Raw genomic sequence first — 43,592 nt, forward strand, 5'->3', positions numbered from 1 at the left:
GCCGAACCCGTCCAGCGCTGGCTCGTCACGCCGGCGGCGCTCCTCGAGGAGCTCGACGCCGGCTGCCGGAAGGGCAGTGCGGCGCCGCGGGCCGTCCTCCGCGCCGTCGCCGCCGGGGTCCGCTCGGCGGCGGAGTTCGACGCGCGCTCGTGGTGGCTCGCACAGTCCGAGCTGCCGCCCGCGCGGTTCAACGTCCGCGTCCGCGACCTGTCCGGCCGCACGGTGGGCGTCGTCGACGCCCTCGTCGAGGACGTCGGCCTCGCGTGGGAGATCGACTCCGTCGAGCACCACTTCGCCACGCCCGACCAGGTCGAGGCGACGGCTCGGCGGCAGCGGGCCCTGCGCGGCGTCGGGCTCCACGTCGTCAGCACCCGGCCGTCACAGCGACGCGACGACGAGGACGGCGTCCTCCGCGACGTCCTCGACGGGCTGGCGGTCGCCGCCGCCCTCCCGGCGCCGCGGGCGACCTACGCGGACGACATCGCGCGCGCGAGCTGATGGTTCGGGCCCGAGCAGGCGGATTTCCTGACGTTGGACGCCAGCGTGGACGCCACGCTGAGACACCCCGTGCCTCAGCCGCCCCAGGGGAGGAGCGCTCGGGGAGGCCGGGCGGGCCGGGGGTGGGGGGGTCAGCGGAGGGTCGGGGTGGAGCCGTCGCCCGTCTCGATGCCGCCGGAGGGGTAGTACGTCGTCCCCGTGTACGAGGTGGTGGTGCCCGCGAGGTTCTCGACCACGCTGGACAGGAAGACCGTGATCGACGTCCCGGCGTCCGCCAGGGTCGAGGCGCCCTCGCGGGTGTTCGAGGCGGCGTCCTGAGGGTTTGAGATGATCGCGAACAGCACCAGGATGATGACGATCGTGCCGATGACCCGGGCGAGCATGGTCACAGCATCACCCCATCGTGACGCCGAGTAAACCTCGGTGTGGCGCTCAGTCGCTGAACAGCCGGTCGAGCGGCACGTCCGTGAACCCGATCGGCGGAGGCACGGCCTGCGCCCGGTCCACGTCCGGCGGTCCGACCGGTCGTCGCGGCTCGGGGACCCTCGACGGGATCGGTCGGGGCCGGCGCACGGTCCGGGCGAGGAGCCGGTCGCCGACGACCGTGCCGAGGTACGCGTCGGACGGGTCGAGGACGTCGTCGCGCGGCTCCGGCGTCGGCTCGTCCGCCCAGGGGAACCAGCCGATCCACCGGTCGCCGGTGCTCCACAGGTACGGCAGCCCGGGCCGGTACCAGGCGATCCAGCGCCCGTCGGACGCGAAGAGGCGCACGACGAGCCCGACCGGCGCCCGGCCGCGCGCGGTCACGCCGCCGCCCGGTAGCGGCGCACGACCACGGCGACGACGTCGGGGTGCTCGCCCAGCGGTTCGGCGACGACCGCCGCGCCCGCGTCGCCCAGCCAGCGGTGGAACACCCCGGGCGCGAGCAGCCAGCTCGCCACGGCGACCCGCGGTCCCCGCGACCCCGCCGACGCCACCACCGACGCCACGCGGGGCTCGCCGCCGGCGATGTAGCCGACCGGCACCTCGTGGCCCACCCGTGCGGTGAGCAGCGCCGCCGCGGTGTCCAGGTCGTCCCGGGCGCGCGGGTCGGTCGACCCCGCCGCGGCGAGCACCACCGTGTCGCCGGGCCGGGCGCCGGCCTCCGCGAGCCGGTCGAGCAGCACGCCCACCAGCTCCGGGTCGGGGCCGAAGGCCTCGGCGACGACGACGTCGGTGCGGCCCGTGGCGGCGAGCTGCTCGGGCACGTCGACGCGCACGTGGAACCCGGCGGCCAGGAACGCCGGCACGATGACCACGGGCCCGCCGAGCTCGGCGAGCGCCTCGGCCAGCGTCGGGCTCACCACGTCGGCGTAGGCCAGCCGCACCTCGACCTCGGGCACGGCCCGCGCCACCGCGGCGGTCAGCCGCTCCCACGTGGCGCGGCCGGCGGCGTCCTTCGTACCGTGGGCGAGAAGGAGCAGGGCGGGAGTGCTCACACGCCCGCCACGGCGCGCGCGTGCTCCTCGAGCCGCTTGACCATCGCGCCCAGCCGGAAGCGCTCCGGCGCGATGCCGACGACGCCCAGGCGCTCGAGGGGCGCGCTGGTCACCGGCCCCACGCAGCAGGCGAGCACCCCGCCCCCGTCGAGGCCGGCGCGCAGGGCGGCGACCACCTCGGCGCGCAGGCCCCGCGCCTCCGCCCGGTGCACGAGCCCCTCGACCGCCGGCGCGCTCGTGAACGTCACGGTGTCGACCGCGCGCGCCACGATCGCGTCGATGAGCGCGTCCACCGCGGGCAGGTCCGGCGGCGGCTCCCACCGGTAGACGTCGACCGTCGTCACGTCGGCGCCGGCCGCCCGCAGCGCCGCGAGGAAGTCCGTCATCGGGTCGCCGTGGCGCTGCACCACGATCCGCGTGCCGTCGACCCCGGTCGCGAGCAGGTGCTCGAGCACCTCGGGCGACGACTCGGTCGCGTCCGCCGACCACGCCTCGCGCAGCCCGGCGCCGCGGATCGCCCCGCGCGCCTTCGGCCCGCGCGCGAGCAGGGTCGCCGACGCCAGCACCCGCGCCAGCTCCTCGCCCAGCCCCCAGCTCTCCGCCACCGACAGCCACCCGCGGAACCCCTGCCCCGTGGTGGCGACGACGATCGCCGGCGGGTCGGCGAGCAGCGCGCGCGTCGTGGCGGCGAGCTGCGCGTCGTCCTCCAGCGGCACGATCCGCATCGTCGGCCCGTGCACGACCTCCGCGCCCTTGCGGCGCAGCAGGTCGAGCTGGTCGTCGGCGCGGCGGTCGGCCGTCACGCCGACCCGCCACCCGGTCAGCGGCCCGCTCACGATCACGCCCCCAGGATAGGTCGCCGCGCCACGGGACGACGGCGGACGAGCACACGGACAGGGCTCAGACCTCCGCGTACGAGACCCGCGTGCCCGTCTTCGGGTCGGTGGCGGACGTCGCGCTGCGCATGTAGACGACGAACGTCACCGCCATGCAGGCCGCGTAGAAGACCAGGAACGCCCAGAACGCCGGCGCGCCCGACTGCGTGGCCCGGAACGACGACCGGAAGGCCAGGTTGATGAGCAGACCGCCGAACGCGCCGACGGCGGCGGTGATGCCGATCGCGGCCCCGGAGATGCGCCGCGCCCACAGCAGCGCGGTCTCCTGGTCCCACCCGCGCTCCTCGGTGGCGGCGAGCGCCTTGGTGCGGAAGATCGACGGGATCATCTTGTACGTCGAGCCGTTGCCGATGCCCGACGTGATGAACAGCAGCACGAACCCGACGGTGAACAGGGCCAGCGAGTCGACGGCCGACGCGGCGATGCAGATCACGGTGGACACCGCCATCGCCGCGAAGTTCCAGAAGGTGACCTTCACGCCGCCGACCCGGTCGGAGAGCCAGCCGCCGACAGGGCGGATCAGCGACCCGAGCAGCGGGCCGATGAACGTCACCGCGGCGGCCTGCAGCGGGGTGCGGCCGAACTGGTTCTGCAGGACCAGGCCGAAGGCGAAGCTGTAGCCGATGAAGGACCCGAAGGTCCCGATGTAGAGGAACGCCATCACCCACGTCTGGGCGTCGCGGGCGGCCTCCTTGAGGGCACCGGCGTCGTTGCGCACCGACGAGATGTTGTCCATGAACAGCGCGGCGCCCACCAGCGACAGCACGATCAGCGGGATGTAGACCGCGAGCAGGAGGCGCGGCGCGTCGGGGCCCGCGGTCGCGATGATCAGCAGGCCGACGAGCTGGATGACCGCCACGCCCAGGTTCCCGCCGCCGGCGTTGATGCCGAGCGCCGCGCCCTTGGCCCGGTCCGGGAAGAACGCGTTGATGTTGGTCATCGACGACGCGAAATTGCCGCCGCCGAGACCGACGAGCGCCGAGATCACGACGAACGTGGTGTACGAGGTGCCGGGCTCCATGAACACGGCGAGCAGGACGGTCGGCACGAGCAGGAGCGCGGCGCTGATCACCGTCCAGTTCCGCCCGCCGACCACCGCGACGGCGAGGCTGTAGGGCAGGCGCAGCGCCGCCCCCACGAACGTCGCCACCGAGACCAGCAGGAACTTGCCGGCCGCGTCGATGCCGTAGTCGGGCCCCATGAAGAGCACGAGGACGGAGAACAGGGTCCAGATCGAGAACCCGATGTGCTCGGAGAAGACCGAGAACCACAGGTTGCGGTTCGCGATCCGCTTGCCCGTGCGCTGCCAGAACGTCTCGTCCTCGGGACGCCAGTCGTCGATCCAGCGTCCGCGCACCAGGCCTGCGGCCATCGTCTCGCCTCCTCACCCGGCCGCGGGGCGGCCGGTCGGTGGTGGAGAGGCGGACGTTAGGAAGCCGGTGTTACGAAGGCGTGACGGGGGGTTGCCGTGGCGGGAACGCGCTGTGCGGGACGCGTCACGCCCGCAGGTCCGGGACGGCGGGTTCAGGACGGCGGCAGCAGGCTGCCGACAAGGCGCGCGGCGTGCTCGAGGCCCTGCAGCGACTCGCGGGTGCACGACGGGTGCTGCGCGTGCACCGCGAGGCGGAACAGCAGCGCGTGCAGCAGCATCTGCGGCCACTGCACGAGGTGGGCCCAGCGCGTGAGGATGCCGGGGTCGGCACCGCCCCAGGCCAGCGCGTCGATGACGACGACCGCCGCCGCCCACTCCACCGGGCGCCAGAACGGCACGAGGTCGAGCACGGCAGGGGGCGCACCGGGGTCGGACGGGTCGAAGAGCACGGTGCCGAACAGGTCGCCGTGCACGAGCTGTGACGGGCGCTCGAGCGCGCGCCGGCGACGCGCGAGCTCGCCGAACAGCGTCCCGCCCGTCTCGGGGTCGAGCGGGACCGTCCGCTCGCCGAACGCTGCCCGGTCGGCGCGGGCGAGCAGGTCGTCGCGGTCGTCGACCAGGCGCGGGCGCTCCAGGCGCGCCGTCGCCCGGTGCAGGCGCAGGGAGGCGGCGACGACGTCGTCGTGGCGCGGCTCGACGCGGCCCGCGACGTCGTGGCTGGCGGCCCACCCGGCCACGACGCGGCGGCCGTCGCTGGCGCGCACCGGCCGCGCGAGGCGCAGCCCGTCGACGCCGACGGCGGCGAGCTCCTCGATCGCACCCGCCGACCACGCCGCGAGCACGGTGTCCGCGACCGGGCGCAGCACCAGCGAGTCGCAGCGCCAAGCGGGACCCGGGAGGTCCGGGCGCGGCCGCGGCACCGCCTCGCGCACGCCGAAGGCGGTGCGGACGTGCTCGGGCGGGCCGTGCTCCAGGCGCGGGTCCGAACCGGAGGTGCCCGCGCCCACGTCGGCGTCCTCGGCCTCGGGCGAAAGGGCCTCGGGCGAGGGCGCCGTCTTGTGCGTGGGCGCGGCGGTCACGCTGCGCACGCTACTCGCGCGCGGGGAGCGACCCCCTCAGCCCGACACGGCGTGTCTCGGTGCTTCTACCAGACCTTGTACGGCAGGAACTTGCCGTTGAACGTCAGCTTCACCCGGTCGCCCTGGGGATCCTCGACGCGTTCGAAGTCGAGGGTGAAGTCGATGGCGCTCATGATGCCGTCGCCGAACTCCTCGCGGATGAGCTCGTGGATGCTCGTCCCGTAGACCTGCAGGGCCTCCTGGAGCCGGTAGGTCACCGGCTCGGTCGGGTCGAGGGCGACGTCGCCACGCACCGGCGGCAGGGTCAGGGCGTCGACGGTGTCCTCGTCGAGGTCGAGCAGGTCGCCGATCGTCCTGGCCTGTCCGGCGTCGAGCGGCTGCTGCCCGAGCAGCGCCGACGTCGTCCACACCAGCGACCGGTCCAGCGCCTTCGCGAGGTCGGCCCAGCTGACGCCGCGGGCCTCCTTCGCGCGCACGATGTCGCGGCCGGCCTCGAGTCGGGTCGTGTCCGTCATCTCCGCGTGCTCCTCACTCCTGCGGTGGTCGCCGGACGACGCTGTCCTCAGCTCTCGTGTGCCTGTACCCGGGCCAGCCGCGCGGTCCACCAGTCGCGGGTCGCGGGTTCCGCGGCGTACCGGGCGAGCAGGCCGGGGTCGGGCCGTGGCGGGCGTCGCGGGACGTCGAGGACCCCGGCGACGGGGTGCAGCGGGGTGGCGACGACGTCGCCGGCGAGCAGGTCCGCGGTGCCCAGCCCGCAGGCGTACGGCAGCTCCGGCAGCGCCCCGGCGAGCGCGAGACCCGCCGCCAGGCCCACCGAGCTCTCCACCGCCGAGGACACGACGCACGGCAGCCCGATCTCCTCGGCCACCCGCAGCGCCGCGCGCACCCCGCCGAGCGGCGCGACCTTGAGCACCGCGACGTCGGCCGCCCCGGCGCGCGCGACGCGCAGCGGGTCCTCCGCGCGGCGGATCGACTCGTCGGCGGCCACCGGCACGTCGACGCGGCGCCGCACCGCGGCCAGCTCGTCGACCGACGCGCACGGCTGCTCGACGTACTCCAGCCCGCCCGCGGCCCGCGCCAGCGCCGTGATCGCCGCGACGGCGCCGTCGACGTCCCACCCGCCGTTCGCGTCCACCCGCACCCGGCCGTCCGGGCCCAGCGCGTCGCGGACGGCCTCGACGCGGGCGAGGTCCTCGGCCGAGGTCCGAGCAGGGTCCTGCCCCTTCTCGGCCACCTTGACCTTGGCCGTCCGCGCGCCGGACTCGCGCACGATCCGGTGCGCCTGCTCGGGCCCGACGGCCGGCACGGTGGTGTTGACCTCGACCCGCTCGCGCACCGGCGCCGGCCAGCCCTCGTGCGCGGCCTCGCGCGCGCAGCGCCACCACGCGAGCGCCTCCGCGTCGTCGTACTCGACGAACGGGCAGAACTCGCCCCAGCCTGCCGGGCCCTCGACCAGTGCGGTCTCGCGCGTCGTGATCCCCCGGAACCGGGTGCGCATCGGCAGCGCGACCACGGAGACGCCGCTCACCGCACCTACCCTAGATCGGTGCGCGCCGTGGAGCCGGTCCCGACCGACGGGAGCCCGCGGGCCGCCACCCGCCTCGGCGAGCTCGCGGCCGCCGCGCTCGACGGCGAGGGTCCCGCGGTGCTGCCGACCGGTCCGGGCGAGCCCGCCCCGGCCGCGGCGCTGACCGCCCCCGTCGACGACGACGTGGCGGCCATCGTCACGACCACGGGCTCCACCGGCGACGCCAAGGCCGTGCTGCTCCCGGCCACCGCGCTGCGTGCCTCGGCGGACGCGACCCACCGGCGGATCGGCCCGCCCGGACGCTGGCTGCTCGCTCTCCCCGCCCACCACGTCGCGGGCCTGCAGGTGCTGCTGCGCTCGGCGCACGCCGGGCAGCCCGCGGCGGCCATGGACCTGCGGGACGGGTTCCGCCCCGACGCCTTCGTGGCGCTCGCGGGTGGGGCCGGCGCCGCCTACACCTCGCTCGTCCCCACCCAGCTCGGGCGCCTGCTCGACGCGGGCGGCGCCGCGCTCGCCGCGCTGCGGTCGTTCACCGCGGTGCTGCTCGGCGGGGCCGCCGCCGACACCGCGCTGCTGGAGCGGGCCCGGGCGGCGGGGGTCCCGGTCGTCACCACGTACGGCATGAGCGAGACCTGCGGCGGCTGCGTCTACGACGGCCGCCCGCTCGACGGCGTCACCGTCGACCTGGAGCCCGACGGGCGCATCGTGCTCGGCGGGGCGACGGTCGCGGCGGGCTACCGGGGCGCGGTGTCCGACGTCGACCGGGCGGCGTTCACCGGTGACCGCCGCTTCCGCACCAACGAACTCGGGGCCTGGTCCCCCGACGGGCGCCTCGCGGTCCTGGGGCGCGCCGACGACGTCATCGTCACCGGCGGCGAGAACGTCGCCCCCGCGTCCGTCGAGCGCGCCCTGCTCGCCCAGGCCGGGGTGCGCGAGGCGTGCGTCGTCGGGGTGCCCGACCCGGAGTGGGGCGCGCGCGTCGTCGCGGCCGTCGTCGGGGACGGGCTCGACGGCGAGGCGCTGCGCGCGGCGGTCGCCCCGGGTCTCGGGCGGGCGGCGCCGCGGGCGGTGGCGGTGCTCGACGCCCTGCCGCTGCGCGGGATCGGCAAGCCCGACCGCGCGGCGCTGCGGGCCTACCTGGCCCGCGCCTTCGGCGGCCCCTTCGGCGGCTCCTTCGGCGGCTCCTTCGGCGGCCCCTTCGGCGGCAAGGACCGCACGTAGGCGACGCCCTCGTCGACCCAGCCCCGCAGCGCGGCGTCGTCGAGCTCGCCCTCGACGTCGAGCCAGCCCGTCAACCGGCGCCCGTTCATCTCCATGGGGCTGGCGCCGGGACGCTCGAGCAGCGCCGCGGCGCGCGCCGGGTCGATGCGGACCATGAGCACGCCCCGGCTGCTCGCGCACACGGCCATGTGCCCGCCGAGCAGGAACGCCTGGCCGCCGAACATCCGCTTCTCGGTGAGATCGTCGTGCGCGGCGAGCAGGGCGCGCAGCCGCTCGGCGAGCTCGGTGTCGTGGGCCACGGGCGGAGTATGGCGAGCTTCGTGCCCGACGTCACCGCTCGACGTCAGCGCTCGACGTCACCGTTCGGGCCGCGCAGCGCGCTCGTCATGGCCGACTCGAGGTGGCTGATGTCCTCGCGCAGCAGCGCCAGCGCCGCCCACGGGCCGGCCTCGACCTGTCGGCCCTCGTGCCGGCGGACACCGGAGAGCGCGACGTCCACCAGCACGTCGGCCACCGCCTCGGCGTCGCCGTCGTGGTCCGGGCGGTACCACCAGGCCACCCAGTTCGCGGTGCCGAGCATCGCGAGGGCGACCGTCCGCGCCGGCAGGGGCCGGAAGTGCCCCGCCGCCACGGCCGCCTCGATCATGCCCGTGAGCAGCTGCAGCACGCGGCGCCGGGCCGCGCGGTGCACCTCGGCGATCTCCTCGGGCAGGTCGGGCTCGCTGCGGTCGAGCAGCCGGAAGCGCGACGTGTGGTGGGCGTTGTTGACGATGATGCGCCGCAGCGCGAGCTCGACGCGCTCGCCGGCGTCGTGGTCCTCCCGCGCCGCGGACTCCTCGAGGATCTCCACCACGCGCTCGAGCACGTCGCGGACCAGCGCGGCGAGGATCTCCTCCTTGTTGCTGACGTAGTGGTACAGCGCGGGCCGGCTGACGCCCATGGCGTCGGCGATGTCCTGGAACGACGTGTTCGCGTAGCCCTTCGTCGCGAACAGCCGGCCCGCGTGCTCCAGCAGCTCGTCGGCCACCAGCCGTCGGCGGCTCTGTTGCCGTGCCATCCCCACCCCCGGCGCCGCTCGACCCTGGTCCCGCCCCATCGTGCCCGTCGGCGCCCTACCCCGCGCAGACGAGGTCGGTGCGCCCGGCCACGAGGCCGGCGGCGAGGTCGCCGAGCGTGTCCGGCGGCCCCTCGACGACGACCAGCGCGCCGGTCTCCTCGCGGAGCCGCTCGCCGACGTCGAGGCGGGTGAGGACGGCGCCGCGCGCCGCGGGGCCGGTCAGCCAGAACCCGCGCCACCCGCGCTGGGCGAGGTCGTGCAGCCGCTTGACCAGGGCGTCGCCGTCGGCGCTCCACGGGTCGTCGAGCTCGACCGCCACGCGGGCCAGGTCGCCGACGGTGTCCCCCGGCGGCGTGGACAGCCGCTCCCGCTCGGCGGGGTCGAGCAGGCGGCCGGGCCACCGCCGACCACCGTGGTCGAGCGGCCGGTCGAGCACCCAGGCGGGGAGGTCGTCGGGCAGGGTCTCGACGGCGGTCCCGGCGTAGGCCGCCAGCCCCCGGCGCACGACGTCCGGGCTGGTGCCCGCGAAGCGCGTGAGGTCGACGTTCCCGGTGCGGGTCATGTAGGCGACCATCAGCTGGTCGACGGGCAGGTGCGTGCGCTGCGGGAACGAGTCCCACCACAGCCGGCTGCGGCGCGAGAGCTCCTGGAGGCGTGCCACCTGGGGCCGGCGCTCCGCCTCGTAGCTCCGCAGCGCGGACGGCAGGTCGTCGGCGGCGTCGACCGCGCGGACCAGCGCGATCGCGTCCTCCATCGCCAGCTTGGTGCCCGATCCGACCGAGTAGTGCGCGGTGTGCGCGGCGTCGCCGAGCAGCACGACGTTGCCGTGGGTCCACCGCTCGCAGTGCACGGTGCGGAAGCGCAGCCAGCGGGTGCGGTTGCCGATGAGGCGGTGCCCACCGAGCCGGTCGGCGAACGCGTCCGACAGGTAGTCCAGCGACGCGGTGTCCGACGCGTCGAGCGGCGTCTCGTCGGTCGACGCGTCGAACCCGGCGGCCCGCCAGGTCGCCTCGTCGGTCTCGACGAGGAAGGTGCTGCGCCCCTCGGCGTACGGGTACGCGTGCGTGACGAACGTGCCGTGCGCGGTGGTGGCGGGCGCGAAGATCGCCGTGTCGAGGGCGACGTCGACGCCGGCCCAGAGGTACAGCCCGCCGGCGACGTCCACGTGCGCGCCGAGCTCGTCGGCCAGCGTGGTGCGGGTGCGGCTGTTGACGCCGTCGGCCGCGATCACCAGGTCGGCGTCCTGATCCTCGACCCCGACCCGGCTCCCGTGCTCGATCTCGACGCCCGCGGCCCGCGCGTGGCGGGTGAGGATCGCCAGAAGCTCCGGGCGCGCGATGCCGATGAGCGCGCCGTTGTGGACGCGCGCCTCCCGGTCGCCGACGAGCATCCGCATGTCGTGCGGGCGCCCGGAGGCCAGCACGTCCGCGAGCGTCGCCGGGTCGGCGGCCTCGAGGTTGCGCTGGGTCCGCGCGGCGATCGCGACACCGAACCCGAAGGTCGTCGCCGGCGTCGACTGCTCGTGCACGACGACCCGTGCCGCGGGGTGGGCGAGCTTGAGCAGGCGCGCGGCGTACAGGCCGGCGGGACCGCCGCCGAGCACCGCGACGCTGTCCACGTTCACGACGGGCTCCCCTCGTGCTCGAGCTTGGCGGCGATGTCGGCGCGCAGGTCCTTCTTCGAGACCTTGCCGACCGAGGTCAGCGGGAACGCCGCGACGGCCTCGACCCGCTCCGGCAGCTTGAACCGGGCGAGGCCCTGGTCCAGCAGGAAGGCGGTGAGCTCGTCGAGCGTCGGCGCCGCCGTGCCCGCCGGCACCACGTAGGCGCAGAGGCGCTCGCCGAGCACGGCGTCGGGCATGGCGACGAGCGCGGCGCCGTGGACGGCCGGGTGGCGCACGAGCAGCTCCTCGACCTCCTCCGCGTGGATCTTCTCGGCCCCGCGGTTGATGACGTCCTTGATGCGCCCGTCGATCGCGTAGTACGGGACGCCGTCGACGACGTGGCGCGTGACCAGGTCGCCGGTGCGGTAGAAGCCGTCGGCGGTGAAGGCGTTCCTGTTGTGCGCTTCGGCCCGGTGGTAGCCCGGGATCGTGTACGGGCCGCGGCAGGCCATCTCGCCCAGCTCGCCGTCGGCCACCTCGTCGTCGGTGCCGACGTCGAGCACGCGCACCTCGTCGGCGGGCGAGATCGGCGTGCCGACGGTGTGCCGGCGGACCCAGAGCGGGCTCTCCGGCGGCGTGTACAGGAACATCCCCTCGGCCATGCCGAACATCTGCTGGGTCGGGATGCCCAGCTCGGCCTCGAGGCGGTCGAGCAGCTCCACCGACGGGCGCTGCCCGCCGAGGGCGAACCGCCGGAGGCTGCCGAGGTCGGTGTCGCGGGCGCGCGGGTGGTCGAGCAGGCGGATCGCGACGGCGGGCGGCACGACGGGCACGACGGTGACGCGCTCGCGCTCGACCAGCGCCAGCACCGTCTCGGCGTCCGCGCCGGGTGCGAGCACGAAGGTGCCGCCCGTGAGGTGCGCCGGCTGCAGGGCCGCGGCGATCCCGGCGTTGTGCATGATCGGCAGCGGGTGCATCACCACCGAGTCCTCGTCGAGCTCGAGCGCGTGTGCCCAGGCCAGGGAGTTGTAGGCGTACTCGTGGTGGCGCCGCGGGGCGACCTTCGGCAGGCCCGTCGTCCCCCCGGAGAGCTGGAAGGCGACGACGTCGTCGGGGTCGAGGTCCGGGAGCGCCGCGGCCTCCGCCGCCAGGAGGTCGTCGAACGCGACCGCCCCCGCCGGCGCCGGTCCGCGGACGACGATCAGCGTGTCCAGCCCGTCGACGGTCTCCTGCAGGCGCTGCCCCTCGGCGACCAGGTCACGGCGTGGGACGTCGGCCTGCACGAGGTGGCCCCGCGCGCCGGTGTGCTCGACGAGCAGGCCGATCTCGCGCACGCCGTGCTGGGGCAGCGTGCAGACCGGCACGATGCCCGCCTTGACCGCGCCGTAGTAGGCGACGACGGTCTCGGCGACGTTGCCGAGCTGCACCATCACCCGGTCGCCCGGGCGCAGGGTGGTGCGCGTCAGCAGCCCCGCCGCGACGGCGTCGCTCGCGGCGTCGAGGTCGCGGTAGGTCCAGCGGGACTCCGGGGTGACGAGCGCGGGGGGCTCGGGCCGGCGGCGCGCGACGGCGCGCAGGACCTCACCGAGGGGCTTCGTGCCCCAGTGGCCCTCGCGGCGGTAGCGGTCCGCGAGCTCGGGGCGGAAGGCCGGGGACAGCGGGGCCGTCCTCGGTGCTGACGCTGCTGCTGACGCTGCTGCTGGCGGTGGCGCTGACGGGGCTTGCGGTGCCGTCGGGGCGGTCTCGACCGTCATGGTGGCTCCTCCTCTCGCGTCGACGCGCGTGTCAGGCCTGGACCCGGGTGGGGGCGGCGTCCGGGGCCGCTGGCGTGCCCCCGGCGGTGCCGTCGGCGGTGTCGTCGGTGCGCGTGGCGCGGGGCACGAGGGCGCAGGCGAGGGCGCCGAGGACCGCCACCGCCGCGAAGATCGCGACGTTGCCGCCGAGCCCGACGCCGGCCGAGAGCAGCGCCCCGCCGAGGACCGGCCCGGTCACGGCGCCGAGGCGACCGACCCCGCTGCTCACCCCGAGCGCGGTGGCGCGGTGGGAGAGCGCGTGGTGGGCGGCGACGTAGCCGTAGACGACGATCTGGTTGCCCGTGGTCGCGGCGCCAGCGACGAAGACCAGCGCGTAGAGCACCACCGTCGGCAGCGGCACGGCGATGAGCAGCAGCGACGCCGTCGCGAGCACGAACAGCGTCGTCGCGATCCAGCGGCTGCCGAACCGGTCGGCGAGCGACGAGCCGACGAGCCCGCCGACGATCGCGCCGAGGTTGAGGACCAGCAGGAACGCCAGCGCCGAGCCCAGCGCGTAGCCGGCGCCGCGCATCAGCTGCGGGAGCCAGGTGTTGAGGCCGAAGACCAGCAGGAAGCCGCAGAAGTTGGCGACCACGAACAGCAGCGTCGCGACGGCGGCGCGTCCGCGGAAGAGGGTGCGGGTCTGTCCGCGGGCGGCCCGTCGCGCGCCGGCGACGAACCCGGGCGACTCCGGCAGCAACCACAGGGCCAGCGGGACGAGCGTGACGAGCGGCAGCGCACCCACCGCGAAGAGCACCCGGAACCCGGCCGGCTCGAGCAGGAACAGGGCGAGCAGCGCCGCGAGCACGCCGCCCAGCGGGAAGCCGCAGAGCATCAGCCCGTTGATCATGTGTCGGCGGGCGGCCGGGGCGACCTCCATGACCAGGGCGATCGCCGTCGGCGGGATGCCGCCGAAGCCGAGGCCGCCGAGGAAGCGGAAGACGCCCAGCGCGAACGGCGTCGGGGCGAGCGCGGCGAGCAGCATCATCAGCGAGAACCACGTCAGGGCGAGGATGAAGAGCCGGCGGCGGCCGAACCGGTCGGTGAGCGTGCCGGCGGTGATCGCGCCCAGGAACATGCCGAGCAGCGCGTAGCTCCCGATGGCGCCGACCTGCGCCGGGGTCATGTCCCACTCGGGGTGCGCGAGCAGCGCCGGCACCGCCGAGCCGTAGACGATCAGGTCGTAGCCGTCGAACACGATCGCGCCGAAACAGATCGCGACCGCGGCCGCCGCGCTGCGCGGCGAGAGGCGGGCGGCCGAGCCCGCGGCCGGGGGTGCGTCCGGGGCTGTCGATGCCGGGGCGGGGGATTCCGAGGACGACACCGTCGTCTCCCTTCGTGGTGACGCCCGCGGACCGTGGCGGGCACCACGACGGTAGGACCATCTCGACACCAGTGTCAATGTTTCGACACTTGTGAAGCGCGAGGTGCGTGCGCCGCTGCCCGCGTGCCCCGGAGGGGGCCGTGGGTCAGGCGGCGACGCGTGCTCGTCCTCCGAGCCGGGGTTGTCGGTCCGGGTCGATCCAGCTCGGGGGTGTGAACCACGGCAGGCCGTCGACGATCGCGACGGTCCAGTGCCCGTGGTGGACGAGCTGGTGGTGGAACCGGCAGAGCAGGGTGAGGTTCTCCAGCGCCGTCGGGCCGCCGTCCTGCCAGTGCTCGACGTGGTGGGCGTGGCAGCGACAGGGGCGGCGGGTGCAGCCGGGGAACGCGCAGCCGCCGTCGCGGAGGACGAGCGCGCGGCGGATGGCCTCGGGGACGGTGTACGACAGCCGCCCGACGTCGAGGGGTTCGGAGCGGCTGCCGAGGACCACGGGGACGATGCCCGCGTCGCACGCCCACCGGCGCACGGTGTCGACGTCGACCGCGACACCGGAGTCCAGCGTCCCGTGCCCGATCGCCGCGCGGAGCCAGCGGTGGTCGATGGTGATCGTCAGGAGCGCCCGGCCGGGCCCGACGACCGGTTCCCGGGACGCGCGCCCGCCGGGCGGCGCGGGGGCCGGTGACGACGGCGCCGGACCGGGCGCGCCGGCGCCATCGGCAGTCCCGTCGGCGACGGCGCCGTCGGCAGTCCCGTCGTCGTCGGCCCCGTCGGCAGTCCCGCCGGCGCCGGCCCCGTCGGCGCCGCGCCCCGGGTCGGCGTCGCCGTCCGCGGCGCCCTCCCCACGGGCGTCGGTGGCCACTCCGGTCGCCCCGAGGGCGTGCTGGGCGAGGTCCTTGAGGGCGTCGGCGTGGCGTCGCGGCAGGTCCCGGTCGTCCTGGGGGCCGGCCGGGGTGGACAGCAGGTCGAACACCTCGACGATCGTCTCGGCGTCGAGCGGGTCCTGGACGCGGCCCTTGATCGCCAGCGACCCGTCGCGGCGGCGCACGAGGCGCAGCTCGTCGTCCCGGTCGGCGTCGTCGGGAGGAGCGACCCCGTCCGGATCGAACTCGGCGATCAGCCGTTCGGCGACCTTGCGCAGCATGCGCGGCGGCATCCCCGTCGCCGCCTCGGCCAGGATGCGCTCGCAGCCGGCGAGATCGGCCGCCGAGATGGCCTCGAGCCGCCCCAGCCGCGCCATCGTCCGGCGGATCACCGCCACCTGCTCCGGACCGGTCCGGCCCTCGGCCAGCGCGAGCGCCGTACAGGGGTAGCGCGGAGGCAGCAGCTCGCCCTGCAGCGACCGGCGCGGCACGAGGTCCTCCGCCTCGTCGACCCACCGCTTGGCCTCGGCCCGGTCGACCAGCCCCAGGTCGCCCACCAGCCGGTCGACCACGCGGTCCCCGGTCTGCAGAGCGACGCCGAGCCGGTCCAGCTCGGCGACGTCCTCGAGCCGGCGGTAGTACTCGCGCCGGGACGCGACGAGACGCCGCCGGGCACGGTCGAGCGCCTCGCGCTCCGCCGGCCCGACCACGTCTTCGCTCATGTGTTCGAACCTAGACCGCACCCCCGACAGTCCGGCGCCGAACGCTGAGACCGTCTCAGCGACCGCCGGGCCCGCGCCGGGCCCACCTCCTAGGCTCCCGGCCCATGGTCGACACCGACGCCCCGCTCTTCGACCCGACCGCGTGGCGGGAGGTGCCGGGGCACGACTTCACCGACATCACCTACCACCGCCACGTCGAGCTGGGCTGCGTACGGATCGCGTTCGACCGTCCCGAGGTCCGCAACGCCTTCCGTCCGCACACCGTCGACGAGCTGGCCGCCGCCCTCGAGCACGCCCGGACCAGCGCCGACGTCGGCGTCGTGCTGCTCACGGGCAACGGACCGTCGACGAAGGACGGCGGGCACGCCTTCTGCTCCGGCGGCGACCAGCGCATCCGGGGACGCACGGGCTACCAGTACGCGGAGTCCGAGACCGCGGTGTCGGCGGACGAGAAGGGACGTGCCGGGCGGCTGCACATCCTCGAGTGCCAGCGGCTGATCCGGTTCATGCCCAAGGTCGTCATCGCCGTCGTCAACGGGTGGGCGGCGGGCGGCGGGCACTCGCTGCACGCGGTGGCCGACCTGACGCTCGCGAGCGCGGAGCACGCCCGCTTCAAGCAGACCGACGCCGACGTCGGGAGCTTCGACGCGGCGTTCGGGTCGGCGTACCTGGCCCGGGCGGTCGGCCAGAAGTTCGCCCGTGAGATCTTCTTCCTGGGCCGGACGTACACCGCCGAGCAGATGCACGCCATGGGCGCGGTGAACGAGGCCGTCCCGCACGCCGAGCTCGAGACGACGGCGATCCAGTGGGCGCGGGAGATCCTCGGCAAGTCGCCGCAGGCCCAGCGGATGCTCAAGTACGCGTTCAACCTCCCCGACGACGGCCTCGTCGGCCAGCAGCTCTTCGCCGGCGAGACGACCCGCCTCGCCTACATGACCGACGAGGCCACCGAGGGCAAGGACGCGTTCCTGCAGAAGCGCGCGCCCGACTGGAGCCCGTTCCCCTGGTACTACTGATCAGTCGTCACGGCCGAGATCGAGCTGGCGTTCCGGGAGGTCGACCAGATCGACCACGACCTCGTGCGCAGCCTGCTCACGGAGACGGCGAGCGCGGCGGGCCCGGTGCGCCGAGCCCGCCGCCCGGCCGTACGGGGTCAGGCCGACGAGGCAGCGCCCGCCCTCACCGGCTCCGCCACCATCGGATCCTCGTCGGGGCCGTCGTCGGGGCGTCCCACCATCATCGAGCCGACCACGCAGATCAGGACGTTGACGGCGAGGCCGACGAGCCCGCCGGGCACGCCGCCGAAGTCGTCGACACCGGCGACGGTCAGCCCGCCGGAGAGCAGCGCGCCGGCGAGCATGCCCCAGAACGCCGGGCCGGCGGCCATGCGCCGCCAGTACAGCCCGAGCATGAACACCGGGGCGAGCTGCACGATGAGCTCGAACTTCAGCACGAAGATCTCGTACAGGGTGCCGGGCGGGTTCCACGCGAGGACGAGGAGGATCGCCACGGCGATCACGCCGACGATCTTCCCGACGAGCACCTGCCGCTTCTCCGGCGCGTTCGGTGCGATGTGGCGTCCGTAGATGTCGCGGGAGACGACCGACGAGAACGCCAGCAGCGCCGAGTCGGCGGTCGAGACGATCGCCGCGACGACGCCGCCGAAGAGCAGGATCATCATCAGGTAGAAGACGACGTTGATGCCGGCGACCTGGTTGGCGATCATGCCGACCAGCTGCTCGGAGTCGTCCTCGGAGAGACCCGGGAAGAGCTGGGTCCCGACGATCCCGACCACGAACACCACCGCGGTGGTCAGCAGCGGCATCCACGCCATCACGGCCAGCGACCGCTTGAGCGTGCGCTCGCTGCGGGCGGCGTAGATGCGCTGGATGGCGTGCGGGTAGACCGCGGCGCCGAGACCGATCATCAGGATCATCGACAGCCACTCCACCGACGTCGCCGTCTCCGGCACCGCGACCTTCTCCGGGTCGGTCTGCGCGAGGGCGGTGGTGACGCCGCCGAGGTCGCCGCCGACGAGGTAGAGCGCGCCGAAGAGCAGCACGCCGATGCCGACGAGCAGCGCGATGCCCTGCATGACGTCGGTGAGCGCGACCGCCCGCATCCCGCCCGACCACGAGTAGACGAGCATGACCAGCACGAACGCGATGACGCCGATCTCGTAGGGGATCGTCGCCCCGGTCAGCCCGGCGATGCCCTGGCCCATGGCCACGAGCTGCTCGAGCAGGTAGTTCGCGAGCCCCCAGAGCATGAGGACGGCGACGAGGATCGTCAGCTTCCCGGACCCGAAACGGTGCCGGACCCAGTCGGTCGGCGTGATGAACCCTTCGCGCTTGGCCACGACGTACAGGCGCGGCGCGAACAGCAGGTAGGCGGCGATGACGGCCACCATGAACGGCACCGACTGCCACCAGCTGAAGCCCGAGCGGTACGCCTCGGGGGCGTAGCCGACGATCGAGTTGCCGCTGTACTGCGTCGCGTACAGCGTGAAGAACAGGGCGACGAAACCGAGGCCGCCGCCCGAGAGGTAGTAGCTGCGGGCGGACGTCGACGACGTGCCGCGTCCGGCCCACCACCCGATCGCCAGCATGATCACGGCGTAGGCGCCGAGGACCAGTACCCCGCTGATGCCGGAGAAGCTCAGTCCGTTCACGAGCGCACCTCCGCGTCACGCTCGGCGGCCGCCGCGGCCTCCTCGGCCGGCTCCGCCAGGTTCCAGCCGCGCAGACACGCCCAGCACGTCAGCGCGCTGAAGGCGACGGTCGCGGCGATGCTGATGAGCAGCCAGAACGGGATCCCGCCCACGAGGGGCCGGATGACCCCGGGCGCCAGGTAGAGGGGCACGCCCGCGAGGACGACGAGGCCCATCGCGACCCAGAGCCAGGGGATCCGGATGGGTTCGCGCAGGGGTGGGCCCTCCGCGGGCGGCGTGGCGGGCAGGTCGGATCGTCGTCGGTCCATGGTGCTCCCGTCGTCGTGGGCGGTAGCGCGCTGGAACGCGCGGTGGGATCAGCGACCGCCGGGGTCGCGCGTCGAGCGCAGGGTGGCGCCCGCGGCCCGGATGTGGGCCTGCATGACCGCGGCCGCCCAGTCGCCGTCGCCGGCGGCGAGGGCCTCGACGAGCTCGCGGTGCTGACCGAAGCTGCGGCGCAGCTCGGCCTCCGTGTAGGTGTGGAACGTCCGGCGCACCACCGGTACGTCGATGAGGCGGACGAGCAGGTCGGGCAGGAGCCGGCCGGCGGCGCGGTGCACCGCGCGGTGCAGCTCCATGTTCAGCCGGGTGATCTCGTCGGCGGCGCGCCCGTCGACGTCCGCGGCGTGGGCCTCCATGCGCGTGCACAGGTCGCCCAGCGCGACGAGGTCGAGGTCGCCGCCGATCGCCGCGCGCCGCGCCGCGTGCCCCTCGAGGAGGGCCCGCAGCTCCACGAGCTCGGCGATGTCGTCGTCACGCCAGCGCACGACCTCGGCGCCGCGCCGCGGGGTGACGACGACGAGCCCGTCGGCCTCGAGCCGGCGCAGCGCCTCGCGCACCGGCGTCCGGCTGACCCCGAAGCGCTCGGCGACCTCCTCCTCGCGCAGCCGGGCACCCGGCGCGCAGCGCCCGCCGAGGATCTCTCCGCGCAGCTCTGCGTGCACGCGGGTGGCCGACTGTGACACCGATCATCTCCCCTGCTCTGTGTACAAGCTAAGGAAGACATCCCGCACGGACAAGTCCCGACGTCGAAGAAGCACCCGTGATGACCGGTTCTTGTGTACAAGGACCGGTCATCAGCGGCTCTCGTCGTCGCCCGACCAGTGGTGCCGGCCCGTCGGGCGGGGCCGGCCGGACGCCGGGCGTGACGGGCGGGACGGCGCCTCGGCGAAGGACAGCACCTGCTCGTTCCCCGCCGAGGGCACCAGCGCGGTCAGCCCGCCCGGGGGCGAGGCCGGTCCTCCGGGCGGCCGCCCCGGGGACGGCGCGGCCCGGCTCGGCGCGGGACCGCCCGCCGGGGCCCGGCCCGGCGTGGGCGAGGGCAGCGGGGGCGGCGGTGCCGGGATCGGTGACCCGGCCGGCACCGGACCGGGACGACGTGCGGCCCCGCTCCGCGACGGCGGCGGGGAGCCCGCCGGGGGACCGCCGACCGGACCGGCCGCGACCCGACCGGCCCCGACCGGGACCGGCGTGTAGCGGCCGGTGCCCGGCCCTCCCCCGGCGCCCGGGTTGCCTGACGGCGGCGACGCGAGGGACCCCCGGGCCGTCGGCACCGGCCGGGGGCCGGGACGGGCTCCGGGGCGGGCTCCGGGGCGAGCCACGACGCGGTCGGCCGGCCCCGACGGAGGCGCGGCGCCCACGACGCGGCCGAGGAACGCCCGCAGCGAGCCCTGGGAGAGCGCGGAGGTCTCGCCGCTCTCGACGTCGGTGGGGATCACCGGCGGGCGGGGGCCGACGACCGCGCGCCGGGCGGGACGGGCGTTGCCGCGCCCGTCGGGCAGGACCGAGAGCTTGCGCCCCGCGGCCAGGTCCTCGACCCACCCGAAGGCGAGCACCGCGACCACGATCAGCCACACGGCGACGGCGAAGTGCTGGCCCTCGGAGTTCCACCCGAAGAGGTCGCCGATCTCCGGGGCGAAGGCGATGGCCACGTTGTGCCAGAGGTAGATCGTGATCGCGCGGGCGTTGATCACGGTGACCAGCCGCCCGAGCACCGGCACCCGCTCGAGCCACGCCACCTGCAGGTTCATCCGCAGCACGAGCAGCACCGCGCCGAACGACACGAGCGCCTGGGCGAACGGGATGTCGTTGAGGTCGACGCCGTCGTCGCCCGCGGGGTGGGTGAACGCCCAGAACAGGCCGCCCGCGACGAGCGCCACCGCCGCGATCGAGGAGATCCACGGCGAGAGGCGCCGCAGCATGCCCTCGCGATGGGCGAAGCCGAGCATCCAGCACGCGGCGAAGGTGGCGCCGTCGACGACCACCGGGCCGGCCGCACCCCAGTCCCCCAGCGGCGAGCCGGCGAGGGCGTCGAGACCCACGACGACCAGGGGCACGGCGAGCGCCACGAGCGGGCGGCGGCGGAACGCCCAGAGCATCACCGGCGTGAGCAGCACGAACCACAGGTAGGCGCGGATGTACCAGAGGCCGATGACGGCGTCGGCGCCCCAGTCGCTGCCCGGCGGGTCGACGAGCGGGAAGATCCAGTACAGGAGGTCCGACCACACCAGCGGCGACGTCACCGTGCCGTCGGCGTCCTGCGCGGGCCACCCGTGCCACAGCATCACCGGCACCGCGAGCAGCCCGAAGAACCACAGCGGGGGCAGCAGGCGGCGCAGGCGGTGCCCGATGACGTCGAGCGCCTCGCCGCGGCGCAACGACTGGACCATGAGCGACCCGCCGAGCGCGAACATCACGCCCATCGACGGGAAGACCATGCTCATCCAGCCGCCGCCGAACGCGTGGTAGGTGACGACGCGCAGCAGCGCGATGGCGCGCAGGAGGTCGAGCCAGCGCTCGCGGCCGCCGCTCCGGGGAGTCGGCGCGTCGGGCTTCGCGACCGGGACCTCGGACGACGGGGCGTCGTCCGGCGCGGGCCCGCGGGTCACCGGCGGCGCCGGGAGCCGGTCGGCGGCCGGGCGCGAGCGGCCGTCCTGACCCGTCGGTACCGCGAGGTGCTCGGCGACGGCCCCGACCCGCTGCAGCTTCTGCCAGCGCACGCCGGCGCCGGTGACCGCGCTGATCACGGCCTGCACCAGCACCACGTACATGAGCTGGCGGTACATCAGCTGCTGCACGGGCAGCGCCCACAGCGGGCCCAGCGGCTCGCCGTCCATCCGGAACGCCAGCACCCCGGCGATCACCTGGAGCAGCAGCATCGAGCCCCACAGCATCAGCGCCACCGCGGGGTCGCCGAAGAGCAGGCCGTAGACGAACAGCAGGTCGACCAGGGGCGCGGCCAGTGGCAGCGCGACGTGGAAGATCCCGATGTGGGCGAGCCCCAGGCGGCCCATGCGCCCGGAGGCGCCGCGCTCGCGCAGGGCGCGGCGGTGCTTCCAGAGCGCCTGCATGGTGCCGTAGCTCCAGCGGAACCGCTGGCGCCACAGCTGCCCGGCGCTGACCGGCGCCTCGGTCCACGCCAGCGCCGTCTCGACGTAGACCACGCGCCAGCCCGCGCGCCCGAGGGCGATGGTGAGGTCGGTGTCCTCGGCGAGCGTGTCCGACGACAGCCCGCCGACCTCCTGCACGGCCTCGCGCCGGAACGCGCCGGCGGCGCCGGGGATCGTCGAGATCGAGCCCCACGAGTCCTGCACGCGGCGGTCGACGTTGAAGCCGACGACGTACTCGAGGTGCTGCATCCGCGGGACGAGCCGGTCGCGGTTGGCGATCTTGACGTTGCCGGCGACGGCGCCGATGTCCGGGTCGGCGAACGGCGCGACGAGCTCCGCGACCGTGTCCGGCTGGAAGATCGTGTCGCCGTCGATCATGACGATGAGGTCGTGCTGCGCGGCGGCGACGCCGCGGTTGAGCGCCGCCGACTTGCCGGCGTTGGCCTGGCGCACCACCCGCACGCGGGGCAGCGCGAGGTCCTCGAGCAGGTCCGCGGTGCCGTCGGTCGAGCCGTCGTCGACCACCACGACCTCGAGCGGGTGGCCATTGGCGAGGATCGAGCGCACGGTCGCCTCGATGTTCTCGGCCTCGTTGTAGGCCGGCACCACCACCGACACCGGGTCGGTCACCGGTGCGCCCCACGAGAACGCGGGATCGCGACGGCGGCGGGCGTGCCGCCGGGCCACGACGAGCATGACGACGAGCCGGGCGATCACCAGCCCGCCGACCCCGATGAGCGCGATCTCCATGAGGGTCACGACGCCGCGGGCGACACCGACCGTGGCGAGCAGCGCCTGGCCGACCACGCGGTCGCGCGACGGGGCGGGCTGCCCGTGCGGGCCGAGGCCGGCGGCGTCGCTGACCGTCGTGAAGCGGTAGCCCTGGGCCTGGAGCTGCGGGATCAGCTTGTCCAGCGCGGCGACGGTCTGGGAACGGTCGCCGCCCGCGTCGTGCAGCAGGACGGTGGCGCCGGCGCCGTTCTGCGGGGTCGCGTTGCGCACGATCGCGTCGACGCCGGGGCGCTGCCAGTCCTCGCCGTCGACGTCGGTGAGCACCGTGACGTAGCCGGCGCGGCCCGCGGCGACGACGGTGCCGTAGCCCGGGTCGTCGAGGGCGTCGGAGGTCGACGAGAACGGCGGGCGCACGAGGTGGGTCGAGATGCCGGTCGCGCCGGCGATCGCCAGCTCGGTGTCGGCGATCTCGCGGTCCCGGCGCCACTCGGTGACGCCGGCGAGGTCGGGGTGGGTGAAGGTGTGGACGCCGAGCTCGGAGCCGGCCGCGACGATCCGCTGGGCCATGTCCGGGTGCTGCGCGACCATCGAGCCGACGACGAAGAAGGTGCCGGGCACGCGGTGACGCGCGAGCACCGCGAGGATCTGCGGGGTCCACGTCGGGTCGGGGCCGTCGTCGAACGTCAGCGCGACGGTGCGGTCGGGCAGGTGTGCGGAGCGGACGGGATCGGCGCGGGCGTCGATGATCGGGCCGCCGCTGGCGATGCTCGCGGGCACGGCGTCGTGGCCCTCGGGCGCGCGGGCGTGGGCGTCGTTGCCGATGCTCGCGTTCACGAGCCCCGACACCGTGAGCACGGTGAGCACCATGACCGTCAGGACGATCGTCATCGTCCAGACGCCCCAGCGTCGTGGCGGACGGGTGGACCGCCTGCTGCGCACTGTCGTCACCGAGCGTCACCCCCTCCCCGACTCACGGGCGCCGGCCGTGTCCTGACCGTCACCTCGCCGTGTGTCAGACGATATCCGCGGGCTCCGTGTCGTCACGCGGCGTGGGTGCCGTGCACGGCCTCCGTGAGGACGGGACGGGCGACCGGCGCGCCGGGTCCGTGTCCTCTCGTCCCACGGCGTCCGGTTCGTCCCGCGCGCGGCGGCGCCCCTCGGCCCGACACGGCCCCGACCAGCGCGGCGATGAAAGCCCGGCCGCCCCTCGCGGGCGCCCGGGCGACGGCGCGGCGACACGCCCCGAGCGGTCGGGACCGGGCGCCCGCAGCGGGCCGCACCACCCCTCCCGGGGCGCCCGGAGCCCACGACCGACGGTGGCGGAGCGTGATCGTCGCGGACGCCCGGCCGTCGTCGCTCTCCGCGACCGGGCTCCCGGCGCGGCCGGGCCTCCCTTGCGCGCCCGGGGTGCAGGCGCGACGGTCGGCGTCGTGAGCAGCCCCTCGCCGACGCGCCCCACCCGCCGGGGCTCGTCGCTCGTGCGCCGGCTGCTCGTGCTGGAGATCGCGACGGTGGTGCTCGCCGCGGTGATCGCGGGCGGGGTCAGCGCCTGGAACACGCGCGAGACGATCGAGCGCAACGCCGCGGACAAGATGGTCGCGGTCGCGGTGGCGCTCGCGTCGTCGCCGGGGCTCGCCGACGCCGTGGGCGCGCGCGACGTCCCCCGCGTGCAGGCGGCGGCCGAGGACACGCGCACGGGCACGGGCGTCTCGTTCGTGACCGTCATGGACCCGGCCGGCACGCGCCTGAGCCACCCCGACCCCGAGCGGATCGGCGAGACCTACCAGGGCACCTTCCTGCCCGCCGCCGCCGGCGCGACGCTGGTGGAGACGTTCCCGGGGACGCTGGGGCTCTCGGTGCGGGCGATCGTCCCGGTGCGGGCGGCGGACGGCGCCGTGGTCGGGATGGTCGCGGTCGGGCAGCTGCGGGTGCAGGTGGCCGACCGGATCGCCCGGGAGCTCGCGATCCTCGCGCTCGCGGCGGCCGTGGCGATCGCGCTCGGGGTGGGGCTCGCCGTGGTCGCGGCGCGCCGGGTCAAGCGCGACACCCTCGGTCTGGAGCCCCGCGAGATCACCGCGCTGCACCGCCACCACGAGGCCGTCATGGCCGCGATGCGCGAGGGCCTGCTGGTGCTCGACGCCGCGTCGGGCCGGGTGGTCGTGCTCAACGCCGAGGCCGCGCGCCTGCTCGGGCTGCCCGCCACCGTCGCGCCCTCCCGCGCCGCCGGGCCGACGCTCGCGGAGCTGGGCGTGGACCCGGCCCTGCAGGAGCGCCTCGCCGACCGGTCCCCCGTCACCGACGAGACGGTGCTCGTGGGCGAGCGGCTGCTGCTGGTCAACCGGACCGAGCTCTCCGGCCCCTCCCCCGACGTCGTCGTGACCCTGCGGGACCGCACCGAGCTCGAGGCCATGACCCGCGAGCTCGACGACGCCCGCTCGGTCACCCGGGCGCTGCGCTTCGCCGCGCACGAGCACGCGAACCACCTGCAGGCGGTGTCGACGCTCATCGAGCTCGGCGCGGAGGACGACGCCCGCGAGCTCGCCCAGCGCTGGACCCGCGACCTGCTCGCCGGCTCCGACGGCGAGCTGCGCGACCGCATCGCCGACCCCGCGCTCGCCGCCCTCGTGCTCGACAAGGCCGCCGACGCCCGCGACCGGGGCCTGGAGCTGCGCGTCGGCGACGACACCGCGCTCTCGGACACCGAGGCCGGCGACGAGCAGGCGTCCACCGACCGCGTCACCGTCGTCGGCAACCTCGTCGACAACGCCCTCGACGCCGCCCTGCAGAGCGCGCACGCCGGCGCGGGCGGGGTGGTGGAGCTCGACGTGCACGCCGCGGGCGGGTCGGTGGTGATCCGGGTGGCCGACGACGGCCCGGGCCTCGCCGACCCCGACGCCGCGTTCACGCCGGGCTGGTCGACGAAGGACGGCGACGGCCCGCCCGGGCGCCGGGGTCTCGGGCTCGCGCTCGTGCGCCGCGTGGTCGACCGGCGCCGCGGGAGCATCGAGGTCGCGGCCGGTCCCGACGGCCGCGGGACCGTGTTCACGGTGACGCTGCCGGTGGGCTCGGTCCCCGGTCCCTCGGCTCAGTCCCCGGTCGCGAGCCGGTAGCCGACGCCCCGCACGGTCACCACGGCGCCGGGGGCGTCGAGCTTGCTGCGCAGGGCCGCGACGTGCACCTCGAGCGAGTGCAGCCCGGCCTCGAGCCCCGGGTCGTCGGGCGCGAGGCCCCACACGTCGTCGAGGAGGTCCGCGCGCGACACCACGGCGCCGTCGCGGCGGGCGAGGGCGGCGAGCACGTCGAACTCCTTGCGGCGCAGGGCCACCTCGCGCCCGGCCACCTCGACCACGCGGCGGGACAGGTCGATCCGCAGCGGGCCCGCCTCCACCACGGGCGCGACGACGTGGCCCGCGCTGCGGCGCAGCACCGCCTCGATCCGCGCGGTCAGCTCGTCGATCGCGAAGGGCTTGACGACGTAGTCGTCCGCGCCGCTGCGCAGGCCCAGGACACGCGCCTGCTGGTGGCCGCGCGCGGTGACGGCGATGACCGGTACCGACGACCGCGCGCGCAGCCGCCGGCACACCTCGACGCCGTCGAGGTCGGGCAGGCCGAGGTCGAGCAGCACGATGTCGGGCGGGTCGGCGGCGGCGTCCGGCCCGGTGACGGCGTCCAGCGCCGCCGCGCCGGTCCCGACGGGCGTGACGCGGTACCCGGCCGCCCGCAGCGCGGCGCGCCAGCGCGTCACGGACCGCCTCGCTGTCCTCGACGAGGACGACCTTCACGCCGGCTCCCTCCCCGGGCCTTTCCTCAACTCATCCCCAACTCCGCGTCCGCGGAGTCGCACGCAGGGTGATGCCGCCCTAGCCTCACCGCTCAGGTGAGACCCACGCCACCCCACACCGGGGAACCGCGGGCCGGAAGGAGACGACGATGTCGACCCAGGAAGCTGACGCACCCCCACCGGAGCCGGAGCAGACGACACGCCGCCGCAGCCGCGTCTACACCCAGCTCTGGTTCTGGGTGGTCGTCGGCATCACCCTCGGCATCGTGGTCGGGCTCGCGGCCCCGGGCTTCGCCGAGGACCTCAAGTTCCTGCCCGACATCTTCATCCAGCTCATCAAGATGATCACCGCGCCGGTCATCTTCTGCACGGTCATCGTCGGGATCGCCTCGATCGGCAGCCTCGCCGCCGCGGGCGGCATCGCGGCGCGGGCGCTGGCGTACTTCCTCCTGATGACCCTGCTGGCCCTCGGGCTCGGCCTGATCGTGGTCAACATCGTGCAGCCCGGCGCCGGCTTCCCGCCGATCCCGCCCGACCCGGCGACCATCGCCGAGGCGCAGGCCGACGTCGCGACCGGCTCCGAGGGCGGCGGCGCGATCGAGTTCATCGAGAACACCCTGCTGCCGGACAGCTTCGTCGGGCCGTTCGTCGAGAACGAGATCCTGCGCGTGCTCGTGCTGGCGATCCTCGTCGCCGCCGCGACCTCGATGCTCGCCCCGCCCCTGCGCAAGCGCGTCGTCGGCGGGATCGACCTGTTCGCCAAGGTCATCTTCGGCATGATCCGCCTGATCATGTTCCTGGCGCCGATCGCGGCGTTCGGCGGCATCGCCTACACCGTCGGTGCGCTCGGCGGCGAGAGCCTCGGCAACCTGCTGGCGCTGATGCTGACGTTCTGGGGCACGTGCGCGCTGTTCGTGGTCGTCATCCTCGGCGGCGTGTCCGCGCTCTCCGGGTTCAACGTGTTCAAGCTGATCCGGATGATCAAGGACGAGATCCTCATCATCGTCGGCACGTCCTCGTCGGAGACGGTGCTGCCGCGGCTCTTGGCCAAGCTCGAGTCGGCGGGGGCGTCGCGGTCGACGGTCAGCATGGTGCTGCCGACCGGGTACTCGTTCAACCTCGACGGCACCTGCATCTACCTGACGATGGCGGCGCTGTTCATCGCCCAGGCCGGCGGGCAGGACCTGCCGTGGGGCGTGCAGCTCGGGCTCGTCGCCCTGATGCTGCTCACCTCGAAGGGCGCCGCCGGCGTCTCCGGGGCGGGCCTGGTGACCCTCGCCGCGTCGCTGCAGGCCTTCGGCGGCGAGTTCTACACGACCGAGTCGATCGCCATCGGCATCGCGATCATCGCCGGCATCGACCGCATCATGAGCGAGGGGCGGGCGCTGACCAACGTCATCGGCAACACCGTCGCGGTCATGGTCGTCTCCGGCTGGAACGGCGACCGGGACGACGAGCGCTTCAAGGCGGCGCTCGACGACCCCGAGCTGGTCCGCGACGCCATCGAGCAGGAGACCCACGGCGACCTCGACCACGACGAGGACGACACCTCGACCGACCGCACCCCGGCCACCGCCGGCACGCGCTAGCGACCCACCCCGGAGGACACGAACGCGCCGTTCGCTGCGGTAGAAGCAGCGAACGGCGCGTTCGTTCGTTCTCGAGAGCGGGACCGGGACCGGGTCCGGGCCGGCCTCAGTAGGTCGGCAGGGAGGTGTCGACCTGCTGGGCCCAGCCCGTGACGCCGCCGCCGACGTGCACCGCGTTGGAGAACCCGGCGTTGTGCAGGGCCGACAGCGCCTCGGCGGAGCGGACGCCGGACTTGCAGTACAGGATCGTCTGGCGGTCCTGCGGGATCTCGGCGAACGCCTCGCCCGACAGGATCTTGTCCTTCGGGATGAGCTTGGCACCGGGGATCCGCACGATCTCCCACTCGTGGGGCTCGCGGACGTCGATGAGCTCGAACTTGTCGCCCGCGTCCATCTTCTCCTTGAGCTCGGGCGCCGTGATGGTGTGCCCGGCCGCGGCGGTCTGCGCCTCGTCGGAGACGGTGCCGCAGAAGGCCTCGTAGTCGATGAGCTCGGTGACCTCGGTGGCGTTCGGGTCCCGGCGGATCCTGACCTCGCGGTACTCCATGTCGAGGGCGTCGTAGACCTTGAGCCGGCCCAGGAGCGGGTCGCCGATGCCGCAGATCAGCTTGATGGCCTCGGTGACCATGATCGAGCCGATCGACGCGCACAGCACGCCCAGCACGCCGCCCTCGGCGCACGACGGGACCATGCCCGGCGGCGGGGGCTCGGGGTAGAGGTGCCGGTAGTTCAGGCCCTGGCCGTTCGGCGCGTCCTCCCAGAACACCGAGACCTGGCCCTCGAACCGGAAGATCGAGCCCCAGACGTACGGCTTGCCCAGCAGCACGGCCGCGTCGTTGACGAGGTAGCGCGTGGCGAAGTTGTCGGTGCCGTCGAGGATCAGGTCGTAGTCGCGGAAGATGTCCAGCGCGTTCGACGAGTCCAGCGGCGTCTCGTGCAGGTTCACCGTGACGAACGGGTTGATCTCGGCGACCGACTCCTTGGCCGACTGCGCCTTCGACTTCCCGATGTCGGACTGGCCGTGGATGACCTGGCGCTGCAGGTTCGACTCGTCGACGACGTCGAAGTCGACGATCCCGAGGGTGCCCACGCCCGCGGCGGCCAGGTAGAGCAGCGCGGGGCTGCCGAGGCCGCCGGCGCCGACGACGAGCACCTTCGCGTTCTTCAGACGCTTCTGCCCGTCGACACCGACGTCGGGGATGATCAGGTGGCGGCTGTACCGGGCGACCTCGTCCTTGGTCAGCTCCGCGGCCGGCTCCACCAGGGGCGGCAGGGATGCCATGACGGCGCTCAACTCCCCATCTCTTCTGCTCGGGTCCTCACGACGCACAACCGCCGCGCTGCCCGCCATGTTCCCCGGCCGGGGACGCCACGTCAGCCGACGGGGGCGATCGGCCCCTGGGGATAGGGCCACGCGTTGGGCCGGCAGACCTTCCCGTCGCGGGGGATCTGCGTGCCCTGCGGGTTCTCCTCGGTGAGCTGCGCGAGGTAGTCGTTCGCCGTCCCGAAGCTCTGCTGCATCATGATCGGCGCGAGGGCGCCGTTCTCCGGGCACGGCACGTGCGGGTTGTCGAAGACGTGCCCGACCTCGTGGTTCAGGGCGTACTGGCGGTAGAGACCCAGCTGGCCCTCGAACGCCGCCGCGCCGCGCACCCAGCGGCTGCCGTTGATGAGCACGCGCCCGATGTCGGACTTCCAGCACGACGCCTCGAAGCGCAGCGAGTAGCCGCACTGCCCGCGGATGGTCATCTGCGCCGAGAGGCTGACGCGGAAGTCGGGCACGCCGGTGTCGATGCGCCGGACCGCGATCTGCCCGGAGCCGATCCAGCTGCGCGGGTCGTCGAGGGTGGCGTCGACGGCGGTGGCGAAGGCCTGCTCGCCCTCGGGCACGACCACGCCGTCCTCGACCTCGACGGTGTAGGTGTAGACGCGGCCCGTGCCGGCCTGGGGCGTCGTGCCCGGCACGACGTGCCAGCTGCCCGAGCCCGTCACCGGGAACGCGCCGCCCGCGGGCAGCTCGGCCGAGGGGATGTCGACGTTCTGGCCCACGCCGCGCGGGGCCTCGGTGACGACGGGCGCCGGGCGCTCCGGCGGCGCGAGGAGCGGCGACGCCGACCCCGCGTCGCCGTCGGGCGACACCGCCTCGACGACGGCGAGCACCGTGAGCACCACCAGCGCCGGGATCACCCAGGTCCGCCAGGAGCGCAGCACCGACCGCGGCGCCGACCGCGAGGGCGGGCGCGCGCCGGACCGGCCGCGCGGCGGCGGGCCGCCGGGCCGGGACCCGGTGCGGGGCCGGTCGCGCACGGCGGTCGAGGTGGGCGCGCGCCCGGGACGGCCGCCGCGGGACGCCCGCCCGTCGCCCGCCGGGAAGGCGTCATGAGGGGAGTCGGCCGGGGCCTCCTCCCCGTCGGCGGGGCGCCTGGCCGGCCGGGTCACACGGGCACTGTGCCACACGCCTCCGGCCGGGCGACGCCCAGCGGCAGCCGATCACGCACGCGGCGTGCCGCCGCGTCGACCCGCGCCCGCACCGTGTCGCGCCCCGGCACCGGACGGCCGGCCCCCGGCCACGAGCCGTCGGCGGCCGCGTCGAGCAGCCCCAGCACGGCACGCGCGACGGTCTGCGGCTGCTCGATCTGCGCGACGTGGCCGACGCCCGGCAGCCGCAGCAGACGCCCGGCGGGCAGCGCCGCGGCGGTGTGCGCCGCGCGGTACACGCCGACGAGGCGGTCGACCTCGCCCCACACCACCAGCGTGGGCGCGCCGACCCGCGCGGCGGCGGCCCACAACGAGCGCGGTGACGGGGCCAGCCAGGTGCCCAGCAGCCCGAGGAACGACCGGTGCAGGGCCTCCGGGGCGTGCGCGAGGGCCGCCCGCTCCTCGGCCTCCGCCGCGGCCATCGCGAAGGCGCGGGGCCCGACCCGGTCGGGGTCGGCGTGGCACAGGGCCATCGTGCGGGCCAGGCGCTCGGCCGGCGTCGCCGCGGCCTGCTCGGCGCGCGCGCTCGCCCCGAGCAGCGGCAGCAGGGCCAGCGCCGCCCGCTTGCCGCCGAGGCGCGAGGGCAGCGGGCGCAGGTCGGGCATCGCGGGGCTGACCAGCGTCAGCGTGCGCACGAGGTCGGGGCGCTGCGCGGCCACGAGCAGGGAGACCGCGCCTCCGAGGGAGTTGCCGAGCAGGTGCACGGGCCCGGTGCCGTGGCGCTGCAGGTCGTCGAGGTACGCGATGATCGTCGCGGCGTGGGCCGTGGGGCGGTAGTCGCCCGACGACGGCGGCGGCGTGCGGCCGAAGCCGGGCAGGTCGACGGCGAGGCCCCGGCAGCGTGCGGAGAGCGCGCCGGCGAGCTCGGTCCAGTTGTTCGACGAGCCGCCGAGACCGTGGACGTAGACCGCCGTCTCGCCCGCCGGGCCCGGCGTCTCACGCACGTGCAGCGAGCCCGACCGCCCGACCGGCACCACGCGGCCCGGCCAGTACGGCGTCGGGGCCGCCGCCGTCCCGGTCGGGCCGAGCGCCGACGCGGAGGCGAGCGGGGGCGCGGGCACGTCCCGGCCGACCGACGCGGCAGCACGCCCCGAGCCGTCACCGGAGTCGCGCCCGGACCACGACGGGCCGGTGGACGGCACGGGGCGGCGAACGATCACGCCGACCATCATGCGGTGTCCCGCGCGTGTCGTCACGGTGACGTCGGGGTGGACGGGAGGCGGACGGGACATCGCCGTGGTGGGGCCGCGGCGGGGCCGCGGCGGGGCCGCGAGATCACCGCAGCGATCACGCGGCGATCACCGCGCGGGGGCGCCCCGCGCGCCGTGGCCCGCACGGACGTCACCCGATGGGTAGGGTCGGGCGACCGAGGCGGTCGACACCGGTGCCGCCCGGCGACGACAGTTGGGGGCGGGGGCCATGAACGGGCAGGCGAGCCTTCCGGGCAGCCCCGGCACCCCGACGGGGCGGCCGCGCATGACGCGCTCCGCGCGCCGGGCCCAGCTGCTCGAGGCCGCGCGCGACGTGTTCGGCCACCGCGGCTACCACGCGGCGGCGATGGACGAGATCGCGGAGCGGGCCGGGGTCAGCAAGCCGGTGCTCTACCAGCACTTCCCCGGCAAGCTCGACCTCTACCGGGCGCTGGTGCAGGGCGCGGCGGACGACATGGTGCGCACGGTGCGGGCGGCGATCCGCTCGACCACCGACAACAAGGCGCGCGTCCAGGCCACCATCCAGGCCTACTTCGACGTCGTGTCGTCGCGCGACGGCGCGATGCGCCTGGTGTTCGAGACGGACACGCGCGCGACGCCCGAGATCGCGGGCCTCGTCGACCGCGCGACGTCGGACTGCATCGACGCGGTCACCGAGGCCGTGACCACCGACGCGGGCCTCGAGCCCGAGCGGGCCCGGCTCCTCGCTGTCGGGCTGGTGGGCCTGTCGACGACGGCGGCGCGCTACTGGCTCGACGCCGGGCTGCAGCCGCCGCGCGAGGACGCGATCACCCTGATGTCGCAGCTCGCGTGGCGCGGCATCGGCGGGTTCCCGCGCCAGGAGGGTTGAGCCCTCGGGAGCCGGGGCGGGTGTCCCCCGCCCCGGCCGCCCGCGGGGTGGCTAGCTGCCGACCCCGAAGCCCACGCGACGCCCCTCCGGCGGCCCGATCTCCACGTAGGCGATGCGGGCCGCGGGGATGACGTACCGACGGCCCTTGTCGTCGGAGAGCGCGAGCGTGCCGCCGTTCGAGGCCAGCGCCTCGTCGAGGAGCGCCTGCACCTCGTCGGGCGACTGGTCGCTCGCGATCACCAGCTCGCGCGGGCTCTCCGCCACGCCGATCTTGACCTCCACGCGTTCCTCCGCTCGGTACTGCTCGGTCCTGCTCGACGTGCCCGGTCGTGCCCGGTGGTGCCCGGTCGTGCCGTCGTGCTGTGCCCGCGCGAGGCTAGTCCACGTCCGGCGTCCGGGTGGGCTACAGGCCGAGCGCCGCCAGCCGCTTGGAGTGCCGCGACTTCAGCGCCTTGAACACCGCGCCCCGCGACGCCCCGCCGAGCAGCGCAGCGGCCGCGTGCGGGTGCTCGTCGAGGACCTCGGCGGCCGCGGCGAGCGTCTCCCCCAGCAGCCGCCGGCCCCACATCGCGAGGCGCGCGGCCGTCCGCTCGTCGGCGGTCAGCTCGCCCACCGCCCGCTCGGCGAAGGCGTCGAACCCGCTCTCCCCGGCGGCCTCCCGGCCCGCGTCGGGGCCGCGCAGGAGGTCGGACGCGTCACCCTCGCCGCTGCCCTCGCCCTCCGAGGCCCCGGAGGCGGCGACGAGGTCCACCGCGAGCGTGCGCCCGACGTACGCGCCGACGAGCGCCTCGCCCCAGTCGCGGGACGCGGTGCGCGCCGCGAACGAGTCGAGCACCGGGGCGAAGGGCGCCATCGTGGTGACGAGGTCCACACCCCGCGCCGCGAGGTGGGCGCGGATCCGCTCCACGTGCGCCATCTCGACCGCAGCGAGCGCGGCCATCTCCGCGCGCCCGGTGAGGTCGGGGGCGAGCGCGGCGTCGGCGGCGAGCCTGGTGAAGGCGGTCAGGGCGCCGTAGGCGACGGCGCCGAGCAGGTCGACGGGCGGGTCACCGGACGGATCGGTGCTGGTGGCGGGGCGGTCGCCCTCGGGCTCGCTCACGGCCGACCACCCTAGGGGGACGCGGTCCCGCCCGGCGGTGCGACGGCCGCTCCGGGGCGACCGGTACCATGAGGTCGTCCCGCGGTGGCATGCATCGTCGCCGACCGCCCGGTCGCCGTCGTGCGCCGCGAGACGTACCCGAGCGTGCGGGCGCCTCAGCCGGCTCTCCCGCGTCCGGTGACGTGGGGTCGCGCTCCGACGAGGGAGCGGGCCCGTGCACCAGTGCGCACCGTCGCCGACCCCGGACGTGGTCGAGCCAGCCGGCCCGCCTCGCGCGCACGACGCGAGAGAGGCAGACCCCTGACCACCGTCACCACCGATCCCCGTCCCGACTCCGGCGCCCCGGACGACGAGCCGGTCGCCGAGCCCCTCACGGCCCGCGCCCCCGTCACCGAGGACGCCCCCACCTTCGCCGAGCTGGGCGTCGACCCCGCCATCGTCGAGGCCCTCGCGAAGGTGGGCATCGAGCGCACCTTCGCCATCCAGGAGCTGACGCTGCCGCTGGCCCTCGCCGGCGAGGACGTCATCGGCCAGGCGCGCACCGGCACCGGCAAGACCCTCGGCTTCGGCGTCCCGCTGCTCCAGCGCCTCGGCCGTCCGACCGAGGACGGCACGCCCCGCGCGCTGATCGTCGTCCCCACCCGCGAGCTGTGCGTGCAGGTCGCCAAGGACATCGAGGGCGCCTCGAAGGGCCTCGGCACCCGCGTCGTGTCGATCTACGGCGGGCGCCCCTACGAGCAGCAGATCGCCGCCCTGCAGCGCGGCGTCGAGTTCGTCGTCGGCACCCCCGGCCGCCTGCTCGACCTCGCCCAGCAGGGCCACCTCGTGCTGGCGAAGGTCGGCGGCCTCGTGCTCGACGAGGCCGACGAGATGCTCGACCTGGGCTTCCTGCCCGACGTCGAGCGCATCCTGGGGATGCTGCCCGAGAAGCGCCAGACGATGCTGTTCTCGGCCACCATGCCGGGGCCGATCATCACGCTGGCCCGCACGTTCCTCACGCAGCCGACGCACATCCGCGCCGAGCAGGTCGACGCCAGCGCGATCGGCGAGAAGACCCAGCAGTTCGTCTACCGCGCCCACGCCCTCGACAAGGTCGAGATGCTCGCGCGCACGCTGCAGGCGACCGACCGCGGGCCGACGATGGTGTTCACGCGCACCAAGCGCACCGCGAGCAAGGTCTCCGAGGAGCTCGCCGAGCGCGGCTTCGCCGTCGGCGCCGTGCACGGCGACCTCGGCCAGGGCGCCCGCGAGCACGCGCTGCGGGCGTTCCGCGAGGGCCGCATCGACGTGCTGGTCTGCACCGACGTCGCCGCGCGCGGCATCGACGTCACCGGGGTCACGCACGTCGTGAACTACCAGTGCCCGGACGACGCCAAGACCTACATCCACCGCATCGGGCGCACGGGCCGCGCGGGCAAGACGGGCATCGCGATCACGCTCGTCGACTGGGACGACCTGCCCAAGTGGAAGATGATCTCCGACGACCTGGGCCTCGGCGCCCCGGAGCCGCCGGAGACCTACTCCAGCTCGCCGCACCTCTACGCCGACCTCGGCATCCCCGAGGGCGCCGGCGGCCGCGTCGCGCGCCGGCGCCGGCCCGCCGAGGAGGAGGCCGAGGACGGTCCGCGCCGCGAGACCCGCGAGAGCGGCGGTCGCGGCCGGGGCCGGTCGCGCGGCGGTCGCTCCGGGGGCCGCGACGAGGCCCGCGGCGACGGTGACACCGAGGCCGGCGCCGATCCGGACAGCGAGTCCGGCGGCGAGTCCGGCGGGTCCGGCGACGGGTCCGGCGACGGGTCCGGCGACGACGAGGGCTCGCGGCGTCCGCGCCGGACGCGCTCGCGCACCCGCCGCCGCGCCGGCGAGGTCGTCGCCGGTGGCGCCGAGGACGGCACCGAGAACGGCACCGGGGGCACCCCGGAGGGCGCCGACGCCGAGCGGGCCGAGGACACCACCGACGGCTCGGGCGAGGGCTCGGGCGAGGGCGGCCGCCGCCGTCGTCGCCGTCGCGGTGGACGCGGGTCGGGGTCGCGCTCCGGGGCCTCGAACGGGAGCTCGAACGGCAGCACGAACGGGTCCGAGGGATCGACCGGCCCGGCGCCCGCCGAGGCCGCGCCCGCGGCGTCCACGACCGAGTAGGACCGCGCGCCGGTGAGCTCGCCGACGTCGGCGCCGCCGCCCGGGTCCGCCGACCCGGGCGACGGGCCCGGCGACGGACCCGGGGGCGGGTCCCCCCGCCCGTCCCGGCTGCCGCGCCCCGAGCGGCGCAGCCGCGGCGACCTCGTCGCCGTCGCGCTGATCGTGGTGGCGGCCGTCGTCGGCACGCTGCTGGTGCTGGCGTCCGGCGACGCGGCGGACACCGAGCTCACGCCGGCCTCGCCGCCGCTGCAGCCCGGCGCGGACGGCCCGGTGCCGACCGCGCTGGGCGAGGTGTGGCGGGCCGCGAGCCCAGCCACACCGGCGCCGCTCGCCGTCGGGCCGGCCGTGGTCACCGCGGGCCCGGACGGCGTCGTCGGCCGCGACCCGGTCACCGGCCGCGAGGCGTGGCGCTACACCCGCCCCCAGGCGCCGTGCACCGTCGGCACCGGGTTCGGCGACGTGCTCGCCGTCTTCCGCACCGAGGGGCCGCTGGGCACGTGGTGCTCCGACGTCGCGGCCCTCGAGCCCGACACCGGCCGCCGCGGCCCCGCCCGCAACGCCGACCTGCGCGAGGGCACCCGCCTGCTCGCCGACCGCGACCACGTCACCGGCACCGGCGCGGACCACGTCGAGACCTGGCGCTCGGACCTCGTGCTGACCACCGAGGTCGGCCGGGTCGCGACGCCCGTGCAGCCCCCGGACTCCCAGCCGCGCGCGGAGTGCACCAACGGCTCGATCGCCGTCGGCGGCGGGACCGTCGGGATGGTCCAGCGCTGCCCCGGCGAGGACAGCGACCGGCTGACGATCGTCGACGCCGACCCGCAGAGCTCGGAGAAGCCCGAGGAGCGCTCGAGCACCACCCTCGGCGTGCGCGGCGCGCGGCTCGTGGCGCTGACCGACCAGCGCGCCGCGTGGGCCGCGCCCGACGGCACGCTGCACGTGGTCGGCACCTCGGCCGACGCCGAGACGCTGATCCCCGAGACCGTCCACCCCCTCGGCGACGCGGCGGGCCCCACGACCGACCCGCCCGACCTCGCGGCGACCGTCCGGCCCGTCGGCCCGGTCCTGCTCTGGTGGACGGGCACGGCGACCGTCGGCCTCGACGCCGGCGACCTGCGTCCCCGCTGGACCCTGCCCGGCACGCTCGGGGCGGGCGCGGCGTGGCCGGGCAGCGCGCCCGCGGCCATCGCGCTCGTGCCGGTGCCCGACGGCCTCGCCGTGGTCGACGCCGCGACCGGCACCCCGCGCGGCCCCGTGATCCCGGTCGCCCGCGGCGGCGACCCGGCCGCACCCGTGGCCGTCGCCGCGACCGGCACCACCGTGGTCGAGCTCCGCGGGACGACCGTCGTGGCGCTGCGCGCCCCGGGCTGACCGGACCCACCGGTCCGACACCGTCACGGCCCTTCCGGGCCCGTCATGCGGCAGACTCCCCGGGGTGGGCCGTCCCGATCACCCCGGCACCGCCGCGCCGTCGGACGGCGGGGCGGCGGCCGGAGCGGACGACGGGCTGGACGGCGCGGTGGGCGTCCCGGGCGGGACGGCGCCCGGCCCGCCCGACGCCACGCCCGCGCTCCCGACGGGCCGCAACCAGGCCCAGCGCCACCCCCACCGCGCACGGCGGGTGACGGTCCCGTCGTCGCTCGGCCCCCTCGCGGCGCTGCGGGCCGAGCCCGACGCGGCGGCCGCGATCGAGGGCCGGCCCGCCACCGCGATGCTGCTGCCCGGCTACTCCGGCTCGAAGGAGGACTTCGCGCCGCTGATCGACGCCGTCGCCGCCGGCGGGATCGGGGTGCTCGCGCTGGACCTGCCCGGCCAGTACGAGTCGCCGGGCCCGTCCGCCGAGGGCGAGTACCACCCGGCGCAGCTCGGGCCGGTGATCGCCGGGATCGTCGCCGACGAGGTCGGCGCGGGTCGCCGGGTGCTGCTGCTCGGGCACTCGTTCGGCGGGCTCGTCGCCCGCGCGGCCGTGCTGGCCGGGGCGCCGGTGCGCGGGCTGACGCTCATGGACTCCGGACCGGGCGAGCTGCCCATGGGCCGGCGGCGGACGAACCTCGACGTGCTCGAGCCGGTGCTGCGCCGCCGGGGCATCGAGGAGGTCGTCGCGCTGCGGGACGCGTCCGGGGACTGGTCGTCGGCGGACCCGCACGTCGTCGACCTGCTGCGCGAGCGCCTGCGCCGCTCCACGGTGTCCGGGCTGCTCGGGATGGGCGACGCGCTGCGCGCCGAGCCCGACCGCACCGCCGAGCTGGTCGCCGCCGTCCGGGCCCGCCGCGTGCCGTGCCTCATCGTCTGCGGGATCGACGACGACGCCTGGCCGGTGAGCATCCAGCGCACCATGGCCGACCGCCTCGAGGCCGAGTTCGCCGCGGTCCCCCGCGCCGCGCACGCCCCGAACGTCGAGAACCCGTCGGCGCTGCTCGACGTGCTCGTCCCGACCTGGCGCACCTGGCTGCGCGACGACCTGCTGGGCTGACGGGCTCCTACGCCCACCAGGTGATCGCGAGCAGCAGGAAGAGGATCACCGGCACCGCCGCGGCGGCGAGCACCGCCACCCCGGACGAGGTGCGGCGGTGGGCGGCGATCGCGGTCGCGCCGACCGCGACGACCGCGCCCATGAGGTGCGCGGCCACCGTGTCCACCCCCGCGCCGGGCCCGCCCAGGAACCACGGCGCCACGACGACGACCACCGCGAGCACGACGAGCCCGCCCGCGAGCACCCGGGCCAGCGCCACGAGGCGGCGCCGGGTGCCGGCGAGGCGGTCGGGGTGCCCGGCGCGCGCGATCGCGCCGGTCGACAGGCCCGAGGGCGGGGTGGGCCGGCCGGCGGTGCGCGCCCGCTCCCGGCGGGTCGCGGCGCGCGGCACGCCGGCGGGCGAGGTCCAGCGTTCGGTGGAGGTCGGGCGCCAGGAGCCGGTGGAGGTCACGCCGGGGGTGCCCCCGTGGGGCGGGGTGGCCGCCTCGCCCGCCCAGGGCCGCGGCGGCGTGGGCGGCGTGGGCTGCGTGTCCGGCCCGTCCCGGTGCGCCGGGTCGGGGGCGCTCACGGCGCGAGCCCGGACCAGGCCGGCTCGGCGGGGGCGGCGGCGCGCCCCTCCGGGCAGTGCCGCCGGACCTCGCAGGCGCCGCAGCGGGCCCCGGACCGCGGCGGGAAGAGCTCCTCGGCGCGGCGGGAGTCCTCCTCGAGCGCGTCGGCGGCGGCGCCCAGCGCGGTGGCGGCGGCCTCGGCCCGCTCGCGGTGGGCGGCCAGCGAGGCCTCGTCGTGCTCGGCGGCGGCGATCGTGCCGGTCGGCAGGTGGTGCAGCTCGACCCGCCGGCAGGGGCGGCGCAGCGTGCGGCGCGCGGCGAGGACGTAGAGCGCGAGGGCCGGCGAGCCCGCGGCGTCGGCGGCGTCGGGCACGCGGCGGCCGGTCTTGTAGTCGACGACGGTGACCTGCCCGTCGCGGTCGTCGAGACGGTCGGCGCGGCCCTCGGCGACCATCGCCCCGACCGGCGCCGAGAGCCAGCGCTCGAGCCCGACGACCTCGCCCACCGGCTCCGGCGCGTCGACGACGGCGTGGCGCTCGACGTAGTCGCCGACCCACGTCCGGGCACGCTCGCGGTACTCGGCGGCCTGGGCGTCGTCGCGGAACCCCTCCGACGACCAGTGCCGGTCCACCTCCAGGGCCGCGCGGGCAGCGCTGCGCCGCGCGGGTCGCTCGCCGAAGACGGCGTGCAGCGCGTTGTGCACCACGGCGCCGAGCGTGCTCGCCGCCCGCGGCCCGCCGCGCGGGGGCGCGGGGCGGTCGAGGTAGGTCAGGCGGTAGCGGCGCCGGCAGTCCTGCCAGGTGGCCAGGCGCGACGGGGTCACGCGGACCAGGCGGGCGGGCATGCCGTCCAGACCCAGCTGCATGCTCATCGCCTCCACCCTAGGCGGCCGCGGTGTATCAGCCCGCGAGCACCTCGGCGCCCGTCGCGCGCGCCGCGAGCGCCTCGAACTGGTCCCGCGCGGTCGTCTCGGCGGCGATCGGGGTGGCCTTGTTGGTGCCGTGGTAGTCGCTCGAGCCCGTGACCAGCAGGCCCGCGGCCGCCGCGACCTCGTGCAGCGCCGCGCGGTCGTCCGCGTCGTGGTCGGGGTGGTCGACCTCGATCCCCGCCAGGCCCTCCCGCGCCAGGTCCGCCAGCACCGACGCCTCGACCACCGGCCCCCGCCGCCGGGCGAAGGGGTGCGCGAACACCGGGACGCCGCCGGCGGCCACGATCATCGCGACGGCCCGCGCGATCGGCGTGTCCTCCTTCTCGACGTAGTAGGGGCCGTCCCGGCGCAGGAGGTGCTCGAACGCCTCGGACACCGACCCCACCACGCCCGCCTCGACCAGCGCCTGCCCCAGGTGCGGGCGCCCGGCCGGCGCGTCCGCGGGCAGGCGGGCCAGCAGCGCCTCGCCGTCGATCGGCAGCCCGCCCGCGGCCATCCGCTCCCCCATCGCCCGCACCCGCTCGCGCCGCGAGGCCCGCAGCCGCTCCTGCTCGGCGAGGATCGCCGGGGCGGCGGGGTCGAAGAGGTAGCCGAGCAGGTGCGCGGTGACCGTCCCGCCCCGCCCGTCCGGGCTCTCGGTGGAGAACTCCGCGCCGCGGACCAGCGTCAGCCCCGGGGGCCGCGCCGCCGCGGCCTCGTCCCAGCCCGCGGTCGTGTCGTGGTCGGTCAGCGCGAGCACGGTGACGCCGGCGGCCACGGCCGTGGCGACCAGCTCGGACGGCGACTCGGTGCCGTCGGAGGCCGCGGAGTGGGTGTGGAGGTCGATCACCGGGGCAGTGTTCGGCCGGTGTCAGCGACGACGACCGCGCGCGCCGCCGAAGCCGGACCCCGGCAGCGTGTACGAGCGGGTCTGGCGCTTGTCGCCGAACACCAGCTCGGAGATGGCCTCGTAGACCTCTTCGGGGTCGGGCAGGTAGTCGATGCGGTTCAGCGCCTGGATCTGGCCGGCCGACTCGATGACCATCGTCCCGTAGCCGAGCATGCGGCCCAGCAGGCTGCGCTCGAAGGTGAGGTCGGTGACCTTGGTCAGCGGCATCATGCCGGCCTGGTGGGTGATGATCCCCTTGGTGAGCATGACCCGCTTGTCGGTGACGACGACCTTCTCGACCCACCACTCGCTGACCTTGTAGCTGGTCTTGAGCAGCACGAGCAGGGCGCCGTACCAGAACAGGTTGTCCAGCACGACGTTCTGCGGCAGGAACGCCGCACCGAGGGCGAGCAGGACGAACAGGACGACGGCCTGCAGCACCTCACCGACGATGACGGCCCAGTGGCGGCGGAAGCGGATCACCCGCCGCTCGGTGGGCAGGACGTACTCGTCGACCTCGCGGGGTGCCAGCACGTCGGACCTCCGGACCTAGAACAGCGCCTGGATGAATTCCACCACTGAAGCGGCCGCATCGCCCAGGATGGTGAGGATGCTGAGCACCAGATCCGCGGATCCCTGGGGTTGGGAGATGACGAAGAACAGCAGGAACGCGACCCCCACGAAGATGCCGATCTTTCTCGCGTTCACCAGGTTCCCTCGCGGTCGTCGCCGTGGTCGTGATCAGTGTGGATCGTCCGGGCCGGGACGAACATCCGGCCATCGGTGATACTAGTGTGATCTCGTGTGACGATGCGTGATCCCCAGGCCGCGCCCGGCGCGTCGCCGGGCACCGGGGGTGACGGAGCGGCCGACGGGGCGGGTGACGTCGTCTGCGTCGGCGCGATCGTCACCGACCCGCTGGGCCGCCTGCTGCTCGTCCGCCGCGGCCACGACCCCGAGGCGGGGCGCTGGTCGCTGCCCGGCGGCAAGGTCGACCCGGGCGAGACGACGGTCGCGGCGACGGCGCGCGAGGTCGCCGAGGAGACCGGGCTCGACGTCGTCGTCGGCGAGGAGGTCGGGCACGTGCGCAGGCCCGCGCCGGACGGGCGGACGTTCGTGATCCACGACTTCCGCTGCCGGCTGGCGGACGGGAGCGACCCGGCGGCGGCGCCGCGGGCGGGCGACGACGCCGCCGACGCCCGCTTCGTCGACGCCGCCGCCTACGCCGCCCTCGACGCGGCCGGGGAGCTGGTCACCGGGCTCACCGCCGCCCTGCGCGGGTGGGACTGCCTGCCGCGCTCGTCGCGCTAGCGCTGCGGGACGGGGCGGCGGGGCTGCTCCGCCTCGAACGCCTGGTCCGAGCCCTCGGACGCCGGGCGCTTGGGCACCATCACCTTGCGGCGGTAGATGCAGACGACGACGCCGTCCTGGTTGTAGCCGATCGTCTCGACCTGGACGACGCCCCGGTCGTTCTTCGACGACGACTCCTTCTTGTCGAGCACCGTCGACTCGCCGTAGATCGTGTCGCCGTGGAACACCGGCTTGACGTGGCGCAGCGACTCGACCTCGAGGTTCGCGATCGCCTTGCCCGACACGTCGGCCACCGACATCCCGAGCAGCAGCGAGTAGACGTAGTTGCCGACGACGACGTTGCGCCCCTGCTGGGTGCCCTCGGCGTAGTGGGAGTCGAGGTGCAGCGGGTGGTGGTTCATCGTGATGAGGCAGAAGAGGTGGTCGTCGTACTCGGTGACCGTCTTGCCCGGCCAGTGCTTGTACGTGGCGCCGACCTCGAACTCCTCGAAGTACCGACCGAACTGCACGGATCCGCCTCCTGAACGTCTCTGGTCGAGGCGCCGCACCCGGGAGACGTGGGACTCCTCGATCCGACGGCGCCGACGAAGGTCGCTAGGATGACGGACCGACCGAGTTCGTGTCGCGCGAGGCGAGGGAGGTGAGACGTGGACGACTCCACGAGCAGGTCCGACGGCCTGCCCTCCAGTACGGGCCGCGTCCCCTCCCGTGGGACCACCGGGCGCTGACGCGTCGGCGGGTGGTCCGGGAGGGACGCGGTGGCTCGATGTTCGTAGCCCGCACTCCGTCCGGTCCCCGGAGGTCGCCATGCCTGCCCTGCCCACCCTGCGCAACGCCGGAGCCCGCGTGATCCGCCCGGGCCGCCCGCGCACGCAGGATCCGCGGGTCCCCCACGTGCCGCTCTCGGCGTTCGTCGTCGACTGCGCGGTGTACGTCGACGGCAAGCGGCTCGACGGGCACTGGAACCACCGCGACGCGATCAGCGAGGTCCGCCGGCGCGGCGAGGGCTTCGTGTGGATCGGCCTGCACGAGCCCGACGCCGAGCAGATCCACGACATCGCCGAGGTCTTCGGCCTGCACCCGCTGGCCGTCGAGGACGCGGTGCACGCCCACCAGCGGCCCAAGATCGAGCGCTACACCGGGGCCGCGGGCGGCAGCGACGACATGCTGTTCTCGGTGTTCAAGACCATGCGCTACGTGGCGCACGCGTCGCCCACCACCGCCAACGAGATCGTCGAGTCCGGCGAGCTGATGGTGTTCCTGGGCCGCGACTTCGTCGTCACCGTGCGCCACGGCCAGCACTCCGGGCTGCGCCGGGTCCGCCACAACCTCGAGGCCGACCCCGAGCACCTCGCCCAGGGGCCGGCGGTCGTGCTGCACGCCGTCGCCGACCACATCGTCGACTCCTACCTCGACGTCGCCGCCGGCGTGGAGAACGACATCGACGTCATGGAGACCGAGGTGTTCGCGCCGTACACGGAGGTCGGCGCCGAGCAGATCTACATGATGAAGCGCGAGGTGCTCGAGCTGCGCCGCGCCGTGACGCCGCTGGTCACGCCCATGCGCCGGCTGACCGAGGGCTACTCGCCGCTCGTGCCGTCGGAGGTCCGCAGCTACTTCCGCGACGTCGAGGACCACCTCGCCACCGTGGCCGAGCGCGTCGCGTCGTTCGACGAGCTGCTGACGACCCTGGTCGACGCGGTGCTCGCGAAGATCACGCTGCGCCAGAACAACGACATGCGCAAGATCACCGCCTACGCGGCGCTGCTGGCGGTGCCGACCATGCTCGCCGGCATCTACGGCATGAACTTCGAGTACATGCCCGAGCTGCAGTGGCGCTTCGGCTACCCGGCGGTGATCCTCGGGATCCTGCTCATCTGCGGCGTGCTGTGGCGGACGTTCCGCAAGAACCGCTGGCTCTGAGCCCGTGATCGCTGTCCCGGTGACGAGACCCCGCACCTCTGCGGGGTCTCGTCACCGAAGTCGTGATCACCGCCTCGCGGGACGCTCCTATGGTTCGTCAAGTCTGTCGGGGGTCGGCTCGAGCTGGCGGTAGAG

41 protein-coding genes (1 of these 41 only partly in view) are annotated in these 43,592 nt (G+C 75.4%); 11 read left to right on the forward strand and 30 right to left on the reverse strand.

Annotated elements, in window-relative coordinates; genetic code table 11:
- Positions 1–498 carry the 3' portion of a hypothetical protein gene (locus PH190_RS21005; RefSeq protein ID WP_274233470.1) on the forward strand. The gene continues 480 nt to the left of window position 1, outside the view, so the window shows 498 of its 978 coding nt (coding positions 481–978); the start codon falls outside the window, past its left edge; it ends in the stop codon at positions 496–498.
- A 131-nt stretch (positions 499–629) separates the two neighbouring features.
- Here the strand turns inward: PH190_RS21005 and PH190_RS21010 are convergent, their stop codons facing one another.
- The 8 genes from PH190_RS21010 to PH190_RS21045 form a co-directional block, all read right to left on the reverse strand.
- A complete protein-coding gene (locus PH190_RS21010) occupies positions 630–881 on the reverse strand; it encodes a hypothetical protein (RefSeq protein ID WP_274233471.1) in 252 nt (83 codons plus the stop codon).
- Between the two features lie 49 nt (positions 882–930).
- Complete coding sequence (locus PH190_RS21015) at positions 931–1,305, reverse strand: hypothetical protein (protein WP_274233472.1); 375 nt, start codon at positions 1,303–1,305, stop codon at positions 931–933.
- On the reverse strand, positions 1,302–1,976 hold the full coding sequence (locus PH190_RS21020; RefSeq protein ID WP_274233473.1) for a sirohydrochlorin chelatase: 675 nt from the start codon (positions 1,974–1,976) through the stop codon (positions 1,302–1,304). The genes PH190_RS21015 and PH190_RS21020 overlap by 4 nt, the downstream gene beginning before the upstream one ends.
- The gene (locus PH190_RS21025; protein WP_274233474.1) at positions 1,973–2,818 is read right to left on the reverse strand and encodes a uroporphyrinogen-III synthase; all 846 of its coding nucleotides are present in this window, start codon (positions 2,816–2,818) and stop codon (positions 1,973–1,975) included. The genes PH190_RS21020 and PH190_RS21025 overlap by 4 nt, the downstream gene beginning before the upstream one ends.
- A 58-nt stretch (positions 2,819–2,876) precedes the next feature.
- Entirely contained in the window at positions 2,877–4,244 is a 1,368-nt protein-coding gene (locus PH190_RS21030) for a nitrate/nitrite transporter (RefSeq protein ID WP_274233475.1), read from the reverse strand.
- Positions 4,245–4,396: 152 nt separating this feature from the next.
- Positions 4,397–5,218: a TIGR02569 family protein gene (locus PH190_RS21035; protein WP_420791687.1), complete on the reverse strand. Its 822-nt coding sequence runs from the start codon at positions 5,216–5,218 to the stop codon at positions 4,397–4,399.
- Between the two features lie 170 nt (positions 5,219–5,388).
- Complete coding sequence (cynS, locus tag PH190_RS21040) at positions 5,389–5,838, reverse strand: cyanase (RefSeq protein WP_274233476.1); 450 nt, start codon at positions 5,836–5,838, stop codon at positions 5,389–5,391.
- Between the two features lie 47 nt (positions 5,839–5,885).
- Complete coding sequence (locus PH190_RS21045; RefSeq protein WP_274233477.1) at positions 5,886–6,851, reverse strand: o-succinylbenzoate synthase; 966 nt, start codon at positions 6,849–6,851, stop codon at positions 5,886–5,888.
- Between the two features lie 18 nt (positions 6,852–6,869).
- Between PH190_RS21045 and menE the strand changes: the two genes are divergently transcribed.
- Positions 6,870–8,072: an o-succinylbenzoate--CoA ligase gene (menE, locus tag PH190_RS21050; protein WP_274233478.1), complete on the forward strand. Its 1,203-nt coding sequence runs from the start codon at positions 6,870–6,872 to the stop codon at positions 8,070–8,072.
- Here the strand turns inward: menE and PH190_RS21055 are convergent.
- The 6 genes from PH190_RS21055 to PH190_RS21080 form a co-directional block, all read right to left on the reverse strand.
- Complete coding sequence (locus PH190_RS21055; RefSeq protein ID WP_274233479.1) at positions 7,985–8,371, reverse strand: TfoX/Sxy family protein; 387 nt, start codon at positions 8,369–8,371, stop codon at positions 7,985–7,987. The two genes, menE and PH190_RS21055, sit on opposite strands and share 88 nt — an antisense overlap.
- Before the next feature lie 44 nt (positions 8,372–8,415).
- Positions 8,416–9,129: a TetR/AcrR family transcriptional regulator gene (locus tag PH190_RS21060; protein ID WP_274233480.1), complete on the reverse strand. Its 714-nt coding sequence runs from the start codon at positions 9,127–9,129 to the stop codon at positions 8,416–8,418.
- Between the two features lie 55 nt (positions 9,130–9,184).
- Complete coding sequence (locus PH190_RS21065; RefSeq protein WP_274233481.1) at positions 9,185–10,753, reverse strand: FAD-dependent monooxygenase; 1,569 nt, start codon at positions 10,751–10,753, stop codon at positions 9,185–9,187.
- Positions 10,750–12,486: a (2,3-dihydroxybenzoyl)adenylate synthase gene (locus PH190_RS21070; protein ID WP_274233482.1), complete on the reverse strand. Its 1,737-nt coding sequence runs from the start codon at positions 12,484–12,486 to the stop codon at positions 10,750–10,752. Before PH190_RS21070 ends, PH190_RS21065 begins: the two co-directional genes overlap by 4 nt.
- Positions 12,487–12,517: 31 nt before the next feature.
- Entirely contained in the window at positions 12,518–13,849 is a 1,332-nt protein-coding gene (locus PH190_RS21075; protein ID WP_274233483.1) for an MFS transporter, read from the reverse strand.
- 145 nt (positions 13,850–13,994) lie between these two features.
- Complete coding sequence (locus PH190_RS21080; RefSeq protein ID WP_274233484.1) at positions 13,995–15,431, reverse strand: HNH endonuclease signature motif containing protein; 1,437 nt, start codon at positions 15,429–15,431, stop codon at positions 13,995–13,997.
- A 104-nt stretch (positions 15,432–15,535) separates the two neighbouring features.
- Between PH190_RS21080 and PH190_RS21085 the strand changes: the two genes are divergently transcribed.
- Positions 15,536–16,447, forward strand: a complete 912-nt coding sequence (locus tag PH190_RS21085) for a 1,4-dihydroxy-2-naphthoyl-CoA synthase (protein ID WP_274233485.1) — start codon at positions 15,536–15,538, stop codon at positions 16,445–16,447.
- A gap of 137 nt (positions 16,448–16,584) precedes the next feature.
- Here the strand turns inward: PH190_RS21085 and PH190_RS21090 are convergent, their stop codons facing one another.
- The 4 genes from PH190_RS21090 to PH190_RS21105 form a co-directional block, all read right to left on the reverse strand.
- A complete protein-coding gene (locus tag PH190_RS21090) occupies positions 16,585–18,102 on the reverse strand; it encodes a sodium:solute symporter family protein (RefSeq protein ID WP_274233486.1) in 1,518 nt (505 codons plus the stop codon).
- Entirely contained in the window at positions 18,099–18,410 is a 312-nt protein-coding gene (locus PH190_RS21095; protein ID WP_274233487.1) for a hypothetical protein, read from the reverse strand. Before PH190_RS21095 ends, PH190_RS21090 begins: the two co-directional genes overlap by 4 nt.
- A 48-nt stretch (positions 18,411–18,458) precedes the next feature.
- On the reverse strand, positions 18,459–19,106 hold the full coding sequence (locus PH190_RS21100) for a GntR family transcriptional regulator (RefSeq protein ID WP_274233488.1): 648 nt from the start codon (positions 19,104–19,106) through the stop codon (positions 18,459–18,461).
- A gap of 111 nt (positions 19,107–19,217) precedes the next feature.
- Complete coding sequence (locus PH190_RS21105; RefSeq protein ID WP_274233489.1) at positions 19,218–23,150, reverse strand: glycosyltransferase; 3,933 nt, start codon at positions 23,148–23,150, stop codon at positions 19,218–19,220.
- A 542-nt stretch (positions 23,151–23,692) separates the two neighbouring features.
- Between PH190_RS21105 and PH190_RS21110 the strand changes: the two genes are divergently transcribed.
- Positions 23,693–25,372: an ATP-binding protein gene (locus PH190_RS21110; RefSeq protein WP_274233490.1), complete on the forward strand. Its 1,680-nt coding sequence runs from the start codon at positions 23,693–23,695 to the stop codon at positions 25,370–25,372.
- On the opposite strand, the gene PH190_RS21115 is transcribed toward PH190_RS21110, so the two are convergent.
- Positions 25,348–26,007, reverse strand: a complete 660-nt coding sequence (locus PH190_RS21115) for a response regulator transcription factor (RefSeq protein WP_337993836.1) — start codon at positions 26,005–26,007, stop codon at positions 25,348–25,350. The two genes, PH190_RS21110 and PH190_RS21115, sit on opposite strands and share 25 nt — an antisense overlap.
- Positions 26,008–26,192: 185 nt before the next feature.
- Here PH190_RS21115 and PH190_RS21120 point away from each other — a divergent pair, with 185 nt between their 5' ends.
- A complete protein-coding gene (locus PH190_RS21120; protein WP_274233491.1) occupies positions 26,193–27,632 on the forward strand; it encodes a cation:dicarboxylate symporter family transporter in 1,440 nt (479 codons plus the stop codon).
- Between the two features lie 106 nt (positions 27,633–27,738).
- On the opposite strand, the gene moeZ is transcribed toward PH190_RS21120, so the two are convergent.
- From moeZ to PH190_RS21135, 3 genes are all read right to left on the reverse strand, one after another.
- Positions 27,739–28,914 carry an adenylyltransferase/sulfurtransferase MoeZ gene (moeZ, locus tag PH190_RS21125; RefSeq protein ID WP_274233492.1) on the reverse strand — a complete coding sequence of 392 codons (1,176 nt, stop codon included), beginning with the start codon at positions 28,912–28,914 and terminating at the stop codon, positions 27,739–27,741.
- Positions 28,915–29,006: 92 nt separating this feature from the next.
- Complete coding sequence (locus PH190_RS21130) at positions 29,007–30,071, reverse strand: DUF3152 domain-containing protein (RefSeq protein WP_274233493.1); 1,065 nt, start codon at positions 30,069–30,071, stop codon at positions 29,007–29,009.
- Entirely contained in the window at positions 30,068–31,270 is a 1,203-nt protein-coding gene (locus PH190_RS21135; protein ID WP_274233494.1) for an alpha/beta fold hydrolase, read from the reverse strand. The genes PH190_RS21130 and PH190_RS21135 overlap by 4 nt, the downstream gene beginning before the upstream one ends.
- A gap of 259 nt (positions 31,271–31,529) precedes the next feature.
- Between PH190_RS21135 and PH190_RS21140 the strand changes: the two genes are divergently transcribed.
- Positions 31,530–32,171 carry a TetR/AcrR family transcriptional regulator gene (locus PH190_RS21140; protein ID WP_274199681.1) on the forward strand — a complete coding sequence of 214 codons (642 nt, stop codon included), beginning with the start codon at positions 31,530–31,532 and terminating at the stop codon, positions 32,169–32,171.
- A 51-nt stretch (positions 32,172–32,222) separates the two neighbouring features.
- Here PH190_RS21140 and PH190_RS21145 read toward each other — a convergent pair whose 3' ends face one another.
- Both PH190_RS21145 and PH190_RS21150 read right to left on the reverse strand, forming a co-directional pair.
- Entirely contained in the window at positions 32,223–32,453 is a 231-nt protein-coding gene (locus PH190_RS21145) for a DUF3107 domain-containing protein (protein WP_274233496.1), read from the reverse strand.
- A gap of 121 nt (positions 32,454–32,574) precedes the next feature.
- Complete coding sequence (locus tag PH190_RS21150; protein ID WP_274233497.1) at positions 32,575–33,270, reverse strand: ferritin-like fold-containing protein; 696 nt, start codon at positions 33,268–33,270, stop codon at positions 32,575–32,577.
- A 417-nt stretch (positions 33,271–33,687) separates the two neighbouring features.
- Between PH190_RS21150 and PH190_RS21155 the strand changes: the two genes are divergently transcribed.
- From PH190_RS21155 to PH190_RS21165, 3 genes are all read left to right on the forward strand, one after another.
- Positions 33,688–35,406 carry a DEAD/DEAH box helicase gene (locus tag PH190_RS21155; protein WP_420791688.1) on the forward strand — a complete coding sequence of 573 codons (1,719 nt, stop codon included), beginning with the start codon at positions 33,688–33,690 and terminating at the stop codon, positions 35,404–35,406.
- 12 nt (positions 35,407–35,418) lie between these two features.
- Complete coding sequence (locus tag PH190_RS21160) at positions 35,419–36,777, forward strand: Rv3212 family protein (protein ID WP_274233498.1); 1,359 nt, start codon at positions 35,419–35,421, stop codon at positions 36,775–36,777.
- A gap of 64 nt (positions 36,778–36,841) precedes the next feature.
- Positions 36,842–37,879, forward strand: a complete 1,038-nt coding sequence (locus PH190_RS21165) for an alpha/beta fold hydrolase (RefSeq protein WP_274233499.1) — start codon at positions 36,842–36,844, stop codon at positions 37,877–37,879.
- Between the two features lie 7 nt (positions 37,880–37,886).
- Here the strand turns inward: PH190_RS21165 and PH190_RS21170 are convergent, their stop codons facing one another.
- The 5 genes from PH190_RS21170 to PH190_RS21190 are packed head-to-tail and all read right to left on the reverse strand — an operon-like array spanning position 37,887 to position 40,931.
- The gene (locus tag PH190_RS21170; RefSeq protein ID WP_274233500.1) at positions 37,887–38,447 is read right to left on the reverse strand and encodes a hypothetical protein; all 561 of its coding nucleotides are present in this window, start codon (positions 38,445–38,447) and stop codon (positions 37,887–37,889) included.
- The gene (locus PH190_RS21175; RefSeq protein WP_274233501.1) at positions 38,444–39,298 is read right to left on the reverse strand and encodes a RecB family exonuclease; all 855 of its coding nucleotides are present in this window, start codon (positions 39,296–39,298) and stop codon (positions 38,444–38,446) included. The genes PH190_RS21170 and PH190_RS21175 overlap by 4 nt, the downstream gene beginning before the upstream one ends.
- Positions 39,299–39,326: 28 nt before the next feature.
- On the reverse strand, positions 39,327–40,184 hold the full coding sequence (locus PH190_RS21180) for a PHP domain-containing protein (RefSeq protein ID WP_274233502.1): 858 nt from the start codon (positions 40,182–40,184) through the stop codon (positions 39,327–39,329).
- Positions 40,185–40,205: 21 nt separating this feature from the next.
- A complete protein-coding gene (locus tag PH190_RS21185; RefSeq protein ID WP_116709250.1) occupies positions 40,206–40,757 on the reverse strand; it encodes a PH domain-containing protein in 552 nt (183 codons plus the stop codon).
- 15 nt (positions 40,758–40,772) lie between these two features.
- On the reverse strand, positions 40,773–40,931 hold the full coding sequence (locus tag PH190_RS21190; protein WP_274233503.1) for a hypothetical protein: 159 nt from the start codon (positions 40,929–40,931) through the stop codon (positions 40,773–40,775).
- 102 nt (positions 40,932–41,033) lie between these two features.
- Here PH190_RS21190 and PH190_RS21195 point away from each other — a divergent pair, with 102 nt between their 5' ends.
- Positions 41,034–41,534, forward strand: coding sequence for an NUDIX domain-containing protein (locus PH190_RS21195; RefSeq protein ID WP_274233504.1), 501 nt, complete (start codon positions 41,034–41,036; stop codon positions 41,532–41,534).
- Here PH190_RS21195 and PH190_RS21200 read toward each other — a convergent pair.
- Positions 41,531–42,043, reverse strand: a complete 513-nt coding sequence (locus PH190_RS21200) for a MaoC family dehydratase (RefSeq protein WP_274233505.1) — start codon at positions 42,041–42,043, stop codon at positions 41,531–41,533. The genes PH190_RS21195 and PH190_RS21200 overlap by 4 nt on opposite strands.
- A 298-nt stretch (positions 42,044–42,341) precedes the next feature.
- Here PH190_RS21200 and PH190_RS21205 point away from each other — a divergent pair, with 298 nt between their 5' ends.
- A complete protein-coding gene (locus PH190_RS21205) occupies positions 42,342–43,457 on the forward strand; it encodes a magnesium and cobalt transport protein CorA (RefSeq protein WP_274233506.1) in 1,116 nt (371 codons plus the stop codon).
- Positions 43,458–43,592: the final 135 nt, after the last annotated feature.

Origin of the sequence: Actinomycetospora straminea (assembly GCF_028737255.1) — a bacterium.
Lineage (GTDB): Bacteria > Actinomycetota > Actinomycetes > Mycobacteriales > Pseudonocardiaceae > Actinomycetospora > Actinomycetospora straminea.

Coding starts and splice junctions, on each gene's coding strand:
- PH190_RS21010 (WP_274233471.1), bottom strand. CDS start 881: ATGCTCGCCCGGGTCATCGGCACGATCGTCATCATCCTGGTGCTGTTC.
- PH190_RS21030 (WP_274233475.1), bottom strand. CDS start 4,244: ATGGCCGCAGGCCTGGTGCGCGGACGCTGGATCGACGACTGGCGTCCC.
- cynS (WP_274233476.1), bottom strand. CDS start 5,838: ATGACGGACACGACCCGACTCGAGGCCGGCCGCGACATCGTGCGCGCG.
- PH190_RS21060 (WP_274233480.1), bottom strand. CDS start 9,129: ATGGCACGGCAACAGAGCCGCCGACGGCTGGTGGCCGACGAGCTGCTG.
- PH190_RS21070 (WP_274233482.1), bottom strand. CDS start 12,486: ATGACGGTCGAGACCGCCCCGACGGCACCGCAAGCCCCGTCAGCGCCA.
- PH190_RS21080 (WP_274233484.1), bottom strand. CDS start 15,431: ATGAGCGAAGACGTGGTCGGGCCGGCGGAGCGCGAGGCGCTCGACCGT.
- PH190_RS21085 (WP_274233485.1), top strand. CDS start 15,536: ATGGTCGACACCGACGCCCCGCTCTTCGACCCGACCGCGTGGCGGGAG.
- PH190_RS21095 (WP_274233487.1), bottom strand. CDS start 18,410: ATGGACCGACGACGATCCGACCTGCCCGCCACGCCGCCCGCGGAGGGC.
- PH190_RS21105 (WP_274233489.1), bottom strand. CDS start 23,150: ATGACGATCGTCCTGACGGTCATGGTGCTCACCGTGCTCACGGTGTCG.
- PH190_RS21120 (WP_274233491.1), top strand. CDS start 26,193: ATGTCGACCCAGGAAGCTGACGCACCCCCACCGGAGCCGGAGCAGACG.
- moeZ (WP_274233492.1), bottom strand. CDS start 28,914: ATGGCATCCCTGCCGCCCCTGGTGGAGCCGGCCGCGGAGCTGACCAAG.
- PH190_RS21140 (WP_274199681.1), top strand. CDS start 31,530: ATGAACGGGCAGGCGAGCCTTCCGGGCAGCCCCGGCACCCCGACGGGG.
- PH190_RS21175 (WP_274233501.1), bottom strand. CDS start 39,298: ATGAGCATGCAGCTGGGTCTGGACGGCATGCCCGCCCGCCTGGTCCGC.
- PH190_RS21195 (WP_274233504.1), top strand. CDS start 41,034: ATGCGTGATCCCCAGGCCGCGCCCGGCGCGTCGCCGGGCACCGGGGGT.
- PH190_RS21205 (WP_274233506.1), top strand. CDS start 42,342: ATGCCTGCCCTGCCCACCCTGCGCAACGCCGGAGCCCGCGTGATCCGC.